We start from the raw sequence: 56218 nt of genomic DNA on the forward strand, positions 1-56218 counted from the left end.
GCGCGGCGTCTCTTGACGGGCATGACACAGAGCGCGCTCGCGATGGCCGTTAGCGTGACATATCAACAGATACAGAATACGAAAACGGCCGCAGCAAGGTCGGCGCAGGTCGACTTCAGGCAATTGCCCATGCTCTCGATGCCTACGAGCCACACTCCCTGGACCCCATGATCGATCGATGACGGACAATTATCCCAAGGAAGGAGCTAGCGTCATGTCTCCCACGGATTTCAATCCTCTGAAGCCACCGGCATCATGAGAGCTGGCGTGGCTGCAACGCGACGCGCTTCTTGGAGGCATGTCGATCGCGTACGAGTTGGCCGCTCGGGCCGACGGGTTGCGGTGGTCGATCAGCCGGATCGGCGGCGGCGTGACCGTCCGCACGACTGCACTCCTCGCGTCGGTGTGCCACGACTATTTTGCGGAATAGCGACCCGCCTCCGTGGGACTGCGATCGGGAGATGCAGGCAATTGGTCGACCGGCTCGGCGCCTTCCGTCTTGTCGAGGTACAGCATGAGCGCGGTGACGAGATGGTAGAAAATTGAGGCCGGCACCTCGGTCGCGAGTGCCCTGCCGTTTTCATCAATGCGATCAATCCACATGCCGAGGGGCGCCGGGTCGATGTGCCAGTGAAACAGGCGGGCCACCCGAGACTCGATTTCGGGCTTAAGACCCGGTCCACCGGTGCCTTCCAGCCCGAGCGCGGCCTTGATTGCCTCGGCCTGCGGCCAGCTGCGAGAGACGAGGTCGAGCGGAAGGCCCGAGCGCGACACCGCGCCATAGGCGAGCCCGGTCGAGCGATTGAGCCCGTTGGCGACCGCGGAGGCGTAGAGCTTGCGGGCAAAGGTAGTCAGATCGGCCTGCCCACTCTCCGCTGCGAAATCAACCAACAGCGAAGCCCACTCGAAGTGATGGCCGGGCTCGGTCCACTCGCCCTTCTCGCCGCGGGCAGGCCTCCAAGCTTCGTCGAAATATTCGCCGACCGTCCAGTTTTCCGCATCGAAAAAATGGCTGCGGAAAAGATCGATGATACCGGCAGCACGCCGCAAATAGCTCCGCTCTCCGGTTGCCGCGTACCAAGCCAGGAAGGCTTCAAGCAAATGCATGTGCGAGTTACTGCGCCGTCGCTGCCCGCTCCCCTGCGAGGTTTCCAAGAAGCCGGTCAGTCGTTCATCCTCCAGATGCGAGTCCAAGAATGCAAATGTCTCCTGGCCGAGCCGTAGCGCATCGGAATTGCCGGCCTGATGAGCGTAGGCGAGCATAAGCATCACGCACGCGTGATCAAAAGCGTCCTCACAAGCGTCGGCGACCGTGCCGTCTACGTGGAGCATCCGCGCCCAACCGCCGCGTTTCGTACGCCCCTTCTCCATGAAAGTGATACCGTGTGCGATCAACCGGTCGGCATCACCTTCCCACCCGCGCAGCTTCGCCATTGAAAAGGCACAGACCTGGCGGGCCATCGTACGCATGCGCTTCGGCTTCATAAGCGGCATAGCCTCGAAGCTCAGCGCTTCGTGGAAACCGCCGTGACGCTCGTCGACGCCTGCGGTCGACCACAGCGGCAGCGTTTCGTCGAACAACCAGTGGGCGACGCGCTTCCTCCAGGCGCCGGGCAGCAGCACGCGGCCGGCCGCGGGTGTGAACTTCCCCTCCAGGCGCCCGCTCCTCTCCAGTTGTTCGACGATTCGTCTGACGTCCTGGCTCTTGGCAACAGGGGCAACAAAGGTCGCGTCGGCCGTTGCCACGATCGCGATGTCCCTTAGCCCGACCACCGAGAGCAGCCGGCCCTGACTGCGCAGGTAGGAGTGCTTGCAGTCGATCGCGATAACGTCGCCTGCCACGACGTTGCCCTTCGCATCCGTACGACTGATGTCGAGCAGAGACTGCCAGGAACCGAGATCGCTCCACTGGAAGCTCGCCGGTACCATCGCGATGTCGCTAGCATGCTCCATGATGGCATAGTCGATCGAGATAGACGGTATCGTCGAATAGAGCCCAAGCGGCAAATAGGTGCCCGACAGATCCCTGAACGCTGCTGCGAGCGCGCGCTCCGTCTTTACCCACATCTCGACCTGGTGTTTGCGGAAAGCGGAGCGCATGGTGGTGGCGCGGAACAGGAAAATGCCGGCATTCCAGAGAAACTTTCCAGACGCGATATAGGCTTTGGCAGCCTTGAGACCGGGCTTCTCGACGAAGCGGGCGACATCTCGGACATCGCCATCGCCGACTACCTCGATATAGCCGTAGCCGGTCTCCGGGCGGTCCGGCCAGATGCCGAAGACAACGAGCTTTCCCGCTTGAGCGGAAGTCACGCCCCTTTCCACGGTTTCCCAGAACTGCTCGTCGGTGGAAATCTCGTGGTCGGAGGGAACGGTCAGAACCAGCCCGTCACCGTGGACGGCAATCGTCTCGAGTGCGGCCACAGCTACGGCGGCGGCCGTGTTTCGCCCGATAGGCTCAAAGATCAGGTGCCCGCCCGCCAATTCGATGCCAGCAATGTCAGATCTCACCCGGTCGGCATGGCGCTCCGAGGCGATCACGTAGACAGGCGTATCGCCGGCTCCCCTGGCCCCCAACCGCACGACGGTGCTGGCGAGCATCGAGCCGTGGCCGACAAGGTCGTGGAACTGCTTGGGATAGTCCTCGCGCGACAGCGGCCAAAGCCGCGAGCCGACGCCTCCACACATCACGAAGCAGGAGATCCGCTCTGGCATGCACTCGCCCTTCCTTCCGGGGGATGGGATGCCGCGCGATCGTCTTCACCGCGCTAAAGGCTCTGGTTATAGGCGCCGACCTCCGCATGCTCCCGGAGTATCCGGTCGATAGCCTCGAACATCGCATGCCGGCGCGCTCCCGAAACGGGGCTTTCCACTACCACGACCAGTTCCGGCTTGTTGGAAGAGGCCCGAACCAGTCCCCAAGTCCCGTCCTCGACTGTGACCCGCACGCCGTTGACGGTGGTGAGATCGATGATCTTCTGGCCGGCGATCGGCAGTCCCTCCTGCCGCATCGTCCAGAAACGCTCTTTAGTGTGCTCGACGACGGCGTACTTGACCTCATCGTCGCAGTATGGAGACATCGTCGGCGAGGCCCAAGTCACCGGCAGTGCCCGGTAGAGATCGGCCAAGTTGCTGCCCGGATTGCGGTCAAGCATCTCGCAAACGGCGATCGCGGCGGCAAGCCCATCGTCGTAGCCGCGCCCTAGCGGGGGGGCGAAGAAGAAATGGCCCGACTTCTCGAATCCCGCAATGGCCCCCAATTCGGCGACCCTGCGCTTGATGTAGGAGTGGCCGGTCTTCCAATAATCGGTGTGAGCGCCGTTTGCCTGCAGCACCGGATCGGTCGCAAACAGGCCGGTCGATTTGACGTCGACCACGAAGGTCGAAGCCGGATGCAAGGCGGAAAGATCCCGCGCCAGCATCACTCCAACCTTGTCGGCGAAGATCTTCCTGCCTTCGTTGTCGACGACCCCGAGGCGGTCACCGTCGCCATCGAAGCCCAGTCCGACATCCGCGCCGCTTTCCAGCACCTTGTCGCAAATGGCGCGCAGCATCTTCAGGTCCTCGGGATTGGGATTATAGCGAGGAAAGGAATGGTCGAGCTCGCAGTCGAGCACGATCACCTCGCAGCCGATCCGCTCCAAAACCTCAGGCGCGAAAGCGCCGGCCGTGCCGTTGCCGCAGGCCGCGACGACCTTTAGTCTCCGACCGATGCGCCTGCAGCGGACCAGATCGTCGATATAGCGCCGGCGGAAGTCTGGAACGAACTCGTAGGCTCCGCCGCCGGTCAGGTCGAAGTCGGCTTCCAGCACGATTCTTCTCAACTGCGCCATCTCGTCCGGCCCAAAGGTCAACGGACGGGCCACGCCCATTTTGAAGCCGGTCCAGCCGTTTTCGTTGTGCGAAGCGGTCACCATCGCCACAGAGCGCGTGTCGAGCGCGAACTGCGCGAAGTACGCCATCGGAGACAGCGCCAGCCCGATGTCCTTGACGCGCGCGCCCGCGGCCATCAGCCCGCAAACCAACGCGAGCTTGATTGCTAGCGAATAGGAGCGAAAGTCGTGTCCCGTCACGATTTCCGGGCCGGCGCCCGAGCGTCGAATGAAGGTGCCGAGCCCCATTCCCAGCGCCTGCGCGCCCATCAAGTTCAGCTCCGGGGTCTTGCCAGCACCGGGTCGGCCGAACCACCAACGGCCATCATATTCCCGAAACCCGGTCGGCCTTATCAACGTCCTTGTCTCGTCGGTAAGCTTGTCGGGTCCGGCATGTTGGAGGGGCTCAGGCGCTTGTGACGAGCCGGCACGGACGATTTTCACCTGCACCGTCCCGCGCACCGCCAAAGTTCGGAGCGACTGCAGGATCGTGGTTGCGCCATTCCCGGCTCGGCCTCGAGGGAAAGCATATCTCTCAACTTGTAAGCAACACTGTTCCCCTTCGTAACCTTCGGCTCTTTCACGACAGTCCGGGTATGCACCTTGGTAGTGCTCTCACGCGGATTGAAATCTGTCTTTGCGCTCGGTGCATGCAGTTCGAGCGCGGTGCTGTCTCTGAGTCGAGCCACTGACATGTTGGAAACTCCGCTCTCGCGGCAGTATGAGACGGAAAGGACCGGCTGAACCGCACCCAACACCGTTCAAAAATGCCTATCAAAAGCACCTGCGAAGCCAAAGCAAATAGATATGAAAAATTGGCTTGGTTGGCGTTATCACTGCTCTCCAAAAGAGCTAGTACGAGGGTTAGAATTTAGCATAAATCCAAACCAGTTGGAAGTATGTATAGGTGAGCTGCATTTTGCACTTTTAGTCTAGAGATTTCAGTACATAGCCCGTTTGGGCTACCTTTATTGTCTTTTTAACATCAGCAGCCGCGCCTCCTTGCCCGGTTTGGGGAGCCCGAGCGCGTACTGTCGGTTTCAATCAACGCATTAGGCGAGCCATCGAATAAAGTTACAGCGTGCTCGATGTCAACTCAGCAATAGTTCCGGAGTTTTACCCCTAATGGGTTAATTAGATCTACGCATACTGAACCAACCAAATGTACTATATGGAAAACTTGAACTTACGTCTCCTTTGGCTTTATTATGCCTTAGAGCGACAGGCATCCCCCGAACCGGGGGCGGAGTACCTCTCGAGCGAGAGCCGGCTCGAACTTCTGAGTATTTGCAGGCGTTCGAGTCGCAACGCACTGGTTTTCACGAGTGCTTCCTGCTGGCGTCGCGGCAGTGCGGTTTCCGCGATGCCAGGACCGGTGAGCCCCAGTAGGCCGAGACGAATTCCGGCGATCACCGGCGAAGCAACGGATGGCACATAGGAGTGGCAGTGATGTCGGTCCTGGTTACGGGCGGAGCGGGCTACATTGGTAGCCACATGGTCTGCCTGCTCATCGATGCCGGTGAAGAGGTTGTCGTGCTCGATCGGTTGTCGACCGGGTTCCGCTGGGCAGTCGGCCCGGCAGCCCGTTTTTACGAAGGTGACATTGCGGACCGTGGTCTTCTCCGGATGATCTTCTCCGAAAATGCAATCGATACAATCGTCCATTTCGCCGGCTCGATCACCGTTCCGGAATCGATCGCCGATCCGCTGTCCTATTACGAAAACAACACCGTCAGTTCGTGCGCTCTGATCGCCGCCGCTCTTGAAGGCAAGGTGCCGTATTTCGTATTTTCCTCCACGGCCGCGGTGTATGGCACGCCGGAGAATGCCGGACCAGTGGCCGAGACCGCAGCGCTGCACCCCGAGTCACCCTACGGCACATCGAAACTAATGACCGAAATGATGCTGCGCGACATCGCGGCCGCATACGACTTCACCTATACGGCGCTGCGCTATTTCAATGTTGCAGGCGCAGACCCACATGGCCGCACCGGTCAGTCGACAGCTGGTGCCACCCATCTCATCAAGGTCGCGATCGAAGCCGCGCTCGGCAAGCGCAACGGCATCGAAGTGTACGGCACCGACTATCCGACGCCAGACGGCACCTGCGTTCGCGATTACATTCACGTCACGGACCTTGCAAATGCCCACTTGAAAGCCGTGCAGCGCATGCGTGCCGGCGGCAGGTCGATCATTGCGAACTGCGGCTATGGCCGTGGCTTCTCGGTGCTGGAGGTATTGGATCAGGTCAAAGCGGTTTCCGGCGTCGATTTCCCGGTGCGCAAAGGGGCCCGCCGACCAGGGGATCCGGTATCGATCGTCGCCAACCCCACCGTCGCGATGCAGGAACTCGACTGGAAGCCGCAATATGATGATCTTTCTTTCATCATACGAACGGCGCTCATATGGGAAGATCGCCTTTCCAGAGCGCCGTGCGTTTCAGACGCACGAAGAGTGCTGTAGCACTTCAAACGGACGGCTTCTGGAGTGGATAGTAAAGCCGGTTGGCACCTTTCAAAAAGCGTAGGACACGATTTCGACAACCTCGGGATTTCTGGCGCCGCGGTTGCACCGACGGTTGGAAGCGGTGGCGCGACAGTATTTTACAACGGCTCTGATGAACGACCGGTTGAATCGCCCATCAATCCTTCCGATGCGAGCCCCCAGCTCTTTCAAACGGGCCTTCACGACGTAAGCGAACAGACCTGAATTGACTTTGGGCAAATCACGTACGATCTGCCTGCGTTCCGGCTGAGAAAGAGCCGACAGACGCTGGTTGAGATCGGCGAACGCCCTGGTTTTCGCTGTTGCCGCGGCAAAGAGAAATTGCTGAACGTTCCTTGCCGGCACAGGCAGCATCTCGATCGATGCCGTAAGCAGTGCCTTTGCCTTTCTCGGGGCCTTTCGCACAAGCCGCTCCTTGCCGTCCTGCTTGCCGTCCCGGTAAGCTACTACTAAAGCGAGCAAAGCCTGGCGATCACCCTTGCTTCGCGCCTCTTCGAGAAGACTAAGAGCCCCGGACGGATCCCTTGCGGTGCCATAGCCGTAGAACATCGCGTCGGCGAGGGCGACGGCGGCTCCATCGACACCTTCATTTGCTGCCCGACGCAGGCGAGCGGTTCCGTTTGCGGCGATTCTTTTCCGGCCGGCGGAGGCCTCGAGGACACCCAGAGCGATGGCCGCACCGCGATTCCCCGCCTCCCAGGCCTTCCGGTAGGAGTCTGCGGCCTTCGCGAGGTTACGCGAGCCGAAAAGTCCTTTGCGGTAGCCGTCACCGAGGCGAAGAAGTGCAGTCGTGCTGCCTTTCCCGGCAGCCGATTCATAGTAGTTCCTCGCCAAACTCGCTTCGATCGGCACGACCTCGCCCGTTCCATAGTGATCGCCGAGAGCAAGCAAAGCCCGCGCTTCACCACTTCTGCCAAGGTCGTGAAGTTCTGCCAGCGCGCCGATAACGTCTTTCCGCGTGCCCTGGCCTCGCGCTTGCATCTCCGCAATTTTCACGGTCGCGTCGATGGAGCCTTTCGCCGCTGCCCGCCGGTAGTGTTCGATGGCGAGGAAGTAATCTGCTGGCACATCCTCCCCACGTGAATAGAGATCGCCCAGTCGCAAATAAGCCTCGGCGGAGCCGAATATAGCGGCGGCTCTCTCCAAGGCTGTCAATGCCAGATCCGACCGCACGGCTATACGTCCAGACAGGCATAGGCCAGCGAGCGCCTGTAGCACACGCGCATCATCGGCCCGCGTCAGCTCCTGCAGCGCTGTGAAGCCAGCCACGATGTCGCGTTCGGTTCCTTCGCCGCGAATTTGTAACTCGGCGACCCGGAGCTTGCCTTCCAGATTGCCTTGCGCTGCGGCTCTGGCGTACGCCTCGAATGCTCTTTCCGGTTCAGGAGCTCCCTCGAGGAATTGTCCCCGTAAATACAGATTACCCACTCCGATCAAAGCGCCCGAATCCCCGAGGGTAATAGCGCGCTCGTAGAGATTGAGCGCGAGGCGGCCGTCAGGTAGGTCCGCAACGGTGCCCGCAAGCGGAGAGGGTGCTGAAACCGCTAAGAGCGCATCAGCGCCCGCCTGGCGCAGCATCTGCTGGTACTCGCCAAGATGGCGCTCTACGGTCGTCCGGTCGATGCGCCGTGCAATGTAGAGGTCGGCTAGTTCCGACAGCGTGCGTCCGAGTGCAGGCTGCGCCTCGTCCGCCGGAAAGTTTGCTGTCAACGCACCGGTTGGCAACTCGTCGCCCGATACATCTCCCGACACCCCGGGAAGAATCGGCATGCTCAGTAGGAGGATCGCTCGAGCCAGGCCAATCCGCAGGGAGCGGCGCATCACGAGTCCCTTTCCTGTCCGCCGCTTCGAAAGGTCCGGGCCAGAGAACGGTGCAAAGCCCGGACCCGCCGTGCTGCTCGCCACCCTCGAGCGATCAAACGGTCTGCCGGCGGCGCGACTGGAAGCCTCGATGTGTCCATGAGGTCAATAAGGTCTGCGGGCGCGATGTCGCTTGTAACGGTAACACGCGACAGTTCGAATAGGCCCTCAGTATCAGCGCTTAGGGCATTGCCCACGCGGCACGCCGCAATATAGCCCGCCTCCTCCACGAGCCTGCGGATCGTTCTGGTGGCATAGCCATGAGGATAGGCGAACGTCGCAACCGTGTCGCCGAGCCCGTCTTCCAGCGCGAATTTGCTGTCTTGGATCTCGCGTGTCGCCTGCTGGTGCGTAAGTATATCGAGCTCTGGATGGCTCACCGTGTGCGCGCCGATCTCTATGCCAAGCCCATGCAACTCGCGCAATTTCCGCCAATCCAGCATCGGACGGGTGCCTTCTCCAAGGCAAGTGAGCCAGCGGCTGGTCCTGCCGACGAATCCGGAGACTACGAAAAGCGTTGCCCGGAAGCCATGCGAAGTCAGTACCGGCATTGCCCCTTCGAAAAAATCCAGCAGCCCATCGTCGAACGTTATGAAGCAAGTCCTCCGGGACAATGGCTGGCCACTTCGCCGCAACAAAGCGAGCTCCTGAACTGTCATCGGTCGGTAGCCGCATTCTGCCAGCGCAGCCATCTGAGCTTTGAATTTGGCGGGCGGTATCGACCAGTGGCGATACGCCGGCGCGAAGTCTTCGCTGACGCTGTGGTAGAGCAGGATTGGAATCGCTTGCATCTTCAGGTTTCCTTGCTTGCGATCGCATTGCTGGAACTCGCAATGCTGCGTGCCCGGTCGTCGCGTCGCATCTTCGAAACACTGCGTAGATAGCCGGGCACGCCTGCAACGATGCCGAGACGCTCGATCCAGACCAGCCGCTTGGGATAATCGGATGGCAGCCGAAGCCTTTTGATTGAAAAGGGGCCGGCCATATGAAGGATGCCGGCTGGCAGGGCAGCTGCGAGCCGAAGGAATCGACGCGGATCATCCAGGAGGATCTTCGTCAGATACGCCCCGAGACCCACGCCATAGCAATAGGCCTGCCGACGCATTCCGTCCTCTCCCCGCCGATGATGATGCCAAACAATCCCCTGTGGCTGATAGACAAGTTGGAATCCGCCGCTGATGATCGAGAAAAAAGCTGCGAGATCGTCGCCGCCACACGCCAACGTTCCCGCTCCCAATGCGGAGTCGAAACCGCCAACTTGCTTCAAGGCACTGGCACGGAAGGCCATATTGGCCCCCGAGCCGAATTGCCCCGCAGTGAAGGGAAACAGAGCTCCCTTCGGCCGGTTCGCCCCAAGGTCGTAGGTCCGGGGTCGGAGACCCTTGCCGAAGCCGCCATGCCGCTCCGCCCAGACCTGTGCCCGCGTTTCGAGTTCGGCCGGCAGGATCAGACCGGTCACGCAGCCTACCGCCGCGTGCTCCTCCATCGGAGCAGACATCGCCGCGACCCAGTAGCGGTCGAGCACCACGTCATCGTCGGTGAAGAGCACGAGGTCGCTGGAAACATGTTGAAGACCCGTATTGTGGGCGCGACCGAGCCCCGGTATCGGTTCTAATACATGGCGAACACGTCCGGAATACTGCCTCGCGAGGAGATCCGCAGTCGCCGTCGACGCTGGCGCGTTGTCTACTACGATCACCTCATCCGGCAGGCGGGTTTGGTCGAAGAGCGAAAGGAGGCAGCGATTGAGGCTGTTGGCCCGGTCTCGCGTTGCGATGACTACGGCGACCCCATGACACGGCCGGTCTAAAGAGATGGAAGATAACGGACGAAGAGATCCGAGGGCGGACAGCACCTCTGCTGTCTCGACGACTGGGCCCGGATGCTCCAATTCAACGATCGACAGTGGTTGCACTCCAGAGCGGACCAGGCAAAAAATCCCCCCATAAGAGCCCTTCCCTTCGCTGACCAGCGAGATCGACGAAGGCGGATTGGCTATGTCAATCGTTACAACCTTTATGGGCTGGAAGGTTCTCACGCTCATGTGGTCCCACGGGCGCCGGGACAGTTTCGCGATTGCATACCCCGCCACGGTGAGCGTAAGACCAGCCAGGATCCCAGCGGCACGTGGCAGGCCCCAGGGGTCTAGCCGCAGCACCGCATCGAGCAACGCCCGCGCCACACCTTTCGGTAGGGTGCGTGTCACGTACATGTGTTCGGCGGACAGCCCGGCACCCGCGCCGAGCGACTCGACCAGCGCATTTTTCGACCGTCCCTCCGCAAGACAGCGCTTACGGAAATAACCCCAAGTCGATCGTCCTGTCGGCACGCGATGATGAACCACGGCTTCGGGATCATAGAGGATGATGGCCTCGGGCATCCTTTGCCGAGTGCGAATGCACAAGTCAGTCTCCTCGCCACCGGCGGCGTCTTGGTCGGTGCGTCCGAATCCCTCGCGGAAAAACCCGATCGTCTCGAAAACCGTTCGGCGAAACGACATGTTGCAGCCTATTGGGTTGCGTACAGGGTGCAGGCTTTGCGGTAGGCCGCGATAGCTGCACCCCACTACCCACTGGAATTCCTCCGGAAACCACGGAGGCCGGCCATCTTGCCAGAGCGGCAAGACCTTACCACCGGCAGCGACCACTGCGGGATTGTTGTAATGCCTCGTGAGGCGCCCGAGCCAAGCAGGCTCGGCGATCGCGTCGTCGTCGAGAAAGGCGATCACAGTTGTCCAGGTTCGGCGGATGCCGGCATTGCGTGCGCCGGAAAGCCCCCGCATGCCATCGTTCGGGACGACCTCGAAGTGCGGGAAAAACTCGCGCGTATCGTGCAGCAGGCTTTCGTTGTTATCGATGACGACGACCACCTGGTCGGGACGATGTTCTTGTTCTTGGACGGAGCGTATCGCCTCGTGCAACTGCTCGCGTCGCTGGTTGGAATATGCGCAGATGATAACAGCAATCGATAACACGACCGGAATCTCAACGTGGCTAAATCGGACGTTTCCTTATTACGGCTACAGCTTTGCCGCCGGAGGTGAACCCCAACCGGACGATGGTCTTCAGGACGCGCCAGCCGTCGGGGAAGGTTCGCAAGTTGCTTACGCCATGGATGCGCGCGTGCTCCCGACTTGGCAGCTCGACGATAGCCAGCTTTGTTTGGAGTGCACGAATGCTCATCTGCGTTTCGATCTCAAATCCCGGAGCGATCTCGACGCCGAGATAGGGCAGCACGTCGCGCCAGAAGGCATTGTAGCCGTAACAAAGGTCGCTGTAGCGGCCGCCGAAGCGCAAGCGAACAAGATGGACCAATCCCCAGTTCCCTAGCCGCCGGTACCATTCCATGTCGCTCGTCTCACCACCTTGGAGAAAGCGCGACCCTTTGACGAAATCGGCCCCGGCAAGGAGAGCGCCGACAAAGCTTGCCATCTCTCGGGGATCCGCTGAGCCATCGGCGTCCAGCGTGATCAAGATGTCGCCTCGCGCGGCGGCGAAGCCGGCTGCAAGTGCCGCGCCCTTGCCAAGCCGCGGTTGCTCGACGACGACGATGTCGGGCCTGAGCTGCCGCGCCACGGCAACCGTGTCGTCGTTGGAACTTCCGTCTACCAGAATCACCTCTTCCACCCACGCCGGGATGCGGGGTAAGACATGCGGCAAGTTATCGGCTTCGTTGACAGTCGGGATGATCACGCTCACGCTCGGCACAATCATCGTGTGCGCGGTGTCGTGCGATCTTCGTCTGTGTGACGCAGAATTGCCCATCTTTGCACACGCTTGAGTAATAGCAAGGTGCTTCAACTGGCAAACATCTTCTTAGCTGCCTGGAGGGCAAAGCCAACCCCACCAGCGGCAGATCATTTCCCACACTTCTTTTAAAACATCCAGAATACCGTGGCGGCTCACGAGAGTCGAATAGTCACATTGGATTACTACGTCTTAGCATCCTGGCTATTTACTTTCGCTGCATTCGTTACGAACGTGCGCGCCAGGCGCTCGCGGACGGCCACTGAGCTGCCTGCCCGCCTTAATCGCGGCGGGCGCTCGGAGTTTCGGCTAAACCTTGCTTCGGCTTCAGCAGCGTAAACACCTTCACATTCGGAGTAGCGTGGACGACGATGAAGCGCGGTGAGACCAGCAGTGCATTCTCGATGCGTTCGAAGTCCCCCCGGCGCATGTACCCGCCCGCTTCGAGATAGGCCTTCTGGCTGCGGGTCAGGATTACGTAAGCGTCCTTCCAGCGCGGGTCACGCATCCAGCGACCCAGCACCCCCTCAGGGTCACTTGCGATCCTTTCTTTCGTTCCCTCACTCTCTTCTGAGATGGGCAGATAGGAAAAGTTCTCGTAATTCATGAATTGAGAAGGATAGCTGCGGGCGCCTTCGATCAGCAGGGAGCCTGGCGGCGCAGTTGAGTAAAGCCACTCGGAAGCAGCCACTTCATCGGGTGTGAACCGATATTCGCGATCCTTCCCATCATTGGCGAACAGCAACCCGACTGCCGAAAGGATGCAGGCGGCGCCTAGAATCGGAAACACAAAAGCGGACCGGCCGCATTGAGGCGCCGGGAAGAAAGCAGCCGCCGTGAAAAAAGCCAGAAACGGGAGGGAGAACAGATAGACGCGGAATACAGACTCGCCACCATAGGCGGCAGCCAGCAATGGTGCCGGCGAAAGCACGAGGGCGGCAGCGGTGAGGTCCCAGTACCCCCGCTTCAGTCGGCGCAGCCCGCCGTATAGAGCAACAAGCACGATCATCGTCGAAAACACCCGTCCGACCCAGACGACCCAAGCGCGGTCGGGACTGACGAGAGCAAGATTGGCGAACTTCGACGTCGCCTCCGAAAGCTCCCAAAAAGAAGCAATCTGGCTCTGCAATTGCGAGTAAACGAACGGCGCCGCTCCCCACAGCAGCCAAAGCGTTTCAGCGACAAGCGCGAACACAAGGTAGGACGGCGCAATCCATCCGAGCATAACGAGCATGATGGCCGACAGAATGACAACCAATGGCGTCAGTTGATGAGTAACAGCAATCGCGAGAATGGTCACCATTGCGAGCGCGGCAAACAGCGCGCAGGGAAGCTGCCCGACCTCTTTCGATTTCAGTCCTACTGAGAAAGCAGCCGGCCCGAGGCTCTTCAACAGGCGCGGATGCCGCCTCGCGACCTTTGACCCGTTCTGACGCAGCGGCCCGAGAAAGAGACCGAGCAGAACCAGATAGAGCAAGAATGTTATGCCCTGGGGCGAGAAATAGTCCTGGCCGATCCAATTGGCGGCGACGAAGAACCAGCCCGCTGTCAGCAGCAGACGCTTGTCCTCGGTGAAGCTTTCCAGCAGCCACAGGAAAACTGCCAAAAGGGCGATATTCAGTGCGACCGGCGTAAACTGGAGGACGGAAGCAAGGTCGATGGGACGTGCATCGAACAGATCGGCGATCCAGGCAGTGACGACGAACAACCCCGGCCAGTTGTGATAGGCCGAAAGGAAAGAGGCTGCCGGATCGACGGTCCCATGCCGTTGTATGTAGTCAACAATGCCGAGATGTTTCCAGGCCCAGGAATAGCGCAGCGTCTGATATAGAATCGGGGGTGTCGCGTGCAGGATGAAGATCAGCGCGACGAGATAGAGATAGGGAAGAACGCTGTTCACGCAGCGGTAGGCCACCTGCCATGCAAACCCCGTGCAAAGCAGCACCAGCGACAGATAAAAGGCCGGCGGCAGTATCGACACGAGGCCGAGATCCGTCATGCGGTTCGGGTCTATTGTCGGCAGTGAGAGCTTCCAGAGCAGGATCGCCGCGGCAAGCAAGGCCAATGCTACCGCGACGTATGCTTTTTCGACCACATCGGCAGTGCGCGAGACTGCCTCGAGCGCTCTACGCTCCGTGGCGCCGCCGGCGACGGCTAACTCTACGGCGGGCGGGGTGCGCGCGAGCTCGGTGACTAGCTCATAGACTGAGGCGCGAATCTCATCCGTCCGGTCGGCAACGGCCGCGGCTGCCACGGCTCCTTCCGCCTTCCTCTCGCCGGGCCTGTCGGCGCTTGTCTTCTCTGCCACCGCAGCTGGCGTTTCGGTGATGACCGCGCGGGCTTGCCGGTGCGACGCCTCGAGACCTTCGACCGTCGCTCCTCGCCGGCGGCGGCCCCGAGGCGGCGGAGGCGCCTTGTCAGGGCCCTCATCTTGGACACCGGGGACGGTTAAGGCTAGGCCATTATCGATTTCCCGTAGCCGCTGCGCCGCATTGTCGAGCTGCTTCTGGGCTTTCTCTATACGTCTGGCAAGCGGACCCATCCCCTTGCGGGGCCGCTTTGCAGGCTTGGCCGCGGATCGGCCCGCACTCGGTTTCGTTGCCGCCGGCGCTACCCTGCGGTTCTGTTTTGCCTTGCCCGTGGTGGGTTCCGGGGTTAACGCGGGGGCTGGCGGCTCTTCAGGGATTGCTGGTGCTGGCTCGCGGGCAATGCGGTTGCGCTTGTCTGATGTGCCCTTCCGGCGCTCAGTTTTCGCTTTCCTGGGCATCGCTGCGACTCACTATGGCAGTGCCGACTTGGTCCTGGACCCGTGGATCTTCAGGCTTTTGAGACCGGTGGTAACGGCCGACAACAGCCCGCCAGCGGTCTCGGAGTCCTGAATATAGCAGGCAAGGACCAAATCGACGTTGATGGATACCCAGAGAGGCTTGTTGGCGAAGCTTGATGATTTAGACAGGTTCGCCGCAATGTGCCGCCACCATGCCAGCCCGCAGAGCGCTCGAATGACTGCGTGGTGGCGCAGAGAGCCATAGGATACTTCGATAGCTGTCCGCAGCGAAGCCATGCTTAGTTCTTCCTGGCGTGTCAGCTCTGGATTCTGCAGCATTTGCCTCACAACGAAACCCAGTTCTTCGCCGCTACCCAGCGCACGGGCCGTTAGAAGCATGAACATCGCGTCGATCCCGGGGGGAGCGTCGCAAGAGGCAGCTTCCCAATCGACGATCGCAACCAGCCGAGCGTCCGTGTCACCCGGCCCTACCGCAAAAAGGAGATTGCCCGGACAAAAGTCGCCATGGCCGAGCCCAAGCGGCAGCCGCCGTCCCGCCCAGAACTGACGCTGCTCCTTGAGGAAATGAGCGAGCCCCTTGGCGCGCGTCGCATCGTCCAACAAACAGCACTGCACCTTCCTTGCGGCTTCGACGCCGCCGTCGACCCAACGCTGCAACCATTGTCTGTCGATCGTTCGTGTCATTGCCGTGCGCGCGTGAATCTCGGCAATGCCAGCGATGGCGCATGTAACGGCAGGGAAATGCAGGCGGCCTGATGAAAGTACGGCGCGCCCGTCCTCTCCCGGCCATGCATGCTCCGCCAAGCTAACCTCCGACGTCGACACGTGGCAGGCAACGATCCTTGAAACCTCGAAGCCGAGATCGTCGAGCAAGGGCTCGGTCCTCAGGGCCTGCGCCCGCAATATGTGCCGCACAAGAGCCCCCCGCCCTCCGGCGGATGTAGAGGATTTGAAGATCAAACCCTCCCCATCGGTCTTCAATGCCTTAAACAGCCCCGTGCGCACGTCGCTCTCACGGCGGAATTCGCGAACGGTGCGGGGATCGGCGGCGCCAAGCCGTGTCACCGCGCAAAACTGCGCGATAGAGACTTCGAGCGACACCGAGGATCGCTCACGAGGAGCGATGCTACGCCAATGCCGCGCTAGCGACGACAGGATTCGAAGGCCTAGTTCGAATCGGCCCGTTGGGCCGAGACGAAGCGAGACATAGGCCAGCAGGGCGAGCGCAACACAGCAATGCGCGACCAGCCATGCGGCCGCCATGCCGACGGCACCGGCGGCGATCACGAGCGGCGTACCGAGGCCGAGCACGATTGCGAGCGTCACGACCTGCGCGGTTGCCACGACTTCTGTCCGGCCAGTTGCCCGCGCTACGGCAAGCATGAGGGTAACGAGGCTCCATGGCAGGCAAGACAGGGCGAGAAGCTGCAGCAACAGGGAGCTCGCTCCCGCATATTGCGCGCCTAGCAGCGACAAAAGCAGCGGCGCACCGAGAAGGAGAAGGGCGACGCCCGCCAGAAGGGGCACGGTCGCGTAGATCAGCGCGTCGACGGCCAGCTGGTGCAGCCTGCTGCGTTCGAAAGCGGCCTCGGCAAGCAGGGATACTCCCATGGACCGGCTGACGAGATAGAGACCGTAGGCGACTTCCCAGGAGATGTAGTAGACGGCCAGCTCACCCGGGCCGCCGTAATGAAGTATGATCAGCGGCGCGACGCCAATGGCCGTCATGGAAGTGAGAGTTCCCGCATAGTCCCAGCCGAAGTAGCGGATCAGCGCGCGCCGGTCGGGCGCGCAGGTTTCCGCATTGTGTTGCGGCAGAAAGCGAAAAAAGATCAGCCAGTTGGTTAGCGCAAGCAACAGGGGAAGTGGCAACACCCACGCGGCATAAAGGCCAGAGCCGAGCAGGGAGGAACCGGACAAGAGCGCGAGCAGCAGCAGCTTGGCGGCAGAAAAGACCGCGTTCTCGACTGGCACTACGGTTGAGCGTCGCAGTCCGGCGAGCACGCTGTCCTGCAGGGCGAAGAGCGTCCAGGCGACCGTTGCTACGACGAAAGCGGCCATTAAAAGCGGTTCGTCGCGGAGAAAACCCAGTTCCGAGACGAGATGCGAGATAAATAAGATGATCAATGTAGAGAAGATTGCCGCGCCGCCGCCGGCGAGGGCATAGGCCGCCAATATCAGCCGCAGGGCGTTCCGTCCGGCGGGGGGCAGGTAACGATTCAGGAAGTTACCGAGGTTGAGCTGGGAAATGTTACCAAGCGTCAGCATGGTGGAAATGAGCGCCGCCCCAATACCCACCTGCTCAGGCGAGTAGAGGCGGGCCGCCAGCCCCCAGAACGCAAGCCCGAGGGCCGATGTGAGTCCGGCGCTCGCGATCAGTGCATAGCCGTTCCAGATCAGTGGGGAGCGTACGGCCGCCGGTAGGGCATGCCGCACCTGCAACAGAAGTGACGGAAGCCTGGCGCGACTGTGGGGCTGGCTCAGTGACATCATCATCCATCCCGTTGCCAAATGCGCACGTAATCGATGAGATACTCGGCAGGGAAATTCGTATTCTCCGAGGGCGACCCAGCCCATTCTCCGCCGACGGCAAGGTTGAGCAGCAGGTACATGTCCTCGTTGGAGATTGAGCCAGCGTCCGAATATCGCCACACCTCCTTGCCATCGAGATACCAGATGATCCTGTCGGGATCCCAGGTCAGGCTATAGACGTGCCAGTCCTGCGTCAGATTTGGTGTCTTAACCTTCTCGCCGACGCTCTGTTTTTCGCCGGCCTCGTCGCGGTAATGATAATGCACCCGCAGGGTCGTCGGGGAGTCGCCGAGCGCCTCCATGACATCGATCTCCGGTCGCGACTCACGCGTCTCCGGCAACAACCAGATTGCCGCCCATAAGCCTTTGCCATCCGGGATCTTCGCCCGTACCTCGACATGCCCGTAGCGGAAGCGGACTCGTGAGGGCCGGGGCAGTTCCTCGTAGTCGCGGCCGGTGGTGACCATTCCCGACGTATATTCGAAAGTGCGCCCCTCGAAGCCAATGATGTTTTGCGGTCTCGCCTGCAGCCGCAGAAGCCCCTCGTTGAGGGAGACGTTCTCGGGCCGATACCACTGGAGTTCCCCATTCCCGAGATTGGTGCAGCCGTCCTTATTCCACCAGTAGCAGGTGGTCCATTTCTCCCGGTCGAGGCTCACCACGTCGAACTCGTCTGCGAAGATCAGCCGCCACGTACCGTCCTTGACGAGCGGAGTTGGCTCAGTAGCGAGCCTCGGCAGCAGTACGAAGACCACTAAACACGCAAGCCCCACGAGGACGGGCAACCACTTATGGTGCATCGCGAAACCCCAGAATGCGTTTGACGGCCCCTCGAGCAAACCAGTCGAGCCGGGCCAGTGGAAACCGCTCGTAACGGTATTCCGCATAGGGAACGGCAACGGCTCCGAATCTGGATTTGTACTGTGCGAGCGACGTTGAATTTCCCGTTTCGCCCATATGGTATCGCGTGCAGCCCCGACGGCAGGCATCCTCGATCGCGATCGCCTGCAGCAAGTAGGCGGCGCCGGATTTTCCGGCGAGGGCTTCGCTCATCGCACCCCGCGTGTAATGTGCCTGCCCCCCTAAGAGGACCAGGATCGCCGCCGCTGGCTGCCCGTCGACGCGCGCGACATAAAGACGACACGCGTCGCCCATCCGCGCGGCCATTGCCGCGAATTTCGCACGCGGGTCCCTGCGTACGCCGCGCAACCACGCGAGCGCCGCCGGTTCGTGCTGCTTGCGCGCCCAGCGAACGAAGGAGAGTTGGAGCAGCTCATGAAATTCGTCGATCAACCCCTCACTGTTACCCACATCCACTTCAACGCCTAGCCTGCGTGCGCGGCGGATGTTTGTGTGGGCATTGCGGCGGAAGCGTCCGCGCACAGCGTCGAAACCTCCCGAAAGGTCGACCACATGCGCGCAGCGAGGGATTGAAGTCCACGCCGGTCTGGCCCCGGCTGCCCAGAGGTCGGCGGTAAGCGGGTTCGGCCGGATCTTGACGCCGAGACAGGGGAAGGTTTCGAGATGCGCGAAAATAGTCTCGAGATGCGCGGGCGTGACTGCGCCATCAGACAGGATGCCGCCGAACCCCCAGGCCGGCGGCGGCGACCAGGCGTAGCGTAACGAACCGACGCCCTTGGTAAACAGGGGAAGCACAGCGCGGGCCCCGTCGTCGAACTCATAGAACTGCGGGCTGCTGCGGAAGTTGCCAGCAGCTACGACCGCCTCGGCCCATTCAGGCGACAGGCTGGCGATCGCCTCGTCATTCCGCTGATAGAGTTCGCGCCAGATGGTCTCAGCGGCCGGATTATCGAAACGAGACAGACCGACGTTAGCCACGGACTCACCATCCATTTCGTGCGATAATGCGGTCGCCAAGGAGGTGCTAACCCAGTTATGCGGCAGACTGAAACCCGATGCAGTATTATAGACGCGTGACGCACAAAATGAAAAGTTGGGGCAACCTCGAAACTACCAAACCGCTTGAATATACACCGACACAGAACGCGCGTGAAGGTCGAGTTCTCATAAGAAGCTGTGGCCAATCTTTAAGCGTGATCCTCTGTTTCGGGTTAGTCTTGGCGTCGGTGGTGCCGGCCAAAGCCGCGTCGCCGGTAGAGCTTGACACGCGGAACGTAGCGCAGCCGGCCATCGCATCGGCACTTCGGGAAGCCTATCAGTTGCCACTCTTGATCGAGGGCATGCGAGCTGGAAATACGATCTCGGCCAATGATCTGGAAAGCCCTGTCGAGCATGAACGCACAAGGCTGAAACGGGTCATGGTCGAGCTCGGATATCTGGATGCGCAGGTCGCTCTGGATCGTTCCAGCACCGGATTAGTGCTCCGGCCGTCGCTGGGTAAGCTTTATACTGTGGCGGCTGTACTCCTGAAAGGAGTTAAGCAGCAGGAACTCGATCGACAGGTGATTGACGAACTTGCATCCATTATCGATGACTACATAGGTCAACCCGCCAGCGCACAGGCTGCGGACAACCTAGGCAGCCGCATCCTCTATCGGGTCGGTGAGATCGATTTTGCTCTGGCACAGCTCAGCAAGGTGGAGTGGATCCGCTCGGGGAACGGCGTTGTAACCGCCCTCGTGCACCTCGAAGCTGGTCCTAGATTGCGTTTTGGCACAGTGACGTTCGACGGCTTGCGCCGCCTGCGCGAGAGTGAGATCAAGCGCCTCATCCCCTTCCGGCCCGGAGAGCGCTACGAGCGCGGCAAGGTAGAGGAGATGCGGGAAAGGCTTAAAGCCCTTTCCAACGTCGATGCTGTCAACATCGGCACAGTAAGGGGGAACGATGCGACGCTCGACCTTGCGGTGCGTCTACAGGAAAGGCCGGCCAATCCGTCATTGCCGCAGCCACAGGGAACATTCGGTTTGGTAAGCGGGGTGGCCACCCTGACAGGGCTGGCGATCATTCAGATCGCAACGAGTGCGGGTATCTCCCCAAGCCGCTTGCGGCCAGTAATGTGGATGACGACCGCATGCGCCCTGACATTTGCGGGCCTCGCAATTCATAGACTGGCCCACTTCCTGTAGAAGGCGTTGGCCTCAGTTTTCTCCAGATGACGCTCCGGGACGAAGCGGATCTGCGACGAGAGAATAGCGGCATTCGAAGCGCATGTCCCGCTTTGGGGTCGAATCCCGACCCCGTATCTTTTCCCTTGAATGGATTCGTCGCCCGTGTTTGGTCTTTTTCGAAAAGCCACGGCCTAGACTTGAGATCAGGACCGAGCCGTACATCCTGCGTTGTCACGATCGTGCCCGCGCCGACATCCGCATTGTGGCGTTCAGCGGTCATTCAGTGCCATCCCAATAAATTTCGGCTATCCACCCGACTGCGACAATCGAAAGCCGGCAACATGCCCCCAAGCCGGGATGCCGACTCCTATCCCTCGCCTTGAAAGGAATTGAATCGTAGACTCCGCTATTCCAGCCACGCCGCATGATCTGCGCCGCGGTCAAAGCGCAGAGACTGTACCCCCTAGAGCGGAAAAAGGGAGGGCGACTGCCCTCCCAATATCCTATGCGACCTCAGTGGAAAATCGCTGAAACAGTGGTTTCAGCCGGGGATGCCGCACTGCCCGCGGCGGATGGACCTCGATGGCCCGGCCGGACCTCGCCTCGCGCCGTAACCATTCGCTGATGGTCTCTGCGCTGGTGTGATCCATGTAATGAAGGTCCTCACCGACGATCCTCACCTTACGGCCTTCGGGCAACTGCTCGAGCGTGTTGAGCAGTATAGGCACGTCCCTGCAGGTGGCGGCGCCGCCGAGTTGGACATGGATTTCCTCGTCTATCTCGGCATGCCTGATCGCAAGCTTTCGGCGAAGGTACGGCACGATCTCGATGATCGACAGCGCCAGGCCAAGCGCGACACCGACCAGCAGGTCCTGCAGGACGACCATTGCGACGGTCACCGCCCAGATGCCGACCGGGACCAATCCATGGTGCTCGAAAAGGTGGCGGACATGGCGCAGGCTGATCAACCGCCATCCCGTGACGAGCAAAACCGCGGCAAGCGCCGACAAGGGGACCAAGGTCAACAGGGCCGGCGCCAGCGCCACCAGGCTTAATATCCATATCCCGTGCAGGATGGCGGAGGCCCGCGTGCGTGCACCGGCCTGTATGTTCGCGGAGGAACGGACGATAACGCCGGTGATTGGCAATCCGCCGAGGAGGCCGCAGAGCCCGTTGCCGACGCCCTGGGCGAACAGCTCCTTGTTGAATTTGGTACGCACCCCGTCATGCATCCGGTCGACGGCGGCAGCCGAAAGCAGGGTTTCCGCACTCGCGATGACGGCAATCATCACCGCCATGAGGATGACGCCGGGCTCGACCATCCGGGCAAAGCTATCCACACTCGGCAGTGTTATGCTTTCGACGAGTGAGGCGGGCACCTCCACTCGTGCGATCGGCAATTCCAATGCGGCGGCGAGAACCGTCGCCGACGCGACCCCGACCAGCGCTCCCGGAACCAGCGCAAGGGATTTCGGCCGGCACTTCTCCCAGCACACCATTGCAAGGAGAGATATGAGGCCAACCTTCAACGCGGTTGCCTCGCTTGTCAGGCCAGTCCCCCAAAGACGGGCGAGACTGTCCTCGATCGCCGCGACGTTCTCCATCCCGCCGGCAGCGGGCTTGGCATCCATCAGCACATGAATTTGCCCCAAGATGATCAGAATACCGATACCGGCGAGCATGCCATGAACCACGGCCGGCGAGATCGCCCGGAACCAGGAGCCGACCCGCAGGAATCCCGCGGCGATCTGCAGGAATCCGACGACGAGCAGGACGGGAGCGAGCATGGCGACGCCGTAGTCCTCTACGAAGTCGAAGACGATGACGGCAAGTCCGGCGGCAGGTCCGGAGACCTGCAGCGGCGAGCCCGACAGGAAGCCGACGACGATGCCGCCGATGATCCCGGAGATCAGGCCCATGGAAGCCGGCACGCCGGAGGCGATTGCGATCCCGAGGCACAGCGGAATGGCAACGAGAAAAACGACCAGCGACGAGGCGAGGTCGCGCGAAAAGGACGAGCTATTGGCTGTCATGGCGCTACTCCGCGGCAAGTGTTGCTGCGATTTGCGGCATGACATGCGGGCGATCGCGGCCGGTGAACGCGACCGGCAGCGGCTCCCCGTCCTGCGGCACCGTGAAGGTCGCTGTCGCCCCGTCATAGACCTGGACTTCGCCGGTCTCGATGTCGAAGAACCAGCCATGAAGGGTGATCTCGCTGGTGGCGAGTTTTGCGGCCACGGAAGGATGCGTCTTCAGGTGATCGAGCTGAACGACGACGTTTTCCATCGCCACGGCGCGCACGCGGTCAGTTTCGGAAAGGTCGTCAGGATAGGCCCGGCAGACGATCGAATAGGCGGCGTGACTGTGGCGCAGCCAGGCCGCGACATTGGGCATCGGCTGGAGCAACTCCGGATGGCACAGGCCCTTCATCGCCCCGCAGTCCGAATGGCCGCACACGACGATATCACTTACGCCAAGCGCCAGAATGGCATATTCGATTGCCGAGGAGACCCCGCCGTTGAGGGTCGAGAACGGCGGAACGATATTGCCGGCATTGCGGCAGACGAAGAGATCTCCGGGACCTGCTTGCGTGATGGTCTCGGGCATCACCCGGCTATCGGCACAGGATATCATCAAAGCTTGAGGTTGCTGGCCTTCCCTCGCCAGCTTGCGGTAAAGCGCCGATTGGTTGGGAAACACCGCGCCGCGAAAATTGGAGATACCTTTGAGGAGATCACCCATGTTCGGATCCTCTTTCTGGCCGGACGTCGGACTGGGAGGAATGTCTCTCGTCCGGCGGGTTGCAGAAGCGATCTGTTCGCAGGTGCGAAAAGACCAGCAAAAAGGGTGCAGTGCAACCAGCCGCTGCTAGATCACGATCAACAACACGTGAGGCGTGCGCATGCGTCCCCGCCGACTGGGGAGTTCCAAGTGCTTGCTTCTGTCCGCAGTCGGAGCTGGGCCGCTGCTCTATGGGTCTGCTGAGGACCGGTTGGACAATCTTTAGAGGCACGTTACCTCGTGCTGCTGATCGCATAGCGGCCCAACCCATCCATCGTCCCGGCGAAGGGACCTTGCTCCGGAGGGCGGATGGCTGTGCCCGTCCCGAGAGCCTGTCTTGTCGTCTCCGCTCAGGGTCTATAGCGCAGACTCTTCCGTGCATCGGCAAACCGTCGCATTGACTGTTCGGATGATGAGAACATATTAAGAACGCGACCGGGCGAAGCGGCGCGCCATTCACGACATGCGGGATACCGACAAACTCGATTCGAGGAGGAAACCGCATGTCGGCGCCAGAATACGATCTCGAACGCGCAATCTTCACTCGCTTCGCTATGGTCGGCCGCCCTGTCCTGAATGGACTAGCGGCGAAGGGTCAGCGGCGGCGGCGTGATCCACAGTGCTCCACCCTCTTTGCCCGCGACATCGTAACGGCTTTGAGGGCACAGATCGGCTTTCGGCGCCATGGGGAGGCTGTTGACGATGCGATCGTGCAGGAATTCCTGCGCGCCGCCATATGGGAGATACCGGTCGGGGATTGCGCCGTGCTAGTCGGTATCAACGCCACGCCAAGGGACGCGGCGAAGCGGGAGATCTCGAAGCGGTTGGCCGAGCGGCTCAAAGCCGAATTCGAGATTGTTTACGACCCGGCTTTCTATCACGGCCGCAGCGGAACAGGGCCGCTCGGGCCGAGGAGATAATTTCAAGGTCGGCTGCGGGGAATCGGAACAATGACGCCCCCGCTGGATTATCTTGGTGCCGCATAATTGTCTCAGCGGCACAGGTCCCCCCACCTGTTAATGAGTGCCCGTCCTGTCCCCCGGTGCGGGCACTCGCACTATATGGCTGGCCATCGCCGTCACAGCGAGTACTTCGGAAAGCCAAATTGACAGGGATGAGGCCTCTCAGGTCGATGATCGCGTGTGATACTCTGGCGGAGGCACCCATGGAAGACGATCGGAACACGACCACCACCGAGTATCAGGGCAACGACATAAGCGTGCACTCGACTGACCCGCTCATTGGAACACTTGAGCTTATGTCAGACGGGGACGAGATCATCCTGCTCGAGCTCGATCGAGAGAGCGCCGAGAGTCTCGTGTCGGCACTAGTTCAGTTTCTTGATAGGGGCGAAGGCGACGATGCGCCGACCATCATAACGTCGACGCTTCAGTGATCCCGCGCGTACATCACCACCCGCTGTTCGCATCCATGGAACAAATTCAGAGGTTTAGAATTAGATGACTGTCGCCTCCTCCGGCGATACCTGATGAATGGCCAAGAGACAGAAGCAGCGTTCGCGATCCGGGCGGACGCTGCTTTCTTAGTAGTCCCAGGCAATATGGGTGCTCGCGCCCCGTCACCGTAAGCGTTGTTCTGACTCCACCTTGATCGGCGCGGATAGGGAAGACGATCCAATCTAACCGTCCGGCTTAGGAATGGTTTCGTATTTTGACCCTAGAGCTTGTAGACTGGAACCGAAAGGCGAGGTTCGGCGCTTCCGAAGGCATCGGTTGCGAACTGCTTTGGTCGACCGGTCACAAGATCGAGCGGCTGTATCAGAAGGCCGTTGGCAAGGCCGCGGTCCGCCGTTAATCGGTAACGCTTGGAGCGCTCGCAAACGTGCCCTACTATCATACCGTGGGGCTTTTCGAAGTTGAGCGTTAGGCCCTCGGCGCCGAGAAGGTCAAGCGACATGAAGCTCGTCCTCATCGCTCTCGCTGTCGCCCATAACTGGTATTCCGGCCACCATGATCCGGTCACCGGCTACGAATGCTGCGACAACAAGGACTGCCGGGTCATCAGCCCGCGCTATGTCGAGCCGCTGCCGGGCGGCAACTTCAACATCCGCACCGGGTCCAAGACAAGATACTTCATCCCCAAGAACCGGGTTTTAGAGAGCGAAGACAGCCAGTATCACATCTGCACGTCCGCCCCGCATATGACGATCCGCTGCTTCTTCGCGCCACACACTGAGGCAAAAGCGATGGGCAGCGTTGCGGGCTCATGAGTTGATGGCAATGTACGGCTGGACCCGACTCGCGATGGCCGAAGTCTATACGAAGGAAGCCGATAAGAAGCGCCTCGCGAAGGCCGCTTCGGAACGCCTTGCGAACAGAATGTAGGTCGCACCTATAACCCTGCCCGGTCGCACCTTAAATAGAATCAATTGGTTAGATAGTAGTTTGGCGACCCCTGCAGGACTCGAACCTGCGACAACCTGCTTAGAAGGCAGGTGCTCTATCCAGCTGAGCTAAGGGGCCGTCAGGCCGGTTCGCCCGGGCCTTCAATGGGTCCAGGGCTGCATCCGGTTGAAACGGAAATTGTCCGAATAGGACACACTCTTGCGCGTCGCGTCCTTCGGCGCGATGACGCGGTATTCGATGCCGTTGCGTTCGGCATAGGCGATCGCTTGCTCGGCGGTCTCGAAGGTCAGCCGCAACTGCTGCCGCATGTCGCCGGAGCTCGTGTAGCCCATGATCGGGTCGATGGTGCGCGGCTTTTCCTGATCGAACTCCAAGACCCACAGATGCGTCTTGGCCTTGCCGGACTGCATGGCTGTCTTCGCGGGACGATAGATCTTCGCGGACATTGCTTTCAAACGGCTCCCGTCTTTCATCTCGACGCCGGCCCATCATCCGGATGCGCGACGTCGCTGTCGTCTTTCGGCTTTGAGCACGGTTTCTTCCGGATCGCTGGCAAGCCGAAATCCTGCCTGCGAGCAGTTTTGCCCCATGCTCCGTCTTCCCTTAGCGCAGAATGATTTAAAACGGAATGACTTGCGTCAGGAAATTACAGCTTTTTCAAGCGCCTGCCGCCCTTGCCGCGATGGCCGAGCGCCACGATTTCCTGCCCTCACCGGCGGGGGCGTCGTCGACTGCCCGCTGGCCTCCAGCGGATTGAAAAATCAAGGGCTTAAATGGTCGGAGTGGAGAGATTCGAACTCCCGACCCTCTGGTCCCAAACCAGATGCGCTACCAGACTGCGCTACACTCCGAGCCGACGAAGGCGGAGATACACGCTTCGCCTCCCACCTGCAACAGCAAATTTGGAAGCGGCGGCAGTGCGGATCTCCTGCATGGCGCGCCCCAAAATGCGCAGCGGTTTTGGAATAACGACAGTACCCGCGAAGGCGACGCGCTTAGCGCGCGGCGGCCGGGATGCGTGCGCCCGTGATCCGGTCGCCGGGCCTTATTCCGAGGCGTTTCACCGTTCCGGCGTTGAGCTCCAGCACGAAGGCGACCGGTTCTTGCGAATCGATGATCGCTTCGGACAGCGGGACCGCGTTCTCATGAATGGTTGCTACGGTGCCGTCCGCGCCGATGAAGAGCATGTCGAGCGGCAGATAGGTATTCCGCATCCACATCATCACCCGCCGCGTCTCGCCGAAATCGAACAGCATGCCGTGGTCCGGCGCCAGCTGGCGGCGGTGCATTAGGCCCTGTTCGCGCTGCTCCGGGTCGATCGCCAGTTCGACGGTCAGGTCATGGGCCCTCCCGCCAGTGGTGAGAAGCCGGATTCTGTCCTTCTCGAAGGTGAGATCCGCGGCGTGCGACGCGACGAACAGCGACAACAAAAAAAGCGCCGCAATGGCGCTTCTCGCAAGAAAGTCGCGAAGCGTGCGCATCAATGCGACCGATTGCTCGGCGTGGGACCGTCCGGATGGATCTCCGCAGCCATCAGGCCCTTCTCGCCGTCACCGAAGCGGCACAGCACCACCTGGCCGGGGCGCAGTTCCGTCAATCCGAACCGGCGCAGCGTTTCCATATGAACGAAGATATCCTCGGTGCCCTCGCCGCGCGTCAGGAAGCCGAAACCCTTGGTGCGGTTGAACCACTTCACCAGAACCCGTTCGAGCCCGCTCGTCGGCGTGACCTGGACATGGGTGCGCACCGGCGGAAGCTGCGAAGGGTGAACCGCGGTCGACTGATCCATGGAGAGAATACGGAAGGCCTGGTAACCGCGCTCGCGCTTTTGCACGAGCGCCACGACCCGAGCGCCCTCGAGCACCGTCTGGTAGCCGTCGCGCCTTAGGCAGGTAACGTGCAGCAAAACATCCTGCATGCCGTTGTCGGGAACGATGAAGCCGAAACCCTTGGCGACGTCGAACCACTTGATGACGCCGGTGATCTCGATGAGATCAAGAGCGTCATTGCCAAGGTCGTCATTCTCGATGACGCCTTTTGAAGATGTTCTGTCCGCCATTCTCCCAGCCCCTCGTTACGCGCAACTCTCGATACGGTTAACTGATTCTTATGGACCAGAATAACATCGTCCCGCTGCGCATGCGCAAGTCCCTCGACATAAATTGGCCGAGGTCATTTATGGGGCCGCAGGCTTGCCTCTGGCTTGCTCTCCCTTAAGTATACGCCATCTTCTGCAAAACAGGGACAATCCAATGCGCTATCTGCACACGATGGTTCGCGTAAGGGACCTCGACAAGGCTCTCCATTTCTACTGCACATTGTTCGGACTCCAGGAAATTCGCCGATACGAGAACGAGAAAGGCCGCTTCACCCTCGTCTTCCTCGCCGCACCCGGCGACCTCGACCGCGCCAAGGCAGAGGCGTCGCCCTGCCTGGAACTAACCTACAACTGGGACACCGAAGACTATACCGGCGGACGCAACTTTGGTCACCTCGCCTATGAGGTCGATGACATCTACGCCTTTTGCAAGCACCTGATGGACAATGGCGTGACGATCAACCGACCGCCCCGCGACGGTCACATGGCCTTCGTCCGCTCGCCCGACGGCATTTCGATCGAGATTTTGCAGAAGGGAGAACGCCTCTCCGCCGAGGAACCCTGGGCCTCCATGGCCAATACCGGAACCTGGTAAGCCTCGCACAATACTCAGCGCCCAAGGTCTTGACGCAAGACCGAATGCGAAGATCAACAGCGTCGACTGACGATCGAGGCCCGGCCAACGCGCCGGGCTTTTGCATAGGTTCGTTAAGGCGGAAGGTTAGCGCCAGTTTACAAATTGCGCGGTATCCACTAATTTCCGCGTCATAGTTGAAACGGGGTTATGCCCGCAATCATTTGCGGCACCCTTACTTGGCCTGACCTTCCCGTGGCGGGATCGCTTCTCGCCGCGAGAGAAAAGTTATCTGTTCCGGGCAAGTTCTCGGAACCGAGACTTGCGCATGATCGCGGGCAACCGAGACGTGCACGGAGAGCGGGGATAAGACGTTGCAACAGCTGAATTCGAAACGCACGCTCCTGTCGATCGGGCGCGCCGCGGCGTTTTCCGTGTCAATCCTGACGCTCGCCGGCTGCGTCTCGGCGGTTGCCGAGAGCGAGGGCGCAAATCCGGTCGAATCGCTGCAGGCTGCAACTCCAGCGGGCGCGGCGACGCCGAACGTGGAAGACGGGGTTTCAGATGGCCAGGCCGCCGCATCCGGTGCCGGCGCTCAAGAGCAATCAGATGATCCGGCCGCCCAGGCGGATGCAGCCCTGCAGCCAGGCCTGACGATGCAAAGCACCGGCCTCAATGCCACCGCGTCGAGCATTTACGGGCAACCGCCCGTCACCGCGACCGTGCCTGCAAGCGCCACCGAACCGTCCGGATCGTCAGCCGGCGCCGCAGCCCAACCAGGCGTGAACGCCACGAGCAACAGCCTTTTCAGCGGCGCTCAGCCGGCGACGCCGCCTGTCTTGCCGGACCAGGAAGGCGCGAGCAACGCAGTTCCGGCCAAGGCGCAGACATTCGCAGAAAGCACTGCCGGCGCGGCAGATCTTCGTGCCGCGATCCCCTTGCCCACGAGTGCGCAGGCGGCGCGTGGCGGGCAAGCATCCGCCCCCCTGCAGACGGTTGAAGTCGCATCCACCGGACAGGTGACGCCGCCCGTGGCGGCCGCCACTCAGCCCACCTCCCCCGAGGACGACGGGAAGGACCAGCAGCGCACGGGCAAGAGCTGGACGCTCGCAAGTCTCTTTGCCGCCAAACGCAAGCCGAAGCTGCGGATGGCCGCTGAGGGCAACGCCGGCGGCACCGAGAAGCGGACGATCACTGCCGCGAACGCGGCTGAACCTCAGGTCGCATCGCTCGCCTATACCGCGCTTCCCGGCGTCAAGCTCAATCCGCTGTTCAACAGGGACCATGCCGACCATGCGGGTGAAGAGGACGACGCGCCGATCGAGGTTGCCAATCTCTCCGGTCTCGCCCGTCTGGCGCCAAGCGGCCTCATCCTGCAGACGGAGAGCGTTGAAACCGGCTGCTTCAAGCCGGCGCTTCTCCAGATGCTGAAGAGCGTCGAGCGGCATTACGGTCAAAAGGTGATGGTCACGTCGGGGCTTCGGCCAATCAAGGTCAACCGGAAACGCCAATCGCTTCACACGCGTTGCGAAGCGGCTGACATCCAGGTCAAAGGCGTCAGCAAGTGGGATCTCGCCGAATATCTCAGAAGCCTGCCCGGCCGCGGCGGCGTCGGCACCTATTGCCACACCGAATCCGTGCATATCGACATCGGCCGGCAGCGCGATTGGAATTGGCGCTGCCGCCGTCGTAACGGCTGAGGAATGGCTGCGACCGCGATGTAAATTTTCTGAGAAAAAGTGAGATTTGCCGCTTGCGGGAATCCGAAGTGCTCTCTATAAGCCACTTCGTCTTGGGCGCCCATCGTCTAGCGGTCTAGGACGCCGCCCTTTCACGGCGGAAACACGGGTTCGATTCCCGTTGGGCGTGCCATTCTTCTTCTCCAATACTTGCGGATACTTTGACATTTTCATTTGTCACGCATCTGTGTTTGTGTGTGACAATCCTCTGCACCGATGCTTTTCAATCTCGGCAGAGAATAAAAAATATTGTTTCAGACGACTTGCAGGAATCCCAAGCGCCTTTTATAAGCCGCCCTGTCTTGGGCGCCCATCGTCTAGCGGTCTAGGACGCCGCCCTTTCACGGCGGAAACACGGGTTCGAGTCCCGTTGGGCGTGCCATTTTCTAAATATTTCAGTTTAGATGCAGAAACTCCCGCAGCCTCTCCTCAAAGAGCGGGGAAGCTATCGGCCACTGCGCCGCCTCTGAACCTACGCCGACGGCAGGCGAGCCGCAGACGCACGTCGCCTCGGCTTTCTTTCGCCTATCCCTGTTTGACGACAGCGACGCTGACCTCTCCGTCCGACGCCACCGTGCAGGCGATGGTCGCCGAGCGCGGCTCGATGGCGCCCTCGCGCTCGTAGTCGATCTTGACGTCGAGCGTGGCTATCCGCTCGCCGGCAGCGCCTGCGCGCACAGGCTCGGTCAGACTTGTGTCGATGGCAGCCGGATTGTACGGCGCGGCCCACTGGGCGATTGCCTCGTTGCAGCGGTCGACGGTCGGCTGATCGGCCGGCGAAACGCCGTGGCTGACCGGCGACACCGGTTCTGGCAGCAAGTCGGCCGCGAAGGCTGGACCGGCGAGAAAAAGCACGGCGGCGCCGAGCATTCTGATCATGTGCATGGCTGTGGTCCTTTTCCTGGTACGCCGACCAGGCATTCTAGCCTGTCTGGCTGTCAAAACCGCAGTACGCCTTTTGATGGTGGAGGGAGGCCCAACGCCATTCACGGCCTCGACACGCAATGCGCAGCTAAGCACGACGGCGCCCACCTGGCTCCGCTACGCTTAGGTCACGGCAACGACCAAGCCGTTCGAGTCGAGATGGCATCTGACGCGCGCCTGACGGACCTCGACGAGGCCCCCTGCCGCATATTCAATCCGCACAGTAATTGGAGCCATGAGCGCGCCGTCGCGTTGGCGGACGAGAGGGCCGGCGCTGGCCGCGCGTATACGCACGGCGCCAAGCGGCAGCGCAGCCGAGGTGATCGCCTGGAGGCAGGCACGAACCACGCCGCCCGCCCCATCCGAAATCGCTCCCGTTATCATTGGGTCCGTCACGGGATTGCCAAAAATACCTTGCTCGTATTCGCCGCGCTCGTCGAGCCGAATCTTTACGGGCCAAAGGGCAGAAGGCAGTCCGACGGATGGCGACGCGCCCGTCGCGGGAGCAATGCCAGCAATCGCTCGTGCACGGACACTGTTTGGCGTGCTGCTCTTCTTTGGAGTTCCAGCGCCTACGACCGGACCAGCCAAAGCACCGCTCGAAGCAGGAGGCGCTCCCTTGCCTTTCGGCACCGCGGCTCGTCTGCCGGCACCCGTCAGTTTGCCGCCACTCTTATGGCCGACATTGCCGCTGGTCCCACTGTTTTTCCCAGCCTTTACGCCGGCCGAGGCTCCGGCCTTCGCTCCGCCTCCGGCACTCGTCCCTGGCGAGCCGCCACTCCCGCCACTCGCCACACCACTTCCCACCGATGTCCCTTGATTGCTTGCAGCGCCACTGCTTTTTCCCGCTTTTGCGCCGGCCGACGCTCCGGCGTTTGTCCCGCCAGCAGTGCTGGTTTTTGACGAGCCGCCACCCGTGCCACCCGGGGCGGCGATGACCCCGACACTGCGGAATTTTCCAACCTCGCCAAACTCAAGAGCCGGCGCCAGCGCCAGCGCAAAGGCAACAAGGAATGTGGCAGACGTATGAGTGCGCATCGCCAACGTCCTCATCTTCGCATATCAATCCTCGCTCCTTACCAAAGGCCGGGCACCAGACGTCTGGGGAGGAGCGCATCGGGCAGCGCCTCCGGCATAGGCTGGATCACCACCTCGCGGCGCGAATTACGGTTCTTGCGGGCGCCATTTTCCATCGGCTCCGCCGCACGCTCGCGGCCGGTGCCCCGATCGCGCACTTCCTCCGACCCACGCCGTTGTGCCGCCAAGATCCGGTTCAATTGCTTCTTTGTCGCGTCGCGTTCCTCGCGGACGGAGTCGAGCTCGCGAGCGAGCGACCGTGCCTTCTTGCGCTCCAATGCGAGCTGGTTGGCAGCCCGACTTGCCGCGGTCTCCGCCACTTGGCGCGCCAGCACGATGGCCGCCTTCTCCGCCGCTGCCGAGTTGGCGTCCAATTCCGGGGCAGCGGACGATTGGCTGGCTTTGGTGAGTTCGCGCTCATCCTCCTCCGCCCGCTGTTTCGCTGCGAGTATTGCGGCGTCGCGATCCTGGCGAACAGCCTCGAGCTCCCGAGCGAGCGCACGTGCCTTCTCACGTTCCGATGCGAGCTGTTCGCTAATCCGCCTCGTCGCAGCCTCGGCAACCTGGCGGGCCTGCACGGCGGCCGCCCTTTCTGCCGCTGCAAGACTGGCGCCAGCCTCCTCGCTCGCGGCCGACTGACTGGCCTGCGCAAGATCGCGCTCATTCTCCGTCGACCGCTGTTTCGCTGCGAGTATCGCGACGTCGCGTTCCTGGCGAAGGCTGTCGAGCTGCCGAGCGAGCGCACGTGCCCTCTCATGTTCCGATGCGAGCTCTTCGCTAATCCGCCTCGTCGCAGCCTCGGCAATCTGGCGGGCCTGCACGGCGGCAGCCCTTTCTGCCGCTGCAAGACTGGCGCCAGCCTCCTCGCTCGCGGCTGACTGACGGGCCTGCGCAAGATCGCGCTCATTCTCCGTCGCCCGCTGTTTCGCTGCAAGTATCGCGGCGTCGCGTTCCCGGCGAAGGCTGTCGAGCTGCCGAGCGAGTGACCGTGCCTTCTCACGTTCCAATGCAAGCTCTTCGCCAGTCTGCCTTGCCGCATTTTCGGCAATCTGGCGGGCCCGCACGGCGGCAGCCTTCTCCGCCGCTACCAACCTGACGCCAGCCTCCTGGGTCGCAGCCGACTGGCGGGCCTGCGCAAGATCGCGCTCACCCTCCTCCGCCCGCTGTTTCGCTGCGAGTGTTGCGGCGTCGAGTTCCTGGCGAAGGCCGTCGAGCTCCCGAGCGAGCGACCGTGCCTTCTCGCGTTGCAACGTCAGCTCTTCAACCGCCCGCCTTGCCGCGTCTTCAGCGACCTGGCGGGCCTGCACGGCGGCAGCCTTCTCCGCCGCTGCCAAACTGACGCCAGCTTCCTGGGCCGCGGCGGACTGACGGGCCTGCGCAAGATCGCGCTCATTCTCCTTCGCCCGCTGTTTCGCTGCGAGTATCGCGGCGTCGCGTTCCTGGCGAACAGCGTCGAGCTCCCGAGCGAGCGACCGTGCCTTCTCACGTTCCGATGCGAGCTCTTTACCCGCCCGCCTCGCCGCAGCCTCGGCATTCTGGCGGGCCTGCGCGGCGGCAGCCTTCTCTGCGGCTGCCAAACTGCCGCCAGCCTCCGGGACGGCGGCCGACGGACGGGCCTGCGTAAGATCGCGCTCGTAGGCTTCCTGTTTTCGCTGCGCCTCAGCGAGTGCCCGTCTCGCATCAACCAGCAACGCTTCCGCTGCGTCCCGCGCCCTGAGTGCGGCAGCTTTTGACCGCGTTGCTCCAGCGGCCTTGGCCTCCAACTCTTCGGCGACTTCAAGCATCATCGTCAGATCACGCTCGAGTGTGTCGGCTCTCTGGCGCTGCTTCTCGGCGACACGGCGCATCGCCTCGAGGTCCCTTTTCGCCGCCGCCAAAGCGCGGCGGAGAATTTCCTCCAGCTTGCCACCAGCCAGTTGCGTGCCGTTTTTGGGCGTATCGACTGCCTCCTCCTCCGCGAGGAGTATTTTCTCCGGTGCGGCGTTCCTTGCGCGTTCACCCGCGGTCAACGGGGGTATCTGGTTGATCGGCGCATCCGCAGGGCCAGACGCACGCAGTTCGACCATGTCCTGGGCAGGTCCATCGGCCGTTGCTGATTGCGCTCCTGTGGGAAATCCAAGGAGTAGAACGAGACAGAAAGGTTTGAAGCTGAGCGTTGCCATAGCTGTGTCCCCGCCGGGCGACTTGCCATGATACTGCCTTGCTTCGCTCCTCGCCAGTGAAGAGTGTCCCATGCCCCCGGGCGAGCCTTCACGAGATGGCGAACAGGGGCAGCCGCTCACCAAGAAAGCTCCTCAAAGCAAGGCGAGCGGCAATATCGTTCGCGCGCTCTTCCTCCTCTTCCCCATTTCGTCCTTTTCATAGTATGTTGCTGACGCTTCGTCTCAGGCGCCCATCGTCTAGCGGTCAGGACGCCGCCCTCTCACGGCGGTAACACGGGTTCGAGTCCCGTTGGGCGTACCAAATATTCTTTTCATTGAAGAGTTTTCCCGACATCCGTGGGGCTTGCGCTATAGGTCGAAAGCTTGAGACGGCCCAGCCCAATTGAATGTTCAATTTTCAGAAGAAAAATCGAACTTTGCGGCTCCTGCTCACTTGCGAGAATCCGGCGCGCTCTCTATAAGCCGCCTTGTCTTACGGCACCGCGCGTCTTTCGCAGGCACAAGGTCGCTGCAGCAGGCGCCCATCGTCTAGCGGTCTAGGACGCCGCCCTTTCACGGCGGAAACACGGGTTCGAGTCCCGTTGGGCGTGCCATTACGATCCTCAGAAATCTCCTTAAACAAATTGCACAACCGGTTGGTCGGGCTTGGCAATCCTATCGAGGATGAACGTTATCAGCTTGCCTTAGCCGCGTCCGTCACACGCAGTTGCACGCGCCGCGTTCCCTGCCAGAGATCCGACGAAACGCAACCAACGACGTGCACTGTCGAGCCCCGATTGCCGAGCAGGAAATCGCCGAGCGGCGTTTCCGTTGCCCGGAAGGCGATCCCGTCGATGCGGCTGCCGTCGTGGCCCTCGAGCGTGACCTTGACGTGGTTGGCGCCGACTTGGCGGCTGTCGCGCAGACGGTGCTGGGGAAAGGCGAAGACCGGTTGCGGATGGGCCGAGCCGTAAGGGCCCGCCTGGTCGAGAAGGTCGACGAGATCGAGCGTCGCTCCGGCCGCTGCCAGTGCACCATCGAGCTTGAGGGTCTCGACGGCCACCAGTTCCCGTACCGGGTTCTCGGCGCGCTCCTCGAAAAACTGGCGCAGCCGCCCGAGATTGGCGCGCTCGACCGTCAAGCCGGCGGCCATGGCATGCCCACCCCCTTTGACGAGGAGGCCATTGTCGACGGCCGCGCGAACGAGTCTGCCCATATCGAACCCGGTGATCGATCGGCCGGAACCCGTGCCGCGGCCGCTCGGGTCAAAGGCGATGGCAAAGGCCGGGCGGCGGAACTTCTCCTTGATGCGCGCCGCTATCAGGCCCACGATGCCGGGGTGCCAGCTTTCCCTGGCGGTGACGATGACCGAGGCCCCCTCGCCCGTACCGTATTCCGCCAGCACTTCGGCCTCGGCCTCTGCAAGCATTGCTGCCTCCATCGCCTGCCGCTCGCGATTGAGCTCGTCGAGCTGGCTGGCGATCACCTCGGCCGCCGTGGCGTCGTCGAGGGTCAGGAGGCGGCTACCGAGGGCCGCATCGCCGATCCGCCCGCCCGCATTGATGCGCGGGCCGATCAGGAAGCCCAGATGATAGGGCGTCACCGGGCCACCGATCGCAGCCTTGCGCAGCAGGGCTGCCAGGCCGCTATTGCCCATGTGGCGCGCCGCGATCAATCCCTTGACGACATAGGCTCGGTTCAGCCCCTTGAGTGGCACGACGTCGCAGACCGTGGCGAGCGCAACCAGGTCGAGGAGTGACAGCAGATCAAAGCTGCCGGCACGCGCATTCCCCTCAAGCCGCAGCACCCGCAACGTATTGACGAGCACCAGATAGACCACGCCGGCGGCACAGAGATGCCCCTGCCCGGACAAATCGTCCTCGCGATTCGGATTGACGAGCGCGTGGCACGGCGGCAGCACCGCGCCTACCTGATGATGATCGATAACGACCACGTCGATGCCGCGTTCGGCAGCGACGGCGAGCGAATCATGGCTTGTAGAACCGCAGTCGACAGCAACGATCAGACCGGCCCCGTTACCGATCAGTTGCTCGATCGCCTGCGGGTTCGGCCCGTATCCCTCGAAGATGCGATCGGGAATATAGATTTCGGCCGGAACGTCGAAATGGCGCAGGAACCGCAGCATCAGTGCCGAGGATACCGCACCGTCGACGTCGTAATCGCCGAATATCGCGACCTTCTCGCCCCGGCGAATGGCACCGGAGAGCCGCTCCGCGGCCTTGCGGCAATCGGTAAGCACGTCCGGGTCGGGCATCAACGCGCGGAGCGTCGGATCGAGAAACCGTGCCGCATCATCCAAGCCGATGCCGCGGCCGGCCAGTACCCGTGCAATCAGCTCCGAATAGCCGTGCACCTGGCTGATTGCCAGCGCCCGGTTCTGCCCGGCCTGATCCAGGCGCGAGACCCAGCGCTGACCGCTGACCGAGCGTTCGACGCCGAGAAATGCCCGCTCTATCGGATCCGCCAATTCGTCCATGCTGCCTGTCCGTCCGAAGTTCATTCGTTCTAACGAAGATTTCGAGGCGAAAAAACCGGCAGGCCGGGCGCTCCGGCCCGCAACAGGCATGCCGGAGCGGTTTCTCAACAGATTTAATGCAAGAGCGGGGTCACCAGTCCTTGGGCCGCTCGATGCGGATCACCTGCGGCTCTCCGACGAGATAGCCCTCGCTCTTGATCGAGACGATCGCCTTGCGCACCGAAGCTTCGTGCGTCGCATGTGTCACCAGAATGATCGTCTTCGGTTCGGCAGGATCCGCGTAATGCTTTGAATGCTGCATGATCGATTCGAGCGAGATGTCGTTCTCCGCCATATGGCCGGCAATGTTGGCGAAGACGCCGGTGCGATCGACCACTTTCAGGCGGATGAAGTAGCCGCCCTCGTGGCTCTGCATCCGGGCGCGCTTGTAGGGCAGCAGCGCCGTGGTAGGTCTCCCGAAGGCCGGCACGTGTTGGGCGCCCGGGCGGCTCTTGGCGATGTCGGCAATGTCGCCAAGCACGGCCGAGGCCGTCGCGTTGCCGCCGGCGCCTGGGCCGACCATCAGCAGTTCGCCGAGAATGTCGGACTCGACTGCGACCGCGTTCGTCACCCCGTCGACCTGGGCGATGACGGAATCGTAGGGCACCATCGTCGGATGGACGCGCTGCTCGATACCGCTCTCGGTGCGCTGCGCCACGCCCAGCAGCTTGATGCGGTAGCCAAGGTCGGCGGCCGCCTGGATATCCTCGATCGAAATATTGGTGATGCCTTCCAGGTAGATGTCGTCGGCGGCGATTGCGGTGCCGAAGGCGAGGCTGGTCAGGATAGAGAGCTTATGGGCGGTGTCGTTGCCCTCGATGTCGAAGGACGGATCCGTCTCGGCGTAGCCAAGACGCTGCGCTTCCTTCAGGCAGGCGTCGAAAGTCAGCCCCTCCTTCTCCATCTTGGTCAGGATGTAGTTGCAGGTCCCGTTCATGATCCCGTAGACGCGCGAGACGGTATTACCGGTGAGCGATTCACGAAGCGCCTTGATGACCGGAATGCCGCCGGCGACCGCTGCCTCGTAGTTGAGCAGCGCGCCCTTTTCCTCGGCGATGCCGGCGAGTTCGATTCCATGTTTGGCAAGCAGCGCCTTGTTGGCGGTAACCACATGGATACCGCGCTCGAGCGCCGCCTTGACCGAGGAATAGGCCGGATCCCCGGCCCCGCCCATCAACTCGACGAAGACATCGATGTCCGCCTCGGAAGCGAGCGCCACGGCATTCTCGAACCAGGCGGTCTTCGAAAGATCAATGCCGCGGTCCTTCGTGCGATCCCTTGCCGCCACGGCGACAAGCTCGATCGGCCTTCCGCACGTCGTTGCCAGCATCTCGTGACGTTCCTGGAGAATCCGCACGAGCGAGGCACCGACCGTCCCCAAGCCCGCAATGCCGATTTTAAGGGCATCTGCCATAGCAAGTTCCTAACATGTAGAAGGCGCCCCGCCGGGCTGGCGGGGCCGTTTTGCGCGAAAGCCGGCTTCTCCGTTACCGGTGTGCATTCAGCGAGACGACATTGTGCATCGTCTCATCCGCCGTCGACAGGAAGCGCTTGATGTTGCGCGCCGCCTGGCGGATGCGGTGCTCGTTTTCGACGAGCGCCAGCCGCACATAGTCGTCGCCCTGCTCGCCGAAGCCGATGCCCGGAGCGACCGCGACATCCGCCTTTTCGACAAGCAGTTTGGAAAACTCAAGCGAGCCGAGATGACGAAATTTTTCGGGGATCTTCGCCCAGGCAAACATCGTCGCCGGCGGCGGCGGCACTTCGAAGCCGGCCTTGCCGAAGCTGTCGACCATCACGTCACGGCGGCGCTTGTAGATGTTGCGGACCTCGGCGATGTCGCTGCCGTCGCCGTTCAGCGCCTGCGTCGCGGCCACCTGGATCGGCGTGAAGGCGCCGTAATCGAGATAGGACTTGACCCGCGTCAGCGCCGCGATCAGCCGCTCGTTGCCGACGGCGAAGCCCATGCGCCAGCCGGGCATCGAAAAGGTCTTCGACATCGAGGTGAATTCGACCGTCACGTCGATCGCGCCCGGCACTTCCAGAACTGAGGGCGGCGGCACGTCGTCGAAATAGATTTCCGAATAGGCGAGGTCCGACAGCACGATGATGTCGTGCTTCTTCGCAAATGCGATGACGTCCTTGTAGAAATCGAGCGTCGCGACCTGGGCCGTCGGGTTGGACGGATAATTGAGGATCAGCGCCAGAGGCTTCGGGATCGAGTGCTTCACGGCCCGCTCGAGCGGCGGGAAGAAGCTCTCGTCCGGCTCCACCGAGATCGAGCGGATGACGCCGCCGGCCATCAGGAAGCCGAAAGCGTGGATCGGATAGGTGGGGTTAGGACACAGGACCACGTCGCCCGGCGCGGTGATCGCCTGCGCCATGTTGGCAAAGCCTTCCTTCGAGCCGAGTGTCGCGACGACCTGGGTCTCGGGATTGAGCTTGACACCGAAACGGCGGGCATAATAGGCCGCCTGGGCGCGACGCAGCCCCGGAATACCCTTGGACGAGGAATAGCGATGGGTGCGCGGGTCCTGCACCACCTCGCAAAGCTTGTCGACGATCGACTGCGGGGTTGGAAGGTCGGGATTGCCCATGCCGAGGTCGATGATGTCAGCACCGGCGGCTCGCGCGCTTGCTTTCAAACGGTTGACCTGTTCGAAAACATAGGGCGGCAAACGCCGGACTTTATGAAACTCTTCCATCTCCAGACCTCATTTGGCGCGCGTTTTTGGGCCTCGTCGGCAATCGCTCAACATGCGCGGGGTGAATGGCCGTCATTGCGGCCATTCAACGCTTTGCGGCCAAATCACCAGAAAGGCAAGTGCTAATTCTCGATCTGTTTCAGCGCTTGGGGCCCGTGCTGTTCGGCCAGCAACTGCAATTCCTTCAGACGGCGCTGATACTCCGCTTCGGAGATGGCGCCGGATCTGCGCTGGGCGGCAAGCGCCGTCAGCCGCCCCTGCATGTTGACCGCCTCGTCGTCGGTCATCTGCTGCATGGCGGCAGGCTTCTGCCCATAAACCGAAGGATAGGTGGCGAGATCCGCCGTCGAATTGCATCCGGCAAGCATGCCTGCAAGAATCAACCCGGAAATCCGGGAAAGCGAACGCTGGTTTGCGACGACGAGCATGCTGGCGATGACCTCTGCTTTTTAGGGTGCGACGATGCGCTAGCCCTTGTAATCATTTTCGGGCAGAATGTAAAAATACAAAACAAACAACGTGCTGTGGAGGACGCCGGGTGACATCAGACAAGGCCGAGGACACCACGGGCAAGGGCGGCTATGTGGGCTTCGACCCAAAATCGGTCGAGCCCTATATCGTCAAGGACCCCCAGAACCTGGCCATCAACCTGGCCCGCGCCGTCGAACAGATGGGAAAGGCGGCGTCCGCATGGCTGGCGCCGCGGGAGACCGGCGAGAAAAAAGACACCTATGCCGAGCCCGTCTCCGACATGGTCAAGACGCTCTCCAAAGTCTCCGAATACTGGCTCTCCGATCCGCGACGGACGCTGGAGGCGCAGACGCATCTGATGGGGAGCTTCTTCGACATCTGGTCGCGGACATTGCACCGGATGGCCGGTGAAGATGTCGCCGAATCGGAGAAGCTGCAACGCAACGACAAGCGTTTTGCCGACGAGGACTGGGTGAAGAACCCGTTTTTCGACTTCATTCGCCAGGCCTATTTCGTGACATCCGACTGGGCGGAGAACATGGTCAAGGAGGCCGAGGGGCTCGACGACCACACCCGGCACAAGGCCGCCTTCTATGTCCGCCAGATCTCCAGCGCGCTTTCTCCAAGCAATTTCATCACCACCAATCCGCAACTCTATAGAGAGACGGTGGCGTCCAGCGGGGCGAATCTCGTCAAGGGCATGCAGATGCTCGCCGAGGACATTGCCGCCGGGCGCGGCGAGCTCCGGCTCAGGCAAACGGATACCAGCAAATTCGCCATCGGCGAGAACATTGCGATCACCCCCGGCAAGGTGATTGCGCAATCCGATATCTGCCAGGTCATCCAGTACGAAGCGAGTACCGAAACGGTGCTGAAGCGGCCGCTGCTGATCTGCCCGCCCTGGATCAACAAATACTACGTGCTCGATCTCAACCCTCAGAAGTCCTTCATCAAATGGGCGGTGGACCAGGGTCATACGGTCTTCGTCATCTCCTGGGTCAATCCGGACGAGCGCCACGCCCGCAAGGACTGGGGAGCCTATGCGCGCGAAGGCGTCGGCTTTGCGCTCGATACGATCGAACAGGCAACCGGCGAGCGCGAGGTGAATGCGATCGGCTATTGCGTCGGCGGCACGCTGCTCGCCGCCACGCTGGCGCTCCATGCCGCCGAAGGCGACGACCGGATCCGCTCGGCGACGCTTTTCACCACTCAGGTGGATTTCACCTATGCGGGCGACCTCAAGGTCTTCGTCGACGACGAACAGATAGAGCAGCTCGAAGCCAATATGAGCAAGACCGGCTATCTGGAAGGCTCGAAAATGGCGACCGCATTCAACATGCTTCGCGCTTCCGAGCTGATCTGGCCCTATTTCGTAAACAATTATCTCAAGGGCCAGGATCCCCTGCCCTTCGACCTGCTCTACTGGAACTCCGATTCGACGCGGATGCCCGCCGCCAACCACTCCTTCTATCTGCGCAATTGCTATCTCGAGAATAGGCTCGCCAAGGGCGAGATGGAGCTTGCCGGACGCAAGGTATCGCTCGGCGACGTGAAGATCCCGATCTACAACCTGGCGACCAAGGAGGATCACATCGCGCCGGCGAAGTCGGTCTTCCTCGGCAGCGCGTCCTTCGGCGGCAAGGTCACCTTCGTTCTGTCCGGCTCGGGCCACATCGCCGGCGTCGTCAACCCGCCGGACAAGAGCAAATACCAGTTCTGGACCGGCGGCCCCCCAAAAGGCGATCTCGAAGAGTGGATGGACAAGGCCAAGGAAACGCCAGGCTCCTGGTGGCCGCACTGGCAGGACTGGGTCGAACGGCTCGACAAGCGGCGCGTTCCGGCCCGCAAGCCCGGAGGGCCCCTCAACTCCATCGAAGAGGCGCCGGGATCCTTCGTGCGCGTACGTGCCTGAGACGTGGAAAGCATCGTGAAGTTTTCCCGTCCGCTCGTTCAGGCAACGCTCTTGCAGCGCTACAAGCGCTTTCTCTTCGATGCAGATCTTGCCGACGGCACGCGGATCACAGGCTCTTGCCCGAATACAGGCTCGATGCGCGGGCTGACGGCGCCGGGATCGGCGATCTGGCTGTCTGAGCACGACTCTCCGACGCGCAAATATCGCCACATGCTGGAGATCGTCGAGGCGGACGGCACGCTGGTGGGCATCAATACCGGCCTGCCAAACCGGCTCGCCGAGGAGGCGATCGCTGCCGGATTGGTCAGCGACCTTCACACCTATGAAACGCTCCGCCGCGAGCAGAGATATGGGCGCAATTCAAGAATCGACATTCTGCTCAGCGATCCGGTGAAAGGTCTTGCCTATGTCGAGGTGAAGAATGTCCACTTCAGCCGCGCCGCGGCCCTGGCGGAGTTTCCGGACAGCCCGACCGAGCGCGGCGCCAAACACCTCGAAGAGCTGGGCGACATGGTCGAGGCGGGACACCGGGCGATCATGCTCTATCTTGTTCAAAGAAACGACTGCGGCGTCTTGCGGATATGCCGCGACCTCGATCCGGTTTATGCTCGCGCATTCGAACGGGCGGCTCAACGCGGCGTCGAAGCCTATGCGATCCGATGCTCCGTGTCGCCCTTCGAGATCGTGCCGGCCGGAGCGATGATAGTGGACGAACCGGTCCATGCTGATTTAAGAAAACCGCCTGAAACATCGAAAGTCTTGGAATGGTAACTTACATCGAGGCCGGCGCTGCCCCCTACAAGAATACGGGCGTCATTCGTCTCTACGGCCCGGACGGATTCGAAGGCATGCGCAAGGCCTGTCAGGTGACGGCACGCTGTCTGGATGAATTAGCGTCAAGGGTGCGGCCGGGCGTGACGACGGAAGAGATCGACCGTTTCGTCTACGAGTTCGGCTTGGACCACGGCGCCCTGCCCGCGACCTTGAACTATCGCGGCTATACCAAGTCGTCCTGTACGTCGATCAACCACGTCGTCTGCCATGGGATACCGAACGACAAGCCGCTGCGCGAAGGCGATATCGTCAACATCGATGTCACCTATGTCGTCGATGGCTGGCACGGCGACTCCAGTCGAATGTACCCGGTCGGAGAGATCAAGCGCGCCGCCGAACGGCTGCTCGAAGTCACGCATGAATGCCTGATGCGCGGCATAGCGGCGGTGCGGCCCGGCGCCCGCACCGGAGCGATCGGCGAGGCCATCCAGACCTATGCGGAATCGGAGCGCTGCTCTGTCGTCAGGGACTTCTGCGGCCACGGCGTCGGCCGGCTGTTCCACGATGCTCCGAACATCCTCCACTACGGCAATGCCAGCGAAGGGCCGGAACTTAGGGAGGGCATGATTTTCACCATCGAGCCGATGATCAATCTCGGCCGGCCGCATGTGAAGGTGCTCTCCGACGGCTGGACCGCCGTGACGCGCGATCGGTCGCTTTCGGCGCAGTACGAGCACACCGTCGGTGTTACGGCGAATGGCTGCGAAGTGTTCACGCTTTCGCCGGCCGGCCTTTTCATGCCAGGCGTCCGCGCACTGGGGACCGCGTGACGAAGCCGCCTCCTTTTCCCGAACCGGACGAAGAAGAGACCGCCGACGAGCGGCAGTTTTTCGCGCCGCAGAAGGCGCGGAAATTGGACAAGATTTCGACGCTTGGCGGCACTGCCGAGGCGCATTATCACGGCCACCGCGATCGTCTGAGGGCACGCTACCGCGAACAGGGCAATTCGGCACTCGCCGACTACGAGATCCTCGAACTCATTCTGTTCCGCCTTATTCCCCGCCGCGACACGAAACCGATCGCCAAGGACCTCCTCGCCCGCTTCGGCACGCTCGCCGGCGTGTTCGGCGCACCTCAGCACCTGTTGCAGGAGGTCAAGGGCGTCGGCGAATCCGTTGCTCTCGACCTCAAGCTCATCGCCACCGCGGCGCAACGGACGCTGAAGAGCGAGTTGCGCAACAAGCAGGTCCTGTCTTCCTGGAGCGGGGTGATCGACTATTGTCATGCCGCGATGGCGCACGAGACGAAGGAACAGTTCCGCATCCTCTTTCTCGACAAGCGCAACACGCTGATTGCCGACGAGGTGCAGCAGCAGGGGACGATCGACCATACCCCCGTCTATCCGCGCGAGGTCGTCAAGCGCGCGCTGGAGCTTTCCGCGACCGCCTTGATTCTGGTGCACAACCACCCGTCCGGCGATCCGACGCCGTCGCGCGCCGATATCGAGATGACGAAGCTGATCGCCGAGGCGGCAAAGCCGCTCGGCATCACCGTCCACGACCACGTGATCATCGGCAAGGACGGACATGTCAGCATGAAAGGGCTGCGGCTGTTTTAGGCCAAGGGGCTGCTTAAAGCCAGCGCGCCCGCCGGAAGAACCGATAGAGCGTCGCGCAGAGTCCGAAGATCACCGCCAGTACGATGAAGTAGCCATAGCGGAACCGGAGTTCAGGCATGTCCTCGAAGTTCATGCCGTAGATCCCAGCGATTGCGGTCGGAACCGCCAGGATCGCCGCCCAGGAGGCAAGCTTGCGGGAGATTTCCGTCTGCTCGGACTGGCCGATCATCAGGCTTGCTTCGAAGGTGAAGGCCAGCACCTCGCGAAGCGCGTCTATGTCCTCCTGGACGCGGCGAACATGATCGGTGACGTCTCGGAAGAGCGGCTGCATCGCCGCGTCCATGCCCGGCAGTTCGAGATGCTCGTGCCGGCGGCAGACGTCGACCAGCGGAACGACGGCATTGCGCAGCTTGAGCAGATTGCGCCGCATCAGATAGAGCCGTTCGATATGTGTCTTGTCCAACCGCGAGCGCAGCAGGCGGTCCTCCAGTTCCTCCACCTCGCCGTGAATCGTCTCGACGACCGGCATGTAGTTGTCGACGATGAAGTCGAGGATCGAATAGAGGATGTAGTTCTCGCCATGGGCCAGCGCTGCCGGGGAAGACTCGCAGCGCTGCCGCACCGCCATATAGGACGTCGAGGCGCCGTGACGAACGGAAACGACGTAGCCCCGCCCGACGAACAGATGCGTCTCCCCGAAGGCGATCTCGTCCTCGACCATATGGGCCGTGCGCGCCACGACGAAGATCGCATCGCCGTAGATTTCCAGCTTCGGCCGCTGGTGCGCCTTGCCGGCGTCCTCGATCGCCAGATCATGCAGATCAAATTGTTTCTGCACCTGCCGCAGCAATTGCTTGTCCGGTTCGTGCAGGCCGATCCAAACGACGACGTTCTCGCGATTTCGCCACTCTCCGGCCTCTTCGATTTCGATGTCTCGAACGCGTCGGCCGTTCTGATAGACGGCGGCGGCCACGACCCCCGGCCGATTGCACGGCGGTGCTTCGAGCGCCGGCGCATCGCCATTGCCTTGCGCTGTCTGTGAAGCTGGACCATTCATCCACTCGAGCGCCATGCCTGTCCGTCCTCCCTCTCCGCCGAATGTGCGAAGCATAGCGATATTTGCGATCGGACGCATCCAGGACAGATCGTTGCGGCATTGCCACTTCATCAAAGCGTGCCATTGACGATATAGATGTTCACGCGCGAGTTTGCCGCGTTGCAAAAACGATTCTCGCTTGGCTCAGGGGAAGCGCTCATGAACCAGTTCGATCTTATCGTCGTCGGCAGCGGTCCGGCCGGACGCAGAGGCGCAATTCAGGCGGCCAAGCTCGGCAGGAAAGTGCTCGTCATCGAGCAGGGCAAGCGGGTCGGGGGCGTCTCGGTGCACACCGGAACAATTCCGTCCAAGACGCTGCGCGAGACGGCGCTCAACCTCTCCGGCTGGCGCGAGCGCGGCTTCTACGGCCGCTCCTATCGGGTGAAGCAGGAGATCAGCGCCGAGGATCTGCGCCAGCGCCTGATCATCACGCTCAACCACGAAGTCGAGGTGCTGGAGCATCAATTCGCGCGCAACCGCGTCCATCACATCCGCGGAAAGGCGAGCTTCGTCGATCCGACGACGCTCGAAATCGTCAAGGACGACGGCGAGAGCATGCATGTTGCCGGTACCAGCATCCTGCTTGCCGTCGGCACGAAGCCCTTTCGGCCGGACTATATTCCCTTTGACGGCAAGACCGTTGTCGACAGCGACGAGTTGCTCGAGATCCAGGACCTGCCGCGTTCTCTCGTCGTCATCGGCGCCGGCGTCGTCGGCATCGAATATGCCACGATCTTCAGTGCGCTCGACACGCAGGTGACGGTGATCGACCCCAAGTCGACCATGCTCGACTTCATCGACAAGGAGATCGTCGAAGATTTCACCTACCAGCTTCGGGACCGCAACATGAAACTCAATCTCGGCCAGAAAGCCGAGAAGGTGGAGCGTCTCGACGATGGTAAGGTCATGCTTACCCTCGACAATGGCCGCAAGATCACAACGGAAATGGTACTGTTTGCCGCCGGCCGCATGGGAGCGACCGATGCGCTCAATCTCCCGGCCGCCGGTCTCGAGGCGGACAGCCGCGGGCGCCTGAAGGTCAATCCGGAAACATTCCAGACCGCGGTTCCGAACATCTATGCGGCAGGCGACGTGGTCGGCTTTCCAAGTCTCGCCTCGACCTCCATGGAACAGGGCCGTGTCGCAGCGCGCGTTGCCGTCGGCGCGATCGCCAAAGAGCCGCAGAAATACTTCCCCTACGGCATCTATGCAGTGCCGGAAATCTCCACCTGCGGCCTTTCCGAAGAGGAAGTGAAGGAACGCGGCATCCCCTACGAATGCGGCATTGCACGGTTCCGTGAGACCTCGCGCGGCCACATCATGGGGCTCGATGCGGGCCTCTTGAAAATGATCTTCTCGCTGAAGACCCGGCGCCTGCTCGGCGTGCATATCATCGGCGAAGGCGCCACCGAACTCGTGCATATCGGCCAGGCGGTTCTGAACCTGAAGGGCACGGTCGAATATTTCGTCGAAAACACCTTCAACTATCCGACCCTTGCGGAGGCCTACAAGATTGCCGGGCTCGACGCCTGGAACCGCATGGGCGAGATCAAAGCAGTGTAGGTCCCCCCGCCTCTGCAATTCATGTCGCCGGTTTCGGCGGCTTTCTCGGCGCAAACGAAAAGGCCGCCCGAAGGCGGCCTTTAACTATTCTGGACGATGCTAATTACTCGGCGCCTTCGTCGGCGGCCTTCTTCTTGGCCGGAGCCTTTTTCTTCGGAGCCGCGGCTTCTTCGCCTTCGGCAGCTTCGGCCTTGGCAGCGGCCTTCTTCTTGGCGGGCGCCTTCTTTGCCGGCTTGTCTTCGGATTCGTCCTCGGCCATCAGGGCTTCCTTGGAAACCGTCTTGTCGGTTACCGAGACTTCCGAAAGCAGGTGATCGACGACCTTCTCTTCGAAGAGCGGCGCGCGCAGCGAAGCGGCGGCACCGGGGGTGTTCTTGAAGTAGTCGAGGATCTGCTTCTCCTGGCCGGGGAACTGACGGAGCTGCTCAAACAGCGAGCGCTGCATTTCGTCGTCGCTCACCTGGACGCCGGCCTTCTCGCCGATTTCGGAAAGAACGAGGCCGAGACGAACGCGGCGCTCGGCGAGCTTGCGGTATTCGGCGCGCGCCTCCTCTTCCGTCGTGTCCTCATCGGCGAAGGTCTTGCCGGCCTGCTCGAGGTCGGTGTTGATCTGGCGCCAGATGTTGTCGAATTCGGCGTTGACGAGGCGTTCGGGGGTCTCGAACTGGTAGAGCTCGTCCAGCTGGTCGAGCAGCTGACGCTTGACCTTCTGGCGGGTAACCGAGCCGTATTGGCCTTCGATCTGGCCGCGCACGATTTCCTTCAGCTTGTCGACCGATTCGAGGCCGAGCTTCGTTGCCAGTTCGTCATTGATCTCGATCGGCGCGGCACCGGCGACATCCTTGACGGTGATGTCGAAGGTTGCTTCCTTGCCCGCAAGATTGGCAGCCGGATAGTCTGCCGGGAAGGTGACGGTGATCGTCTTCTCGTCGCCCGCCTTGACGCCGACGAGCTGTTCTTCGAAGCCGGGGATGAAGCGGTTGGAGCCGAGAACCAGTTCGGCGTCCTCGTCGTTGCCGCCATCAAAGGCGACGCCGTCGACCTTGCCGAGATAATCGATGGTGACGCGGTCGCCGTTGGCGGCCTTGCCCTTCTTCGATTCATAGCTGCGGGCGCTTTCGGCAATGCGCAGGATCTGCTCGTTGACCTCGTCGTCGCCGATCTCGACGACTTCGCGGGTCACCTTGATGCCGCTCGAATCCTTGAGTTCGATCGCCGGGATGATCTCGTAAGCGAGCGTGAATTCAAAATCGGCCTCGGCCTTGAGGATCTTGTCGGCTTCGGCCTCGTCCTCGGTCATGGCGACTTCCGGCTGCGTGGCCGACTTTTCACCGCGGCTCGTCAGGATTTCGGTCGGCTTCTCGCGGACGATCTCGTTGACGAGATCGGCCATGATCGACTTGCCGTAGACCTTCTTCAGATGCGCAACCGGCACCTTGCCGGGGCGGAAGCCGTTGATGCGGACCCGGTCCTTCACCTCGGCCAGACGCTCGTTCATCCGAGTTTCCATTTCATCGGCCGGAATAACGACCTTGAGTTCGCGCTTCAGCCCTTGAGCGAGCGTTTCGATAACCTGCATGTTCAAACCTTCACTTCACGTTGACCGTGCTGTTGCCTAGATAAGTTCCGGCGAGCACGTGAGCCGATCCATTTGCCGGGAGTGGCTTTACGCAATTCCGCAACCGTTTTGCAAGCAAAATGGCACTTTGCCACCTTCGCTACCGTCGAATACCGACATGTGGCCGCGACATTGTCCCTGTGCAGTTGGTAAGACTAGACTCAGTCTCGACCTGCTGCGCCGGATCAAACCACGCCACGGAGATGTCGGTCGACCAGACGCCAGTGAACCATTCAGTTAGCCGCAACGACCCGTCGCTTTCGACAGGCGCGTCACCAAGTCATGGCACATTGCGCTGTGTGTCACGGGCGCCAAATACACCCGATGGCAGACGAATGGCAAGCATTTCCGGTGCCGTGCCGACCGCGCGACATGAGGGGCCAAGTCAGCACCGGCGCCTGCTCGCCTCCACGCAAGGCTTGCCAAAATGCCCGTCATTGTTCTACAGGCTTCGCAAGCACCTCCGTTGCCCGGTTGGTGGAATTGGTAGACACACTTGGTTTAGGTCCAAGCGCGAGAGCATGGGGGTTCGAGTCCCTCACCGGGCACCATTTCCTTTAGAAAAAGGCAATGAAAACAACGCTCTAAGCATTTCCAACCGCACGCATATCCACTCCGCTGTCCACCTTTGCTTTTTCACAACTTTTCTGGGGGCCCATGGACCGCGGCGTACTCGTCGTGCTTTCGGACGATTCGTATCTGGTGCGGCTTCAGCTTGATCATTTTCTCGAGCCGGCCCTTCCAGCGGCTTTCCGCGCGATAGTAGAAGCCCGGGACCGTCTTATAGTCGACGCGTTCCAGCCAGAGAGTGGTGCACCATCGATTGCCGTTCGAGTGCTTGCCCTCGATCTCATAAAAGCCAGGAACGCTGTATTGCACTGACTCTGGCGGCAGCGGTACGAAGACACTGATGAAGCGTTCGCACTGGACAACCTCAGGAGAGGCGCCAAAACGCTCACTGAGGCACGCGATAAGCTCCTCCTTCGCAGCCGCAATGCGCTCATCCAGCGTGGACGCAGAAGCCACAGAAGCAGAGCCCACTTTGATCGGCGCCGCGGCCGTGGCGATGGCGCCGAGGATCGCCCTTCTATTTATCTGCATCATTTGCTTGTTCCCTTCCTGTGGGCGCCGGCCGCGAACGCTTCATAGAAAAGGTCGCTCAGCTTCTTGGCCCGGGCTGCCACGTCTCCAACAGCGAACAGTAGACGTTCCCGCTGTAACTCAGTCATGTGGAGCTCCAGGTGGTCTTCCGTTTCGCGGACGACTGGCTCCAACTCCTCATGCGCAAGCTCGTTCGCGATCGACGCCATTAGGCGCAGATCACAGATAGAGCCCTCGATATCGAGCAGAATGCTGGCGACGATTTCGGCGTCGCGATGGGCGGCTGGGCTATACATTAATTCCCTCCAGTTAGGTTTAAGAACTAGATAACTATAGCTAGTAACCATAACGGGCTATTGGTCCTTGTCAACACCTATCTGGTTCTGATAACTAGTTTTGCAGGTATGGAGAGGTATTTCAGATGCTTACGACGGGAAATCAGCTCAAGGCGGCTCGGGCTCTAGCGGGACTAGAGCAGAAGGATGTCGCCGAGAAAGCGAGGGTGAATGTGAACACCATCCGCAATATGGAAGCGGCCGGCGCCGGGCAGATAGCCGGGCGAGCTCAGAACGTTCAGAACGTTCAGCGGGTCCTAGAGCAGGAAGGGATTGAATTTCTGAATCACGGTCAGCCAGGCGTCAGGCTGGTAGGGAAGCAGAACGGCTGAAGCTATTCCCCCGGTTCACTGGTTTGATTCTTTTCGCGCTTGGCCAGTTCAGCCTCAATCGCTTGGCGGATAAACTCCGCCCGCTTGTTCTTGCCCATAAGCGCGTCAATCCGCTCGGGAATGCCCTCCGGTAGCCGCACAAGAATAGGCTTAACTTTCAACGGAGGCCGCCCCATGCGGCGAGGATTATTCGATATCGGAAAGTGAGTCAAACCTCCCTCCGCTTACGTATAAACGATATCGCTTATTGAGCGACCTTTCAATCGAATGGAGGGTTGGAAATGGCGAGCGTTGGGAAAATACGTTTGGGCCCCGGCCATGACGACGTGGTGGTCATCATCGACAACGGTTCGCCACCTTTGCACGTCGATCTATTCACCGAGCTAGCGGATGAGGAGGGCATCGTTCGGATTTCGTTCGCGGCACTGACGCAGGACGGCGAAGGACAGAAAAAGGCTGATGTCGTGGCTCGACTCAGAATGACAAAGGAACTCGCTTGGGCGCTATGCCGGGCAATCAAGGAGTTGGATAAACCCAGCGGCGGGCTTAGACGACCTTGACACAGCCGAGCGGCGTTGGGAACTGAGGGGCGGTTTGCCACAAAGCGAGAGCTTCTGCCGTGCCACCAACGGACCCTTTCACGATAGACGACATGATCGAACACGCAGTTCTGCTGGAGCGGTACGAGTGGCTAAGCGCTCAGATCTTGAACAAGTGGAAACGCGCGGGAGTCATTCGCTGTTTTCGGGGCCGCGGCGGAAAGCTGGCGTCTCCGATCAATGACATTCGCCTGGCACTTGAAGCCGAACTGAATAAGAGCATCGAGGGCAAATGACGAAGAGGGCGTCGATCAAGCAAGCTGATCTCAATCGCCTGGCTGCTGTTGCTAAGCGGAACAACATAACCGTGGAAGTCGAGGCGGAAGGTTATACGATCCGGCTGAACCCGAGTCCGACGACGCCGACGTCCGGGGTCTCCTCCGATAAAAACCTGGAACCGGAAGAATTCACATCATTTGCCCAATGGGAGGCGTGGAGAGATCGGGAACGTGCTCGTGAAGCTCAAAGGAATTCATAAGGTCAAGCGCCGCCTGGCGAACGGCTGCCACAGGAACAAGTACCCATGTCTGTAGAAGGAAAATCCGCGTTAGACGAAGCGATGACCCCGTCTGCAGCAGTTGCCAAGCTTCAGGCGGTGGGAATTCACGTGTCGGAACGCACGTTGCGAGAGAGAGCCAGGGCGCTCGGCGCCTGCCGCATCATCGGCAAGACGATGTTCATGCTCCCGTCCGATATCGACGCGATATTGGAGGCCGCAAGGCCCAAGCCGAAGGTCCGCTATGACGTGTCGCCTTATGAGCCCAAGCCCGCCCCGATAAAACGTTGGACTGAGTACGATACTGAGCAGCTCCGACAACGAATTCTGGATCAAAATAAGCAGCGAAATAAAGCGGCGAGAAAGGCGCGGGCCAAATGACGACCTCTTCGGATGAAGTGAAGCTGAGTGCATTTACCTTCCACGAGAAGGCGGTACACGTCATGGTCAGCGACCAGCTTGGCGCGCTTGACGCGATCGAGCTCAGCGGTGAAATCCTCGTTGTGTTAACCTGGCTAGGAAACCCGGACAAAGGCCTTCGCAAGCCAGAGTACATTTTGCCGCTTAGCGCTGTTAGACATCAGGATCTGAGTGCTGATCCAACCGCCCCGTGCAGATGGGCAATCAACGTCGCGCTCCCCCGGTCCTTATTCGATGGCACTGCCTCGCGCCAAGTTAGGCGGCAATTTGAAGTCCGCAACGGGCCCGAGCTCACCCTGCCCCTGAAACCCGTTCGTCATTGATGACCTTCACCACCCAATTCATTGCCGAGCTGATCAGAGCCGAGCGAGTTAGCCCGATCGGCTAGATTGCCTTTTGCTTCAGTTGGCCTATCGTAACTTCTCAACCGTAGGGGGAAGGCCATGAAGCGAGCAACGGCGCTTTTTCTGGGTGGTCTGCTTGTCGCGTCGCCGATATGCGCTCAGGAAACAGTTCCTTGGCGAGATATCAATGGCTGGAGCATTCTCATGGATTCGACCATGGGTAACGGCTGTTTCGTCACCACCGGCTATGAAGATGGCACCCTCCTACGCCTGGGTTTCGACCTCCGAGAAACAACGAGCATCTACCTAGCTTTAGGAAACAAGAATTGGGCGTCCCTAGAACCGGGAAAGGACTACCCACTACAAATACAGTTTGATCGCAATCCCGTGTGGAATGCTACGGCCAGGGCGATAAATCTTAGTGGTGCCAATTACTTGGTTGTTTCTACGACTGAGGCCAACTTCGCCAACGAATTTACCCGAAAGCTAGCGATGCGGGCGACCTTCAACGGCCGCCAAGTGGCGGCCCTTCGATTGAGCGGGTCAGCTCGCGCGGTGGACGAGATGCTCAATTGCCAAAAGGCTGTTAATGGTGTCATTGCCAACCAACCGCCGAAAGCGCCAAAAGACCCCTTTCAGGCAAATCCCGGCGTAAGAAATGCCAATGATCCCTTTGAGATGTAATCTCGCCGGAGGAGATCCTGACGTTCTCATCGACGCCGACGCGACCAGGCGTTGAAGATTGTACATGATGGAATGAGTGACAGTCGGAAACGGGGCCGAACACCGCTAGAGTCCCGGAAAGGGTCGTGGTAATTGGAACCCGCTCACCGTCTGCCTAGTTCTGCCTTCCAAAGGAGAACGGCAAATGGCCATCAAAGACACCAATGCGAAGCCGGAGCAGCGAAAACCTAAGGACGTTCACCAGCCCGCGGATCGAAAGAAACATCCGGACGAGCAGTCGATCGCACCGCCAACTGTCCAGCCGCCAGGCGCAAAGGACACGAGCGAGAAGCCAAAGGTAAATCCGGTTACCGGTGGAGCAATGTAGCGACCGCGGCCCGAGCGGATCGCCTCCCCCCAGCCGTTCGGCATAGCGACCTCCGTTTAAAACCGCCGGGATAACATTGTTAATATCGTAGGTCGCGGATAGGGCGTATATTGCATCCATTAGCGGCAATTAACACGGGCGCCGCTGGCTGAGAGAGATACATGCGCTTTCGCCCAAACCATGGAGGCCGCGTCATGTATCCTTTTCGCGACTTTGAGTGTGTTATCCGACCGGATGACATGAATCTCCTGCAACGGTTGTTTGAGAGCGAGCTCGCCAGAACGAATCTGAAGTGCGACACGCCGCATGCTGAAGCGCTCGCGAAGAGGCTGATCGCGCTATATCAGAATGGCGTTAGAAACCCGGCCGACCTGCTTGAAAGGGTCAACGACCTCTAAGGCGAAGGAAAGCCCCGCGTCACGCAATCGACACGATCGGCCGCGAACAAACACTCACTTCGCCATTGACCACGGATGTACTGGCAATGGTTGCAGGAAGGTCGGGTTAGCCCGGCCTTTTTTGTTGGCATCGTTCTGTGGTCTAGTTGTATGCCCGTCGCCATCCGGCCTCGCGTGCGGTCTCTTCGGAGCAGAACCACCGCTCTCCGTCCAAGTAGTTGACGCGCGTCTGGCTGTAGTATTCTTGTCCCGGGACGTGGTAAATCCGCTCCCCCGTGTTGTAGCTGATGTTGCCCTTGATGTCGCAACCGGGGATCAGCGACACGTATTCGGAGACACCGAAGAGAGCAATTGCCGCAGCAACGGCGATGCCGGGAATAGAACTCCTTTTCCTGCGCAGCGGCAATCTCTGCGGCCCACGGCGAATGAGGGCCGACACGGCAAAGTAGGCCGGCAATCCAACGACGATGCCAGCTAATAGACTGAGCACTGTCTCCTGCTCGAAAACATCAACCACCTGTCCCTCCTCGGCTTGGTCCAGAATGGCGGAAAGCGCAATGAAATCAAATACTCCGATTGGGTTAGGTCCTTAATCCTTGACTGCAACGTGCGCTGTGAGACCTTACGACCTTATGGTTGTAGTGCGTTTTGGGGGAATGCATGAATCTTTCCACTGCTGCACTGGGCCTGATTGTTGCCTGCGTTGTCGGCTTTGTCGGCCTGATCATGGTGATGATCGGGGAGTGCGATCGACCCCTGCCTCCGCTACTGCTCAGTTTGACGGCCGTAGACGAAGGCGACGTGTGGACTCCCGGGTGTGGACTTCCTAAGGGGAAAAAACAGGCCTTCTCACCGGAGCTCACAAAACGCTTGCAGGCGCTGTTTCCCGCCGGCAGTGATGCGGCCGCTGTAGAACGTGAGCTTCAAGCGTTGGGGTTCAAAGTCGTTTCGCGCTGCCCAAACGTTCCAAGTGCACGTCTTGCCCCGTTTCTCCAAAAAGGATGTGCGTGGCCGATGAACGCCGAGCTAGTTTGGCGCCGAACCGAGGACGGTAAAGTGGCTGACCTCAGCGGGCACGTATTTTTTAAGCCTAGCGGCGAGTACTGACTCTCTCGCGGCGACAGTCATGAAGCCGATCGCTCCTGCTGGTCTCCATCTTCGGCGCACGCATACCGCTGATAGCCCCAGCGGAGCTATTCCAATTCAAAAACCCCCGCCTCATCCTCCAGCTCCCGTAATCCCTTGAACGACGGGTGCCGTAGCTTTCCCTCGTCCGTCCAGGCGCGGTATTCGATCTCAGCGACTAGCACCGGCTCTGTGAAAACCGCGCCCTTCCGCTTCAGGTTCACCGCTGGCGAGTCCGTCGAGATTTCCTCTAGTACGTCGCGCAACTTGATGGATTCCTGGCGGCTCCACCCGGTTCCGCAGCCGCCGACGTAGACGAGCTCACCGCCTCGCCGCGCAGCCAACAACAGCCGCCCGATTGCGCCAGACACGGTGGACGGCTCATAACCGACTATCACGAAGCTGTCGCTGCGCACGCACTTGATCTTCAGCCAGTCCGGACGCCGGCCGGAGTGATAGGGCTTGTCTCGGCGCTTGGCGACAATCCCCTCCAGGCCGTGTTCGCAGGCGATCCGGAAGAACTCTTCCCCACTAGCCTCGACTTCCTCCGACAGCCGAATAACACCGTCGCGGCCGGCGACGATCGGCTCCAGCAGCCGCCGGCGTTCGCTGAGAGGCAGCCGGCGCAGGTCGCGACCGTCGAGATAGAGGAGATCGAAGGCGAAGAAGAGGATTTCTCGGGGATCGTGCAGGCTGGGCTTTCGGCCGAGGGCACGCTGCAGCATGCCGAAGTCAGAGCGGCCGTGCTCATCGAGCACGACCGCCTCGCCGTCGAGGATTGCGGTCTTCAGCCCAAGAAGCCGCGCCTCGGCAGCGATTGAAGGGAAGCGGCTCGTCCAGTCGTAGCCGCCGCGCGTGACGATGCGGACGCGATCCGGCTCGATATGGACGGCTAGGCGATACCCGTCCCATTTCACCTCGAATGTCCAGTCCGGTCCGGAAGGCGGTCTGTCGACAAGCGTCGCCAGGCACGGATCGACGCGGCCCGGCATGGGGTCGGGCGTAGGTGTGTCAGGCGGTTTCTTCGAGGAAGCTCTTGCCATTCATGCATCAAACGCGCAAACAGCCCCAATCGGATCCACGCGTCTCGAAATTCGCTGGAGAAAAGATGAGCCCGATCGTTTGCGGGGGACCAACGAGCTCATTCAGTCGAGACGGGAAGTATTTTTTGACTGTGGCTCATCTTAACAGGCGCCGCAGGCTTGTCGATTAAGCCTTAGATACATACTAGGCTTCGGGACTAAGCCCTTCGTCGCTGTCGAGTAGTGCTTTCAGAAGCTGCCTTCTGTTCTTCATATCGAACTCTCGCATCAGGTACAGAACCCTCAGACCCTCCATCACCGCCGTATGGCTTTTCGGGTCGACCTGGTGCACTTCACACCAATCGGTGACGACCTGCTCCACAAGCTCGGCCTCGGTCTCCATCGTCGGTGCAATCTGGATCTTCTTTGTTGAATGCGCCATCACGGCTCCTCCCAAATACACGCAAACTTACATCGAACATGGAAGCCGGCGCGTACGACAAGTCCTAGCGGGGGTTCGGGACGTCTGCTGTCTGCGGTGTGTAGACGACCATTTCCGTTCTATTTTCGGACCAAGCCCCGCCGATCGCGAGGTAAGCCAGAATAACGCCAACCGAGAGCAACAGCAGGCTGATCGGGAACGCGGTTGAGGCCTTCTTTTCGGGCATAT

At 60.9% G+C, this 56218-nt stretch carries 52 protein-coding genes and 7 tRNA genes (1 of these 59 cut by a window edge); 26 read left to right on the forward strand and 33 right to left on the reverse strand.

What is annotated here, in order from left to right:
• Positions 1 to 414: 414 nt before the first annotated feature.
• On the reverse strand, positions 415 to 2715 hold the full coding sequence (locus tag CO656_RS18870) for an AGE family epimerase/isomerase (protein WP_097526722.1): 2301 nt from the start codon (positions 2713 to 2715) through the stop codon (positions 415 to 417).
• A gap of 53 nt (positions 2716 to 2768) precedes the next feature.
• A complete protein-coding gene (locus CO656_RS18875) occupies positions 2769 to 4316 on the reverse strand; it encodes a phosphomannomutase/phosphoglucomutase (RefSeq protein ID WP_097526874.1) in 1548 nt (515 codons plus the stop codon).
• 1005 nt (positions 4317 to 5321) lie between these two features.
• Between CO656_RS18875 and galE the strand changes: the two genes are divergently transcribed.
• Positions 5322 to 6335, forward strand: a complete 1014-nt coding sequence (gene galE, locus CO656_RS18880) for a UDP-glucose 4-epimerase GalE (protein WP_097526723.1) — start codon at positions 5322 to 5324, stop codon at positions 6333 to 6335.
• A 51-nt stretch (positions 6336 to 6386) separates the two neighbouring features.
• Here the strand turns inward: galE and CO656_RS18885 are convergent, their stop codons facing one another.
• From CO656_RS18885 to CO656_RS18920, 8 genes are all read right to left on the reverse strand, one after another.
• Positions 6387 to 8198: a tetratricopeptide repeat protein gene (locus CO656_RS18885; RefSeq protein WP_097526724.1), complete on the reverse strand. Its 1812-nt coding sequence runs from the start codon at positions 8196 to 8198 to the stop codon at positions 6387 to 6389.
• The gene (locus CO656_RS18890) at positions 8198 to 9028 is read right to left on the reverse strand and encodes a polysaccharide deacetylase family protein (protein ID WP_097526725.1); all 831 of its coding nucleotides are present in this window, start codon (positions 9026 to 9028) and stop codon (positions 8198 to 8200) included. The genes CO656_RS18885 and CO656_RS18890 overlap by 1 nt, the downstream gene beginning before the upstream one ends.
• Positions 9029 to 9030: 2 nt before the next feature.
• Positions 9031 to 11211 carry a glycosyltransferase gene (locus tag CO656_RS18895; RefSeq protein ID WP_097526726.1) on the reverse strand — a complete coding sequence of 727 codons (2181 nt, stop codon included), beginning with the start codon at positions 11209 to 11211 and terminating at the stop codon, positions 9031 to 9033.
• Positions 11212 to 11230: 19 nt separating this feature from the next.
• Positions 11231 to 11935: a glycosyltransferase family 2 protein gene (locus tag CO656_RS18900; RefSeq protein WP_234819522.1), complete on the reverse strand. Its 705-nt coding sequence runs from the start codon at positions 11933 to 11935 to the stop codon at positions 11231 to 11233.
• A 328-nt stretch (positions 11936 to 12263) separates the two neighbouring features.
• Positions 12264 to 14750, reverse strand: a complete 2487-nt coding sequence (locus CO656_RS18905; RefSeq protein WP_210421637.1) for a hypothetical protein — start codon at positions 14748 to 14750, stop codon at positions 12264 to 12266.
• 12 nt (positions 14751 to 14762) lie between these two features.
• Positions 14763 to 17264, reverse strand: a complete 2502-nt coding sequence (locus tag CO656_RS18910; protein ID WP_144353224.1) for a phosphotransferase — start codon at positions 17262 to 17264, stop codon at positions 14763 to 14765.
• On the reverse strand, positions 17264 to 18103 hold the full coding sequence (locus CO656_RS18915; RefSeq protein ID WP_158255685.1) for a glycoside hydrolase family 16 protein: 840 nt from the start codon (positions 18101 to 18103) through the stop codon (positions 17264 to 17266). Before CO656_RS18915 ends, CO656_RS18910 begins: the two co-directional genes overlap by 1 nt.
• Positions 18093 to 19142 (reverse strand): GNAT family N-acetyltransferase, encoded by a 1050-nt coding sequence (locus CO656_RS18920; protein ID WP_158255686.1) that lies wholly within the window; start codon positions 19140 to 19142, stop codon positions 18093 to 18095. Before CO656_RS18920 ends, CO656_RS18915 begins: the two co-directional genes overlap by 11 nt.
• 77 nt (positions 19143 to 19219) lie before the next feature.
• On the opposite strand from CO656_RS18920, the gene CO656_RS18925 reads away from it, so the two are divergent.
• A complete protein-coding gene (locus tag CO656_RS18925) occupies positions 19220 to 20350 on the forward strand; it encodes a POTRA domain-containing protein (RefSeq protein ID WP_097526730.1) in 1131 nt (376 codons plus the stop codon).
• A gap of 485 nt (positions 20351 to 20835) precedes the next feature.
• Here CO656_RS18925 and CO656_RS18930 read toward each other — a convergent pair whose 3' ends face one another.
• Both CO656_RS18930 and CO656_RS18935 read right to left on the reverse strand, forming a co-directional pair.
• The gene (locus CO656_RS18930) at positions 20836 to 22365 is read right to left on the reverse strand and encodes a SulP family inorganic anion transporter (protein ID WP_097526731.1); all 1530 of its coding nucleotides are present in this window, start codon (positions 22363 to 22365) and stop codon (positions 20836 to 20838) included.
• A gap of 4 nt (positions 22366 to 22369) precedes the next feature.
• Entirely contained in the window at positions 22370 to 23074 is a 705-nt protein-coding gene (locus CO656_RS18935) for a carbonic anhydrase (RefSeq protein WP_097526732.1), read from the reverse strand.
• Between the two features lie 542 nt (positions 23075 to 23616).
• On the opposite strand from CO656_RS18935, the gene CO656_RS18945 reads away from it, so the two are divergent.
• Entirely contained in the window at positions 23617 to 24033 is a 417-nt protein-coding gene (locus tag CO656_RS18945) for a hypothetical protein (RefSeq protein WP_097526733.1), read from the forward strand.
• 245 nt (positions 24034 to 24278) lie between these two features.
• The gene (locus CO656_RS18950) at positions 24279 to 24509 is read left to right on the forward strand and encodes a hypothetical protein (RefSeq protein WP_037422902.1); all 231 of its coding nucleotides are present in this window, start codon (positions 24279 to 24281) and stop codon (positions 24507 to 24509) included.
• Positions 24510 to 24790: 281 nt separating this feature from the next.
• Here CO656_RS18950 and CO656_RS18955 read toward each other — a convergent pair whose 3' ends face one another.
• Positions 24791 to 25030: a hypothetical protein gene (locus CO656_RS18955; protein ID WP_097526734.1), complete on the reverse strand. Its 240-nt coding sequence runs from the start codon at positions 25028 to 25030 to the stop codon at positions 24791 to 24793.
• On the opposite strand from CO656_RS18955, the gene CO656_RS18960 reads away from it, so the two are divergent.
• Positions 25029 to 25343, forward strand: a complete 315-nt coding sequence (locus CO656_RS18960; RefSeq protein ID WP_037422807.1) for a hypothetical protein — start codon at positions 25029 to 25031, stop codon at positions 25341 to 25343. The genes CO656_RS18955 and CO656_RS18960 overlap by 2 nt on opposite strands.
• 176 nt (positions 25344 to 25519) lie before the next feature.
• Here the strand turns inward: CO656_RS18960 and CO656_RS18965 are convergent.
• The 5 genes from CO656_RS18965 to CO656_RS18985 all read right to left on the reverse strand — a co-directional run bounded on the left by CO656_RS18965 (position 25520) and on the right by CO656_RS18985 (position 27538).
• Positions 25520 to 25596: transfer RNA gene (locus tag CO656_RS18965), tRNA-Arg, on the reverse strand.
• Between the two features lie 23 nt (positions 25597 to 25619).
• A complete protein-coding gene (locus CO656_RS18970) occupies positions 25620 to 25925 on the reverse strand; it encodes an ETC complex I subunit (protein ID WP_097526735.1) in 306 nt (101 codons plus the stop codon).
• Between the two features lie 328 nt (positions 25926 to 26253).
• Positions 26254 to 26330: transfer RNA gene (locus CO656_RS18975), tRNA-Pro, on the reverse strand.
• 144 nt (positions 26331 to 26474) lie between these two features.
• Complete coding sequence (locus CO656_RS18980) at positions 26475 to 26960, reverse strand: DUF192 domain-containing protein (protein WP_097526736.1); 486 nt, start codon at positions 26958 to 26960, stop codon at positions 26475 to 26477.
• On the reverse strand, positions 26960 to 27538 hold the full coding sequence (locus tag CO656_RS18985) for a cold-shock protein (protein WP_037422815.1): 579 nt from the start codon (positions 27536 to 27538) through the stop codon (positions 26960 to 26962). The genes CO656_RS18980 and CO656_RS18985 overlap by 1 nt, the downstream gene beginning before the upstream one ends.
• 193 nt (positions 27539 to 27731) lie before the next feature.
• Here CO656_RS18985 and CO656_RS18990 point away from each other — a divergent pair, with 193 nt between their 5' ends.
• The 4 genes from CO656_RS18990 to CO656_RS19005 all read left to right on the forward strand — a co-directional run bounded on the left by CO656_RS18990 (position 27732) and on the right by CO656_RS19005 (position 30272).
• Positions 27732 to 28172 carry a VOC family protein gene (locus tag CO656_RS18990; protein WP_097526737.1) on the forward strand — a complete coding sequence of 147 codons (441 nt, stop codon included), beginning with the start codon at positions 27732 to 27734 and terminating at the stop codon, positions 28170 to 28172.
• Between the two features lie 353 nt (positions 28173 to 28525).
• Positions 28526 to 29851: a YcbK family protein gene (locus CO656_RS18995; protein ID WP_097526738.1), complete on the forward strand. Its 1326-nt coding sequence runs from the start codon at positions 28526 to 28528 to the stop codon at positions 29849 to 29851.
• Positions 29852 to 29947: 96 nt separating this feature from the next.
• Positions 29948 to 30023, forward strand: a tRNA-Glu gene (locus CO656_RS19000).
• A 173-nt stretch (positions 30024 to 30196) separates the two neighbouring features.
• Positions 30197 to 30272 (forward strand) — tRNA-Glu (locus tag CO656_RS19005).
• A gap of 143 nt (positions 30273 to 30415) precedes the next feature.
• On the opposite strand, the gene CO656_RS19010 is transcribed toward CO656_RS19005, so the two are convergent.
• The 3 genes from CO656_RS19010 to CO656_RS19020 all read right to left on the reverse strand — a co-directional run bounded on the left by CO656_RS19010 (position 30416) and on the right by CO656_RS19020 (position 33957).
• Entirely contained in the window at positions 30416 to 30775 is a 360-nt protein-coding gene (locus CO656_RS19010; protein ID WP_037422823.1) for a hypothetical protein, read from the reverse strand.
• Positions 30776 to 30937: 162 nt separating this feature from the next.
• Positions 30938 to 31198, reverse strand: a complete 261-nt coding sequence (locus CO656_RS30850; protein ID WP_234819523.1) for a hypothetical protein — start codon at positions 31196 to 31198, stop codon at positions 30938 to 30940.
• A gap of 692 nt (positions 31199 to 31890) precedes the next feature.
• Positions 31891 to 33957, reverse strand: a complete 2067-nt coding sequence (locus CO656_RS19020; RefSeq protein ID WP_234819524.1) for a hypothetical protein — start codon at positions 33955 to 33957, stop codon at positions 31891 to 31893.
• 322 nt (positions 33958 to 34279) lie between these two features.
• Here CO656_RS19020 and CO656_RS19025 point away from each other — a divergent pair.
• Positions 34280 to 34354, forward strand: a tRNA-Glu gene (locus tag CO656_RS19025).
• A gap of 216 nt (positions 34355 to 34570) precedes the next feature.
• A tRNA-Glu gene (locus CO656_RS19030) sits at positions 34571 to 34646 on the forward strand.
• An 80-nt stretch (positions 34647 to 34726) separates the two neighbouring features.
• Here the strand turns inward: CO656_RS19030 and recJ are convergent.
• From recJ to CO656_RS19050, 4 genes are all read right to left on the reverse strand, one after another.
• A complete protein-coding gene (gene recJ / locus CO656_RS19035; protein ID WP_097526876.1) occupies positions 34727 to 36529 on the reverse strand; it encodes a single-stranded-DNA-specific exonuclease RecJ in 1803 nt (600 codons plus the stop codon).
• Between the two features lie 130 nt (positions 36530 to 36659).
• A complete protein-coding gene (locus CO656_RS19040) occupies positions 36660 to 37982 on the reverse strand; it encodes a homoserine dehydrogenase (protein WP_097526740.1) in 1323 nt (440 codons plus the stop codon).
• Between the two features lie 73 nt (positions 37983 to 38055).
• Positions 38056 to 39273 carry an LL-diaminopimelate aminotransferase gene (locus tag CO656_RS19045; protein WP_012707954.1) on the reverse strand — a complete coding sequence of 406 codons (1218 nt, stop codon included), beginning with the start codon at positions 39271 to 39273 and terminating at the stop codon, positions 38056 to 38058.
• 122 nt (positions 39274 to 39395) lie between these two features.
• Positions 39396 to 39701, reverse strand: coding sequence for an SHOCT domain-containing protein (locus tag CO656_RS19050; RefSeq protein WP_097526741.1), 306 nt, complete (start codon positions 39699 to 39701; stop codon positions 39396 to 39398).
• 110 nt (positions 39702 to 39811) lie between these two features.
• Here CO656_RS19050 and phaC point away from each other — a divergent pair, with 110 nt between their 5' ends.
• The 4 genes from phaC to radC are packed head-to-tail and all read left to right on the forward strand — an operon-like array spanning position 39812 to position 44048.
• Positions 39812 to 41656 (forward strand): poly(3-hydroxyalkanoate) polymerase subunit PhaC, encoded by a 1845-nt coding sequence (phaC, locus tag CO656_RS19055; protein ID WP_037422837.1) that lies wholly within the window; start codon positions 39812 to 39814, stop codon positions 41654 to 41656.
• Positions 41657 to 41671: 15 nt separating this feature from the next.
• Positions 41672 to 42427: a DNA/RNA nuclease SfsA gene (gene sfsA / locus CO656_RS19060; protein WP_037422841.1), complete on the forward strand. Its 756-nt coding sequence runs from the start codon at positions 41672 to 41674 to the stop codon at positions 42425 to 42427.
• Positions 42421 to 43260 carry a type I methionyl aminopeptidase gene (map, locus tag CO656_RS19065; RefSeq protein WP_037422843.1) on the forward strand — a complete coding sequence of 280 codons (840 nt, stop codon included), beginning with the start codon at positions 42421 to 42423 and terminating at the stop codon, positions 43258 to 43260. The genes sfsA and map overlap by 7 nt, the downstream gene beginning before the upstream one ends.
• Positions 43257 to 44048 carry a DNA repair protein RadC gene (gene radC / locus CO656_RS19070; protein ID WP_097526742.1) on the forward strand — a complete coding sequence of 264 codons (792 nt, stop codon included), beginning with the start codon at positions 43257 to 43259 and terminating at the stop codon, positions 44046 to 44048. Before map ends, radC begins: the two co-directional genes overlap by 4 nt.
• 13 nt (positions 44049 to 44061) lie before the next feature.
• Here the strand turns inward: radC and CO656_RS19075 are convergent, their stop codons facing one another.
• A complete protein-coding gene (locus tag CO656_RS19075; RefSeq protein WP_179864801.1) occupies positions 44062 to 45105 on the reverse strand; it encodes a magnesium and cobalt transport protein CorA in 1044 nt (347 codons plus the stop codon).
• Between the two features lie 198 nt (positions 45106 to 45303).
• Here CO656_RS19075 and sthA point away from each other — a divergent pair, with 198 nt between their 5' ends.
• Complete coding sequence (gene sthA / locus CO656_RS19080) at positions 45304 to 46707, forward strand: Si-specific NAD(P)(+) transhydrogenase (protein WP_037422849.1); 1404 nt, start codon at positions 45304 to 45306, stop codon at positions 46705 to 46707.
• A gap of 103 nt (positions 46708 to 46810) precedes the next feature.
• Here sthA and tig read toward each other — a convergent pair whose 3' ends face one another.
• Positions 46811 to 48286 carry a trigger factor gene (tig, locus tag CO656_RS19085; RefSeq protein ID WP_097526744.1) on the reverse strand — a complete coding sequence of 492 codons (1476 nt, stop codon included), beginning with the start codon at positions 48284 to 48286 and terminating at the stop codon, positions 46811 to 46813.
• Between the two features lie 507 nt (positions 48287 to 48793).
• Between tig and CO656_RS19090 the strand changes: the two genes are divergently transcribed.
• A tRNA-Leu gene (locus CO656_RS19090) sits at positions 48794 to 48876 on the forward strand.
• Positions 48877 to 48961: 85 nt separating this feature from the next.
• Here CO656_RS19090 and CO656_RS19095 read toward each other — a convergent pair.
• Together CO656_RS19095 and CO656_RS19100 are read right to left on the reverse strand one after the other, a co-directional pair.
• Positions 48962 to 49429: a hypothetical protein gene (locus CO656_RS19095; protein ID WP_097526745.1), complete on the reverse strand. Its 468-nt coding sequence runs from the start codon at positions 49427 to 49429 to the stop codon at positions 48962 to 48964.
• Entirely contained in the window at positions 49426 to 49722 is a 297-nt protein-coding gene (locus CO656_RS19100; protein WP_097526746.1) for a hypothetical protein, read from the reverse strand. Before CO656_RS19100 ends, CO656_RS19095 begins: the two co-directional genes overlap by 4 nt.
• Positions 49723 to 49847: 125 nt before the next feature.
• On the opposite strand from CO656_RS19100, the gene CO656_RS19105 reads away from it, so the two are divergent.
• The 8 genes from CO656_RS19105 (at position 49848) to CO656_RS19140 (ending at position 53003) form a co-directional block, all read left to right on the forward strand.
• Positions 49848 to 50093: a helix-turn-helix transcriptional regulator gene (locus CO656_RS19105; protein ID WP_097526747.1), complete on the forward strand. Its 246-nt coding sequence runs from the start codon at positions 49848 to 49850 to the stop codon at positions 50091 to 50093.
• Positions 50094 to 50374: 281 nt separating this feature from the next.
• The gene (locus tag CO656_RS19110; RefSeq protein WP_097526748.1) at positions 50375 to 50653 is read left to right on the forward strand and encodes a hypothetical protein; all 279 of its coding nucleotides are present in this window, start codon (positions 50375 to 50377) and stop codon (positions 50651 to 50653) included.
• A 92-nt stretch (positions 50654 to 50745) separates the two neighbouring features.
• The gene (locus CO656_RS19115) at positions 50746 to 50928 is read left to right on the forward strand and encodes a hypothetical protein (protein ID WP_097526749.1); all 183 of its coding nucleotides are present in this window, start codon (positions 50746 to 50748) and stop codon (positions 50926 to 50928) included.
• A complete protein-coding gene (locus CO656_RS29780) occupies positions 50925 to 51170 on the forward strand; it encodes a hypothetical protein (RefSeq protein ID WP_103452568.1) in 246 nt (81 codons plus the stop codon). Before CO656_RS19115 ends, CO656_RS29780 begins: the two co-directional genes overlap by 4 nt.
• Before the next feature lie 45 nt (positions 51171 to 51215).
• A complete protein-coding gene (locus CO656_RS19125) occupies positions 51216 to 51569 on the forward strand; it encodes a hypothetical protein (RefSeq protein WP_103452569.1) in 354 nt (117 codons plus the stop codon).
• Entirely contained in the window at positions 51566 to 51931 is a 366-nt protein-coding gene (locus tag CO656_RS19130; RefSeq protein WP_097526751.1) for a hypothetical protein, read from the forward strand. Before CO656_RS19125 ends, CO656_RS19130 begins: the two co-directional genes overlap by 4 nt.
• A gap of 120 nt (positions 51932 to 52051) precedes the next feature.
• On the forward strand, positions 52052 to 52636 hold the full coding sequence (locus tag CO656_RS19135; RefSeq protein ID WP_097526752.1) for a hypothetical protein: 585 nt from the start codon (positions 52052 to 52054) through the stop codon (positions 52634 to 52636).
• 184 nt (positions 52637 to 52820) lie between these two features.
• On the forward strand, positions 52821 to 53003 hold the full coding sequence (locus CO656_RS19140; RefSeq protein ID WP_097526753.1) for a hypothetical protein: 183 nt from the start codon (positions 52821 to 52823) through the stop codon (positions 53001 to 53003).
• A 540-nt stretch (positions 53004 to 53543) separates the two neighbouring features.
• Here CO656_RS19140 and CO656_RS19150 read toward each other — a convergent pair.
• The gene (locus CO656_RS19150) at positions 53544 to 53918 is read right to left on the reverse strand and encodes a hypothetical protein (RefSeq protein ID WP_097526756.1); all 375 of its coding nucleotides are present in this window, start codon (positions 53916 to 53918) and stop codon (positions 53544 to 53546) included.
• 143 nt (positions 53919 to 54061) lie between these two features.
• Here CO656_RS19150 and CO656_RS19155 point away from each other — a divergent pair, with 143 nt between their 5' ends.
• Entirely contained in the window at positions 54062 to 54508 is a 447-nt protein-coding gene (locus CO656_RS19155; RefSeq protein WP_097526757.1) for a hypothetical protein, read from the forward strand.
• 86 nt (positions 54509 to 54594) lie between these two features.
• On the opposite strand, the gene ligD is transcribed toward CO656_RS19155, so the two are convergent.
• From ligD to CO656_RS19170, 3 genes are all read right to left on the reverse strand, one after another.
• A complete protein-coding gene (ligD, locus tag CO656_RS19160) occupies positions 54595 to 55569 on the reverse strand; it encodes a non-homologous end-joining DNA ligase (RefSeq protein WP_097526758.1) in 975 nt (324 codons plus the stop codon).
• A 184-nt stretch (positions 55570 to 55753) separates the two neighbouring features.
• Positions 55754 to 55990: a hypothetical protein gene (locus CO656_RS19165; protein WP_097526759.1), complete on the reverse strand. Its 237-nt coding sequence runs from the start codon at positions 55988 to 55990 to the stop codon at positions 55754 to 55756.
• A gap of 64 nt (positions 55991 to 56054) precedes the next feature.
• On the reverse strand, positions 56055 to 56218 hold the 3' portion of the coding sequence (locus tag CO656_RS19170) for a hypothetical protein (protein WP_103452570.1). Its footprint extends 22 nt past the window's final position; 164 of the gene's 186 nt are visible here — the last part of the coding sequence; the start codon falls outside the window, past its right edge; its stop codon occupies positions 56055 to 56057.

It is taken from the genome of Sinorhizobium sp. FG01, assembly GCF_002531875.1.
Taxonomy (GTDB): domain Bacteria; phylum Pseudomonadota; class Alphaproteobacteria; order Rhizobiales; family Rhizobiaceae; genus Sinorhizobium; species Sinorhizobium fredii_C.

Coding starts and splice junctions, on each gene's coding strand:
- recJ (WP_097526876.1), bottom strand. CDS start 36,529: ATGGACGAATTGGCGGATCCGATAGAGCGGGCATTTCTCGGCGTCGAA.
- CO656_RS18870 (WP_097526722.1), bottom strand. CDS start 2,715: ATGCCAGAGCGGATCTCCTGCTTCGTGATGTGTGGAGGCGTCGGCTCG.
- CO656_RS19045 (WP_012707954.1), bottom strand. CDS start 39,273: ATGGAAGAGTTTCATAAAGTCCGGCGTTTGCCGCCCTATGTTTTCGAA.
- CO656_RS18990 (WP_097526737.1), top strand. CDS start 27,732: ATGCGCTATCTGCACACGATGGTTCGCGTAAGGGACCTCGACAAGGCT.
- CO656_RS19020 (WP_234819524.1), bottom strand. CDS start 33,957: ATGGTCGAACTGCGTGCGTCTGGCCCTGCGGATGCGCCGATCAACCAG.
- CO656_RS18905 (WP_210421637.1), bottom strand. CDS start 14,750: ATGCCCAGGAAAGCGAAAACTGAGCGCCGGAAGGGCACATCAGACAAG.
- CO656_RS18970 (WP_097526735.1), bottom strand. CDS start 25,925: ATGTCCGCGAAGATCTATCGTCCCGCGAAGACAGCCATGCAGTCCGGC.
- CO656_RS18925 (WP_097526730.1), top strand. CDS start 19,220: ATGCAGTATTATAGACGCGTGACGCACAAAATGAAAAGTTGGGGCAAC.
- CO656_RS18890 (WP_097526725.1), bottom strand. CDS start 9,028: ATGCAAGCGATTCCAATCCTGCTCTACCACAGCGTCAGCGAAGACTTC.
- CO656_RS19095 (WP_097526745.1), bottom strand. CDS start 49,429: ATGATGCAGATAAATAGAAGGGCGATCCTCGGCGCCATCGCCACGGCC.
- tig (WP_097526744.1), bottom strand. CDS start 48,286: ATGCAGGTTATCGAAACGCTCGCTCAAGGGCTGAAGCGCGAACTCAAG.
- CO656_RS19010 (WP_037422823.1), bottom strand. CDS start 30,775: ATGCACATGATCAGAATGCTCGGCGCCGCCGTGCTTTTTCTCGCCGGT.
- galE (WP_097526723.1), top strand. CDS start 5,322: ATGTCGGTCCTGGTTACGGGCGGAGCGGGCTACATTGGTAGCCACATG.
- CO656_RS19135 (WP_097526752.1), top strand. CDS start 52,052: ATGAAGCGAGCAACGGCGCTTTTTCTGGGTGGTCTGCTTGTCGCGTCG.
- CO656_RS19105 (WP_097526747.1), top strand. CDS start 49,848: ATGCTTACGACGGGAAATCAGCTCAAGGCGGCTCGGGCTCTAGCGGGA.
- CO656_RS18950 (WP_037422902.1), top strand. CDS start 24,279: ATGGAAGACGATCGGAACACGACCACCACCGAGTATCAGGGCAACGAC.
- CO656_RS18910 (WP_144353224.1), bottom strand. CDS start 17,264: ATGATGTCACTGAGCCAGCCCCACAGTCGCGCCAGGCTTCCGTCACTT.
- CO656_RS19110 (WP_097526748.1), top strand. CDS start 50,375: ATGGCGAGCGTTGGGAAAATACGTTTGGGCCCCGGCCATGACGACGTG.
- CO656_RS19165 (WP_097526759.1), bottom strand. CDS start 55,990: ATGGCGCATTCAACAAAGAAGATCCAGATTGCACCGACGATGGAGACC.
- CO656_RS18955 (WP_097526734.1), bottom strand. CDS start 25,030: ATGTCGCTTGACCTTCTCGGCGCCGAGGGCCTAACGCTCAACTTCGAA.
- CO656_RS19155 (WP_097526757.1), top strand. CDS start 54,062: ATGAATCTTTCCACTGCTGCACTGGGCCTGATTGTTGCCTGCGTTGTC.
- CO656_RS18985 (WP_037422815.1), bottom strand. CDS start 27,538: ATGGCGGACAGAACATCTTCAAAAGGCGTCATCGAGAATGACGACCTT.
- map (WP_037422843.1), top strand. CDS start 42,421: ATGGTAACTTACATCGAGGCCGGCGCTGCCCCCTACAAGAATACGGGC.
- CO656_RS18960 (WP_037422807.1), top strand. CDS start 25,029: ATGAAGCTCGTCCTCATCGCTCTCGCTGTCGCCCATAACTGGTATTCC.
- CO656_RS19130 (WP_097526751.1), top strand. CDS start 51,566: ATGACGACCTCTTCGGATGAAGTGAAGCTGAGTGCATTTACCTTCCAC.
- CO656_RS19115 (WP_097526749.1), top strand. CDS start 50,746: ATGATCGAACACGCAGTTCTGCTGGAGCGGTACGAGTGGCTAAGCGCT.
- CO656_RS19125 (WP_103452569.1), top strand. CDS start 51,216: ATGTCTGTAGAAGGAAAATCCGCGTTAGACGAAGCGATGACCCCGTCT.
- CO656_RS19140 (WP_097526753.1), top strand. CDS start 52,821: ATGGCCATCAAAGACACCAATGCGAAGCCGGAGCAGCGAAAACCTAAG.
- CO656_RS18945 (WP_097526733.1), top strand. CDS start 23,617: ATGTCGGCGCCAGAATACGATCTCGAACGCGCAATCTTCACTCGCTTC.
- CO656_RS18935 (WP_097526732.1), bottom strand. CDS start 23,074: ATGGGTGATCTCCTCAAAGGTATCTCCAATTTTCGCGGCGCGGTGTTT.
- CO656_RS19075 (WP_179864801.1), bottom strand. CDS start 45,105: ATGAATGGTCCAGCTTCACAGACAGCGCAAGGCAATGGCGATGCGCCG.
- CO656_RS18915 (WP_158255685.1), bottom strand. CDS start 18,103: ATGCACCATAAGTGGTTGCCCGTCCTCGTGGGGCTTGCGTGTTTAGTG.
- sthA (WP_037422849.1), top strand. CDS start 45,304: ATGAACCAGTTCGATCTTATCGTCGTCGGCAGCGGTCCGGCCGGACGC.
- CO656_RS30850 (WP_234819523.1), bottom strand. CDS start 31,198: ATGATAACGGGAGCGATTTCGGATGGGGCGGGCGGCGTGGTTCGTGCC.
- CO656_RS18980 (WP_097526736.1), bottom strand. CDS start 26,960: ATGCGCACGCTTCGCGACTTTCTTGCGAGAAGCGCCATTGCGGCGCTT.
- CO656_RS18885 (WP_097526724.1), bottom strand. CDS start 8,198: ATGCGCCGCTCCCTGCGGATTGGCCTGGCTCGAGCGATCCTCCTACTG.
- CO656_RS18930 (WP_097526731.1), bottom strand. CDS start 22,365: ATGACAGCCAATAGCTCGTCCTTTTCGCGCGACCTCGCCTCGTCGCTG.
- ligD (WP_097526758.1), bottom strand. CDS start 55,569: ATGGCAAGAGCTTCCTCGAAGAAACCGCCTGACACACCTACGCCCGAC.
- CO656_RS19100 (WP_097526746.1), bottom strand. CDS start 49,722: ATGTATAGCCCAGCCGCCCATCGCGACGCCGAAATCGTCGCCAGCATT.
- CO656_RS19050 (WP_097526741.1), bottom strand. CDS start 39,701: ATGCTCGTCGTCGCAAACCAGCGTTCGCTTTCCCGGATTTCCGGGTTG.
- CO656_RS19040 (WP_097526740.1), bottom strand. CDS start 37,982: ATGGCAGATGCCCTTAAAATCGGCATTGCGGGCTTGGGGACGGTCGGT.
- CO656_RS29780 (WP_103452568.1), top strand. CDS start 50,925: ATGACGAAGAGGGCGTCGATCAAGCAAGCTGATCTCAATCGCCTGGCT.